A 57,671-nucleotide genomic window follows, 5' to 3' on the forward strand; every position below is an offset into this window, starting at 1 on the left:
CGAGATCGGCGACTCGGTCGACGCGCTCAAGAACAACACCAAGTTCCAGAACGCCGTGAAGAACGGCACCTACGACGCCTGGGCGCTGGCCATGTCGAAGACCTTCGACACCAACAAGGACGACGTGACCGGCACGCCGAGCCTCGTCATGGACGGCAAGAAGCTCGTCACCGAGCAGGGCAACCAGCCGATGACGGTGGAGGACTTCAACAAGGTGGTCGACGCGGCGCTCAAGGCCTGATCAGAGCGACCGGCACACGAAGAGCGGGCGAACTTTCACGAGTTCGCCCGCTCTCGTTCATACCGATCAGTAACCTGATCGCTCGTGACCAGTCGATACAGATCATCCGAGCCGCTCAACTCCCTCTCCCCCCGCCGCCGTACGGTCGTCAAGGCCGCGGCGGCCACCGCGGTCCTGGCCGGACCGCTCGCCGCCGCCACGACCGCCCGCGCCGCCGAGGCCCCCGCCTTCCTGCACGGCGTGGCCTCCGGCGACCCGCTGCCCGACGGCGTCCTGCTGTGGACCCGCGTGACCCCGGTCCCCGAGGCGACACCCGGCTCCGGGATCGGCCCGGACACCGAGGTCCGCTGGACCGTCGCCACGGACAAGGCGTTCACGAACGTCGTCGCCAAGGGCTCCACCACCGCCACCGCCGCCTCCGACCACACGGTCAAGGCGGACATCCGCGGTCTGCGGCCCGCCACCGACTACTGGTTCCGCTTCTCGTCCGGCGGTACCGACTCCCCCGCCGCCCGCACCCGCACCGCGCCCGCCGCCGACGCGTCCGTGGCGAACCTCCGCTTCGGCGTGGTCTCCTGCGCCAACTGGGAGGCCGGCCACTTCTCGGCGTACCGCCATCTCGCCGCCCGCGGCGACCTGGACGCCTGGCTGCACCTCGGCGACTACATCTACGAGTACGGCACGGGCGAGTACGGCACCCGCGGCACCGTCGTACGGCCGCACGCGCCCGCCCACGAGATCCTCACGCTCGCCGACTACCGCACCCGGCACGGGCGTTACAAGACCGACCCCGATCTCCAGAGCCTGCACGCGGCCGCGCCCTGCGTGGCGATCTGGGACGACCACGAGATAGCCAACGACGCCTGGTCCGGCGGCGCCGAGAACCACACCGAGGGTGCCGAGGGGGCGTGGGCGGCGCGCCAGGCGGCCGCCAAGCAGGCCTACTTCGAGTGGATGCCGGTGCGTCCGGCGGTCAGCGGGAGCACCTACCGCAGGCTGCGCTTCGGCAGGCTCGCCGACCTCTCCCTGCTGGATCTGCGCTCCTACCGCTCGCAGCAGGTCTCCGTCGGCAAGGGCTCGGTCGACGACCCGGAGCGCACGGTGACCGGCCGCGCCCAGCTCGACTGGCTCAAGGCGGGCCTGAAGTCCTCCGACACCACCTGGCGGCTGGTCGGCAACCCGGTGATGATCTCGCCGTTCGCCATCGGCTCGCTCACCGCGGACCTGCTGAAGCCGCTCTCCGAGCTGCTCGGCCTGCCGAAGGAGGGCCTCGCCCTCAACACCGACCAGTGGGACGGCTACACGGACGACCGCCGCGAACTCCTGGCCCATCTGCGCGCGAACGCGATCCGCAACACCGTGTTCCTCACCGGCGACATCCACATGGCCTGGGCCAACGACGTTCCGGTGAACGCGGGCACCTACCCGCTGTCCGCCTCGGCGGCCACGGAGTTCGTGGTCACCTCGGTGACCTCCGACAACCTCGACGACCTGGTGAAGGTCCCCGAGGGCACGGTCTCCGCGGTCGCCGCGCCGCTCATCAAGGCCGCCAACCGGCATGTCCGGTGGGTCGACACCGACCGCCACGGCTACGGCGTCCTGGACATCACGGCCGACCGCGCACAGATGGACTACTACGTCCTGTCCGACCGTACGAAGGCGAACGCGACCTCCTCCTGGGCGCGCTCGTACCGCACGCGCACCGGCACCCAGAAGGTCGAGCGGACGTACGACCCCGTGTAAAACCCGCGTTTCAATGACGACTTTCGGCCAACCGCGTGTGGCGCGATCCGCGCGCTGTTACGGGCGCGCCACCTCGCGGACATCGGCATTCACCCCGTTTGTTCGAGATCTCGATTGGCCGAAACGTTTCTCTGTCGATGTAGGCATGTACACGTAATCTCCGGGCGGCGGCCAGGAAACCCCTGCGCCCCTTCTCCCCAACGCATCCTCCAGGAGTCAGCATGCGTGCGCTCGCCCGGATAGCCCCCACTACGCGCAGACGCCTCATCGGCACAGCCGCGGTGGCCGGAACCCTGATGCTCTCCCCCCTGTCGGCACCCGCCGGCGTCGCGGCGGCCCAGGCTCCGGCCGCCGAGTGCGTCGAGGAGACCGGCCACTCCGCGGCCCGCGAGGCCAAGCCCGGGCACGCCCACGAGGAGGGCCTCGCCGAGCCCAACGAGATCAGCGCCGCCAAGGCCCAGGCGATGGACGCCGACCTGCGCAAGAAGCTCGACAAGCTGCCCGCCTCCGGCAGCCGCAGCCTCGCCGCGGCCGCCGCGTCGACCAGCATCCCGGTGTACTTCCACGTCATCCACGACGGCGCCAAGGGCAAGCTCGACTCCGGCGACATCAGCGCCCAGATGAACGTGCTGAACGCGGCGTTCGGCGGCCAGGGCACCGGAAACCCGGACTCCGGCTACCAGTTCACGCTGGCCGGCACCGACTACACCGACAACGCCGCCTGGTACACCGTCAGCCACGGCTCGGCGGAGGAGAAGGCGATGAAGTCCACCCTGCGCAAGGGTGGCGCGAACGCCCTCAACGTCTACACCGCCAACCTCGGCGGCGGCCTGCTCGGCTGGGCCACCTTCCCCAGCAACTACAAGTCCAGCCCGTCCATGGACGGCGTGGTCCTCCTGGACGCCTCGCTGCCCGGCGGATCGGCCGCCAACTACAACGAGGGCGACACCGCCACCCACGAGGTCGGCCACTGGATGGGCCTCTACCACACCTTCCAGGGCGGCTGTAACGGCAACGGCGACTACGTCGACGACACCCCGGCCGAGAAGAGCGCCGCCTACGAGTGCCCCGAGGGCCGTGACACCTGCACCCGCAAGGCGGGCGTCGACCCGATCCACAACTTCATGGACTACACGTACGACTCCTGCATGTACCAGTTCACCGCGGGTCAGGTGACGCGCATGCAGCAGAACTGGGCGGCCTACCGAGCGGCCGGCTGAGCCGTCCGGAACCCCGGCTACAGCGTGTCGAGGAAGCCGAGCGCCACCCGCCAGGTGGCCTCGGCCGCCTCCGCGTCGTAGTCCGGCAGGTCGGGGTCGGTGTACAGGTGACCGGCCCCGGCGTACCGGTAGATCTCCACGTCGGCCCCGGCTCTGCCCATCTGCAGGTACCAGGCGCTCAGCCAGTCGTCCGTCTCGAACGGGTCCGGCTCCGCCACGTGCAGCTGGACCGGCAGCTCGTCCACCGAGGCGTTGGCCGCGATGTCGGAGGTGCCGTGCAGCAGGAGCAGCCCGCGGGCCTTCTCGTCGCCGAGGGCGAGGGTCTGCGCGACGGAGGCGCCGAGGGAGAACCCGGCGTAGACCAACCCTCGCTCGGAATAGGGCGCGGCGGCCAGCACCGCCCGCTTCAGCAGCTCGTCCTTGCCGATCTCGTCCTGGTGGGCCATGCCCTCCTCGACCGTCTCGAACGTACGGCCCTCGAAGAGGTCGGGCGTCCACACCTCGTGTCCGGCCTCCCGCAGCCGGTCGGCGGCCCGGCGCACCGCGGGGCGCGGTCCATAGGTCGAGTGAAAGAGCATGATGTTCATGGGGCCATGGTGCCAGCCGGGTACGACAGCGCCGTGAGCGGCGCCTCACCGGGTCGCATGTTCATCACCCCCCTGAGCCGGTTACGTTCGGAGGCATGGAGAACGTACTCCGCCCGCTGATCGTCATCGGCGGCTCGGTTCTGCTCACCCTCGTCATCGGGTGGGCCACCGACCGCCTGCTGCGCAAGGCCGACTCGCGGCACTCCGAGACGCCCCTGTGGGGCCTGCTGCGCCGGGGCCGCGTCCCCTACCAGCTCGTGCTGTGCGCGGCCCTGCTCAGAGGGTCGTACGACTCGGCGAAGGTGCTGGAGGAGCACCAGGTGGGGATCGGCCGGTTCCTCACGCTGGTGCTGATCGGCTCGGCGGCCTGGCTGGTGATCCGGATCGCGGCGGCGGTCGTGGAGACCACGTACACCCGCTACGCCCGCGCGAGCCGCGACCCCGCCCGGGTCAGGCGCGTACGCACCCAAGTGACGCTCATCACACGCGTGGTGGCGGCGGTCGTCGGCGTGGTGGCCGCGGCCGCGATGCTGCTGACGTTCCCGGCGATGCGCGCGGCCGGCGCCTCACTGCTGGCCTCGGCGGGCATCCTCGGCATCGTCGCCGGTGTCGCCGCCCAGTCCACGCTCAGCAACATGTTCGCCGGGCTCCAGATCGCCTTCGGCGACATGGTCCGCATAGGGGACACGGTCGTGGTGGACGGCGAGTGGGGCACGGTCGAGGAGATCACGCTGACCTTCCTGACCGTCCGCACCTGGGACGAGCGCCGGTTCACGATGCCCGTGTCGTACTTCACGGCACAGCCCTTCCAGAACTGGTCGCGCGGCGGCGCCCAGCTGACCGGCACCGTCTACCTCCACGTCGACCACTCGGCCCCGATGGAGAAGATGCGCGAGAAGCTCCGCGACATCCTGCGCGAGTGCCCGGCCTGGGACGGCCGCGACTACAGCCTGGTCGTCACGGACTCGACCCCGAGCACCATGGAGGTACGGGCCCTGATGACGGCCAAGGACGCGGACGACGCCTGGACGCTGCGGGTCACCGTCCGCGAACAGCTGATCGGCTGGCTGGCCAAGGAGCACCCGTACGCGCTGCCGCGCGTCAACGCCGCGGACGCGGTCCTGCCGCCGGGCTTCCCGGTCCAGGACCGCCTCCTCGCCCGCCGTGCCCACCAGCACCAGCCGAACCACCGCGCGGACGGCGGCTGACCGGCCTCAGCGACCGCGCTCCGCGCCTCCGTTGACCTGGATGACCTGCGAGGTGACGTGACCGGCGCCCGGGGACGCCAGCCAGCGCAGCGTCTCGGCGATGTCCCCGGGCGTACCGGCGCGGCCGTTGAGGGCCTGCGCCAGGAGCCCCGCGCGCCGCTCCTCGGTCATCGCGTCCCCGAAGAACTCGGTGTCCTCGACGTACCCGGGCGCGACCACGTTCACGGTGATGCCCCGCGGCCCCAATTCGCGGGCCAGATCATGGGCGTACGGATGCAGCGCGGCCTTGGCCGCCGCGTACGCCCCGCTCCCGGACCCGCGGAAGGCGGCGATGGAGCTGAGGAACAGCACCCGCCCGCCGGGTTCGGCGAGCCGGTCCTTCAGCGCCTCGGTGAGCAGGGCGGCCGTCAGCGTGTTCAGCCGGAAGTTGACGGTCCAGTGGTGGGCGACGGCGTCGAGGGGGTCGGTGCCGTCGACGCCGGGTTCCAGGGAGCCGTTGCCTCCGGCGCTGTGCACCAGCACGTCCACGGCGCCCAGTTCACGCCCGACGAAGTCGGCGACCCGGCGCACCTCCCGCGGATCGCTCAGGTCGGCGGCACACGTGAGCGCCCCCGGCACCCCGGCCTTCTCCAGCACCTCCGCGCGCCGCCCGAGCAACAGCACCCGGTCTCCGTCGCGCGCGAAGGCATGCGCCGCGGCAAGCCCGATTCCGGTTCCGCCACCACTGATCACTACGTTGCGAGCCATGATCCACACCCTACGGAGGACAGCGCGCCGGCGGAACCGGGTCAGCGGAGACTGCGCACGTCGAGATGGCGCAGCACCCGGTCCACCACCTCCGGGTCGGCCCCCGGCTCACTGCGCGCCGCCAGCACCTCGTGCCGCGCGGCGCTCAGCATCTCGGCCTGGATGTGCCGCACCCGTTTCCATCTGCGCTGCATCTCCCGGCGTTCGTCGTCACCCATCTCGGGCGAGATCCGCACCCCGATGTCGAAGGCCCGCCGCAGCATCTGCTCGGACAGTTCGTCCGGCAGCTCCTCCACGGCCTCGATCTCCCTGAGCCGGCGCTTGGCCGCCTTGGCCGCGCGCACCGCGAGCGCCTTCTCGAAGGCCTTCTCCCGCTCGGTGTCCGCCCGCACCCCGAGCCGCCGCACCAGCCACGGCAGGGTCAGCCCCTGGAGCACCAGCGTGGCCATGATCACCCCGAACGCGACGAACACGATCTCGTCCCGGTCGGGGAACGCGGACCCGTCGTCCACCTCCAGCGGAATCGCCAGGGCCAGCGCCACCGAGGCGACCCCGCGCATCCCCGACCACCACATCACCACGGTCTCCCGCCAGCTCGTCGGGATGTCCTCGTCGTGGTCGCGCCGGGAGTGCAGGCGTTTGGTCAGCCAGGTCGCCGGCAGCAGCCAGGCCAGCCGTACGAGGACCACGACGGCCACGACCGCCGCGGTCCACCCGAGCAGCTCGCCCCACCGCCCGGACGCCGTCCGCACGGCGTTGTGCAGTTCGAGCCCGATCAGCCCGAAGGCCACCCCGGTGACGAGCGTGTCGACGACGTCCCAGAACGTGTGCCCGGCGAGCCGGGTCATCACGTCGTCGGCGTCGGTGGCGTACTCGGCGAGGAACAGCGCGGCGGTGAGCACGGCCAGCACCCCGGAGCCGTGCAGCTCCTCGGCGAGCACATAGGCGGCGTACGGCACCAGCAGCGTCAGGCCGATCTGGAGCGTGGGGTCCCCGAGCAGCCCCATGAGCCGGTTGGCGCCCCAGCCCAGGGCGAGTCCGACGGCCACCGCCACGACCGCGGAGAGCACCAGGTCGAACCCGGCCCGCCAGGGCGAGAAGGTGCCGGTCACGACCGCCGCGATCGCCACGTGGTAGAGCACGATCGCGGTGACGTCGTTGAAGAGCCCCTCCCCCTCCAGGATGGACACCAGTCGGCGGGGCAGCCCCAACTGGCCGGCGACGGCGGTGGCGGCGACCGGGTCGGGCGGCGCGACCAGCGCGCCGAGCGCGACGGCGGCGGCCAGGGACAGCCCGGGAATCACCGCGTTGGCGACGACGGCGACACACAAGGTCGTCACGAACACCAGCGCCACGGCCAGCAGCAGGATCGGCCGCACTCCCCCACTGCCCTATGGCGTGGGGGGACCCCCAGCCGCGAACTGCCGCCAGGAGGTGCGCCGTACGGCGGCGTAGAGCAGCGGCGGCAACAGCAGCGGCAGGATCAGCTCGGGCGGGATGTCGACGTACGGCACGAAATCGAGCAGCGCGAGCACGATCCCGAGGAGCGTCATCAGCACGGGCGCCGGCAGTCCGAGCCGGTTCCCGACGGGGACGCTCACCACGGCCCCGAGCAACAGCACGAACAGCAGGGCCAACTGATCCACGGTCAGCGCTCCGGTGTCTGGACGATCAAGAAGCCCCCGACGCCCAGAGTGCCACGCGGCTCCCTAGAGAACGCGCCGCATCGCCCGGTGCGCGATCCCCGCGTCCGGGAACTCCGGGCCGTAGGCCTCGTAGCCCAGCCGCTCGTAGAACCCCAGCGCATGCGTCTGCGCGTGCAGGTCCACCGCCTTCAGCCCCCGCGCGCGTGCCGCGTCCTCGACCGCACGCACCAGCGCGATGCCGACCCCGAGCCCGCGGGACGCCTTCGTCACGGCGAGCCGCCCGAGCGAACCGACGCCCGGGTCGTCCACTCCCTTCGCCGCGGCCGCCTCGCCGTACAGCAGCCGCCCGGCGCCGAGCGGCACCCCGTCCTCCCGGACGGCCAGCACATGCACGGCCACGGCGTCGTAGGCGTCGTACTCCAGGTCCTCGGGCACGCCCTGCTCGCCGACGAAGACCTCCCGGCGCACCGCGAAGCAGGCCTCACGGTCGGCGGCCTCCTCGGCGACCCGCACGACGTACGACGGGACACTCATCCGTAGGTCTCCTCGCGCACCCGGTCCAGGGCGTTCTGCAGGTCCTCGGGGTAGTCGCAGGCGAACTCCACCCACTGGCCGTCGCCGGGGTGCTCGAAACCGAGCCGGACCGCGTGCAGCCACTGGCGGGTCAGCTTCAGCCGCTTGGCGAGGGTCGGGTCGGCGCCGTACGTCAGGTCGCCCACGCACGGGTGCCGGTGGGCGGCCATGTGGACGCGGATCTGGTGGGTGCGGCCGGTCTCCAGCTTCACGTCCAGCAGGGAGGCCGCACGGAACGCCTCGATGAGGTCGTAGTGGGTGACGGACGGCTTGCCGTCGGCCGTGACCGCCCACTTGTAGTCGTGGTTCGGGTGGCGGCCGATGGGCGCGTCGATGGTGCCGCTGGTCGGGTCGGGGTGGCCCTGGACGAGCGTGTGGTAGCGCTTGTCGACCGTGCGCTCCTTGAACTGGCGCTTGAGCGACGTGTACGCGTACTCGGACTTCGCCACGACCATCAGGCCCGAGGTGCCCACGTCGAGGCGGTGCACGATGCCCTGGCGCTCGGCGGCGCCGGAGGTGGAGATCCGGTACCCGGCGGCGGCGAGCCCGCCGATGACGGTGGGCCCGGTCCAGCCCGGCGACGGGTGGGCGGCGACCCCGACCGGCTTGACGATCACGACCACGTCATCGTCGTCGTGCACGATCTCCATGCCCTCGACCGGCTCGGCGACCACCTGCACCGGCGCGGGCGCCTGCGGCATCTCGACCTCCAGCCAGGCACCGCCGTGCACGCGCTCGGACTTGCCGACCACCGTGCCGTCGACCAGCACCTTGCCCGCCGCGGCGAGCTCCGCGGCCTTGGTACGGGAGAAGCCGAACATGCGGGAGATGGCGGCGTCGACGCGCTCGCCCTCCAGACCGTCCGGCACGGGCAGGGTACGGATCTCGGGAATCGTGCTCACCCGTCGAGTATGCCGGACGGGTGAGACAGTCCCGCACGCGCGCCCCGAGGGGCTCAGTCCTTGTGGACGGTGCCGTCCGGGTCGAGCCCCTTGAACGACAGCAGCACGATCAGGATGCCGCCGCACACGATCGCCGAGTCCGCGAGGTTGAAGACGGCGAAGTGCTTGGGCGCGATGAAGTCGACGACCGCGCCCTCGAAGACGCCCGGCGAACGGAAGATCCGGTCGGTGAGGTTGCCGAGCGCACCGCCGAGCAGCAGGCCGAGCGCGATCGCCCAGGGCAGGCTGTAGAGCTTGCGGGCGAGCCGGACGATCACCACGATCACGGCCGCCGCGATCACCGTGAAGATCACGGTGAAGGCCTCGCCGAAGCCGAAGGCCGCGCCGGCGTTCCGGATCGCCTCGAACCTCAGCCACTCCCCGATGATCTCGATGGGCTCGTGGTGCTCCAGCTTGGCCACCACGATCATCTTGCTGATCAGGTCGAGGGCGTACGCGAAGGCGGCGACCGCGAACAGGACGGCGATCCGTCGCTTGCCCCTGGGGCGCGCCTCGGAGCCATCCTGCCCCTCCGGGCCGGATGACTGCTCCGGCTCGGCCTCAGCCCCCTCTGGGGTGTCCGGCGTACCGATGATGCGCTCCGCCTCTGCCACGTGAGTCCCTCAACCCTAGGTACCTGACTGAGGACGAGGGTACGGCACGCCCGACACCACCCTCAGTACCGGCGTTCCTGCTTCTGCTTGCACTCCACGCACAGCGTCGCGCGCGGGAATGCCTGCATACGGGCCTTGCCGATGGGGTTCCCGCAGTTCTCGCACAGACCGTAGGTGCCCGCGTCGAGCCGTTCCAGGGCCCGCTCGGTCTGGGTGAGCATCTCGCGCGCGTTGGCGGCGAGCGCCATCTCGTGCTCACGCGTGATGTTCTTGGTGCCGGTGTCCGCCTGGTCGTCCCCCGCGCCGTCCCCGGAGTCCCGCATCAGGCCGGCCAGCGATTCCTCGGAGGAGGTGATCTCCGTCCGCAGCCGCAGCGCCTCGGCCTGCAGCTCCGCCCGCGCCTCCTCGACCTCCTCCGGGGTCCACGGATCCTCACCGGGACGCACCGCGAGCTCGCCGGGCTCCACCGCGGCGACACGCGCCTTGGGAACGGCGGCCTTGTCCGCCGTGGCCGTGCCAGGAGTCTTCTTCGCAACCACCGTCGTGGCTCCCGTCTGCTCCGCGGCCTGGGCCGCACCCGCCTTCTTGGCCGTGCTCTTCTTGGCCGTGCTCTGCTTGGTCGTGTTCTGCTTGGCCGTGCTCTTCGCGGCGGCGGCCTTCGGAGCCGCCTCGGTCCCGGCCTTCTCGGTGGCCGCCTTCGCCGCTACGGCCTTCTTCGCGCCGGTCCTCTTGGCGGCCGTCTTCTTGAGCGCCGCCTTGTCGGCGACCGCCTCCTCGACCGCCACCGTCTCGGCGCCCGTCTTCTTGGCGGCCGACTTGGCGGCCGTCTTCTTGACCGCTGCCTTCTTGACCGCCGCCTTCTTGACGGCCGTCTTCCTGGCCGCCGCCTTCTTCACCGCGGCCGCCGGTCTCGCGACCTCCGCCTCGGCGTCCGTCTTCGACGGAACCGCCCCCGAAGCCGTCGCCTGCCGGACGGCGGTCTTCTTGGCCGCGCTCTCCTTGGCGGCCGTCTTCTTGGCGGCCGACTTCTTGGCGGCCGTCTTCTTGGCGGCCGTCTTGGTGGACGTCTTGGCGGCTGTCTTTGTGGCCGTCGACTTCGTGGCCGCGGTCTTGCCGGCCGTCTTCCCAGCGCTCTCCCCCCGCGCCGTCTTCACCGGTCTCACCGCCTCGGCGGCCCGCTTCGCGGACCCGCCGTGCGTGCTCTTCTTGCCCGTCACGTCCTTGGCCGCACCGCCGGAGGCACTCGTGGACCTGCCGGACGCCGACTGCTGTACGGCGGTCTTCTTCGCCACCATGGCCGCGGCCCCTTCACATATTGTGATCTTGCACGCGAATCGTGCTGGGACGATAAATCGACTTGAGTCCCGCGGCAATGGGGCACACCGCCCGATTCGCCCGCCCCGCGGATGCCGCGCGGCAGATCTGCAAGCGTTGTGCCCAGCTCCCCGCCGGGTAATCCGCCCAGTCGACCGTCCCGGAATCCGAACACCCGTACCGCTCCATTCGGGTCACCGCAGACCGTGTACCCCCCGCGCCCCATGGCCCGGCCCCAGGCGCCGGAAAAGCGGTCGGCCGCTGTCCCCGCGGCGCCGTACACTGGGCGAAGCGAAAGGCATGGATGGGGACGAGTAGCGCCGTACGCAGCCCAGAGCGACCCGGGGACGGTGGAAGCCCGGGGGCGAGCGCGACGTGAACATCACCCCGGAGCCGCCGGAAGAACGCCCCGCAGGGGTCAGTAGAACCGGCTCGCGACCCCAATGAGGGGGCTTACCGGCGTGTGCGGCACACCGGGGAGCCAAGGAGGGTGGTACCGCGGGAGCGCGCCGAAGGCGGCGCAGGAAATGACGTAGCTCTCGTCCCTCCGGACGGAAGGCAGCAAGTCCGCCGGAGGAAGCTCGCTGATGACAACGCCGACGTACCGCCAAGTGCCCGCACAGGTCGACCTGCCCGCCCTCGAGCACGCCGTGCTCGACTTCTGGCGCGAGCAGAAGATCTTCGCCAAGAGCCTGGAGCAGTCCGAGGGCCGCCCCGAGTGGGTGTTCTACGAGGGCCCGCCCACCGCCAACGGCATGCCGGGCGCCCACCACATCGAGGCCCGCGTCTTCAAGGACGTCTTCCCGCGCTTCCGCACCATGCGCGGCTACCACGTGGCCCGCAAGGCCGGCTGGGACTGCCACGGCCTCCCGGTGGAGCTGGCGGTCGAGAAGGAGCTCGGCTTCTCCGGCAAGCAGGACATCGAGAAGTACGGCATCGCCGAGTTCAACGCCAAGTGCCGCGAGTCCGTGACCCGGCACACCGACGCCTTCGCCGCGCTGACGACCCGCATGGGCTACTGGGTCGACCTGGACGACGCGTACCGGACGATGGACCCGGAGTACGTCGAGTCGGTCTGGTGGTCGCTGAAGGAGATCTTCAACAAGGGCCTGCTGGTCCAGGACCACCGCGTCGCCCCCTGGTGCCCGCGCTGCGGCACCGGCCTGTCCGACCACGAGCTGGCGCAGGGCTACGAGACGGTCGTCGACCCCTCGGTCTATGTCCGTTTCCCGCTCACCTCCGGTCCGCTCGCCGGCGAGGCCGCGCTCCTCGTCTGGACGACGACCCCCTGGACACTGGTCTCCAACACCGCGGTCGCCGCGCACCCCGACGTCACCTACGTCGTCGCGACGGACGGTGAGGAGAAGCTCGTCGTCGCCGAGCCGCTGCTCGCCAAGGCGCTCGGCGAGGGCTGGGAGAGCACCGGCCAGTCCTTCACGGGCGCCGAGATGGAGCGCTGGACCTATCAACGACCGTTCGAGCTCGTGGAGTTCCCGGCCGAGGCGCACTTCGTCGTCAACGCCGAGTACGTCACGACCGAGGACGGTACGGGTCTGGTCCACCAGTCCCCCGCTTTCGGTGAGGACGACCTCAAGGTCTGCCGCGGCTACGGCCTGCCGGTGGTGAACCCGGTCCGCCCGGACGGCACCTTCGAGGAGGACGTCCCCCTGGTCGGCGGCGTCTTCTTCAAGAAGGCGGACGAACGGCTCACCGAGGACCTCCAGCAGCGCGGTCTGCTCTTCCGGCACATCCCGTACGAGCACAGCTACCCGCACTGCTGGCGCTGCCACACCGCGCTCCTCTACTACGCGCAGCCGTCCTGGTACATCCGCACCACCGCGGTCAAGGACCGTCTCCTCCAGGAGAACGAGAACACCAACTGGTTCCCGGACACGGTCAAGCACGGCCGCTTCGGCGACTGGCTGCAGAACAACATCGACTGGGCCCTGTCCCGCAACCGCTACTGGGGCACCCCGCTGCCGGTCTGGCGCTGCGAGGACGACCACCTCACCTGCGTCGGCTCCCGCGCGGAGCTCAGCGAGCTGACCGGCGCGGACCACTCCGGGCTCGACCCGCACCGCCCGTTCATCGACGCGGTCACCTTCGCCTGCCGCCACGACGGCTGCGGAAAGACGGCCACGCGCGTGCCGGAGGTCATCGACGCCTGGTACGACTCGGGTTCGATGCCGTTCGCGCAGTGGGGCTACCCGTACAAGAACAAGGAGCTGTTCGAGAGCCGGTACCCCGCGCAGTTCATCAGCGAGGCCATCGACCAGACCCGTGGCTGGTTCTACACGCTGATGGCGGTCGGCACGCTGGTCTTCGACAAGTCGTCGTACGAGAACGTCGTCTGCCTCGGCCACATCCTCGCCGAGGACGGCCGCAAGATGTCCAAGCACCTGGGCAACACGCTGGACCCGATCCCGCTGATGGACCGGCACGGCGCGGACGCGGTGCGCTGGTTCATGGCGGCCGGCGGCTCCCCGTGGGCGGCGCGCCGCGTGGGCCACGGCACGATCCAGGAGGTCGTCCGCAAGACGCTCCTCACGTACTGGAACACGGTCGCCTTCCAGGCCCTGTACGCCCGTACGTCGAACTGGGCGCCGTCCGCCGCGGACCCGGCCCCGGCCGACCGCCCGCTGCTGGACCGCTGGCTGCTGTCCGAACTGCACGCGCTGACCGACCAGGTGACGCAGGCGCTGGAGGCCTACGACACCCAGCGCGCCGGAAAACTGCTCTCGGCGTTCGTCGACGACCTGTCCAACTGGTACGTCCGGCGCTCCCGTCGCCGCTTCTGGCAGGGCGACAAGGCGGCGCTGCGCACCCTGCACGAGGTCGTCGAGACGGTCACGCAGCTGATGGCTCCGCTGACCCCGTTCATCACCGAGCGGGTCTGGCAGGACCTGGTGGTGCCGGTCACCCCCGGCGCCCCGGAGTCCGTCCATCTGTCGCCGTGGCCCGAGGCGGACCTGTCGGCGATCGACCCGGAGCTGTCGAAGCAGATGCTCCTGGTCCGCCGGCTGGTCGAGCTGGGCCGTGCCACGCGCGCGGAGTCGGGCGTCAAGACCCGCCAGCCGCTGAAGCGCGCGCTGGTCGCGGCGGCCGGTTTCGAGGCCCTCTCCCCCGAGCTGCACACGCAGATCACGGAGGAGCTGAACGTCGAGTCGCTGGCCTCGCTGTCGGAGGTGGGCGGTTCGCTGGTCGACACGACGGCGAAGGCCAACTTCCGCGCGCTGGGCAAGCGCTTCGGCAAGCGGGTGCAGGACGTGGCGAAGGCCGTGGCCGCCGCCGACGCGGCCGCCCTGTCGCTGGCCCTGCGCGAGGGAACGGCCTCGGTCGAGGTCGACGGCGAGACCGTCACCCTGGCCCCCGACGAGGTCATCATCACCGAGACCCCGCGCGAGGGCTGGTCGGTGGCGTCCGACTCCGGCTCGACGGTCGCCCTGGACCTGGAGATCACGGAGGAGCTGCGCCGGGCCGGCCTGGCCCGTGACGCCATCCGCCTGATCCAGGAGGCCCGCAAGAACAGCGGCCTGGACGTGGCCGACCGGATCGCGCTGCGGTGGGTCTCGACCGACCCGGCGACGGTCGCCGCCCTGACCGAGCACACCGGCCTCATCGCCGACGAGGTCCTGGCCACGGACTTCGCCCAGGGCGAGGCGGACGACACGTACGGCTCCGCCTTCACCGACGAGGGCCTTGCGCTGACGTTCCGCCTGCGCAAGGCGTAAGCCACACGCAACAGAAGGCCCGGCCCCAGAAAAGAAGGGGGACCGGGCCTTCTCCGCAGCCTGCGGCCCGGTGGGGGCTGATCGCGCAGTTCCCCGCGCCCCTTCGGGACGCTCCCCCACCCCGCCACCCATCCTGCGGGCAGTCGTGCCACCCGAGGCGGCACCCACCCACCCCACTCACCCCGCTCAGCCTGCGGGCACGCGCGCCACCCGAGGCAGCACCCACCCACCCCACCCACCCCACTCACCCCACTCACCCCGCTCAGCCTGCGGGCATGCGCGCCACCCGAGGCGGCGCCCCCCCACCCCACTCACCCTGCAGGCACGCGCGCCACCCGAGGCGACGCCCACCCACTCCGCTCAGCCTGCGGGCATGCGTGCCGCCTGGGGCGGCACGGGTGGGCGCAGGCGGCACCCCGACAGCGCCGGGCCGCGCGACCCACCCCCGCGCCGGCCCCACCCCGCCCACCAGTACAAGCACCGGCCGCCTCCACCCCCGTAGCAACGCGCGTAAAAAGGGCGAGGCCCCGGGAAAATCCCGGGGCCTCGCCCTGAACGCTGCCGACGCCTACGGCGTACTACTGGCCGTGCCGGCCGTCAGTTGTCGTCCTCGTCGATGAGGAACCCACGCATCGGCGAGGGAGCCTGCCCCATCGGAGAGGGCCCCTGCGGACGGACCGGAGCCATCGGCTGGGTCATCGCCGGCGACATCTGCTGCTGACCGCCGTAGGAGGGGGCGGACGGCGCCGGAGCCCCACCCATGCCCTGATTGCCCCCGTAGGACGGCGCACTCGCACCGGCCGGAGCCATCGACGGCGCCGGGGACGGCGGCAGCGAGGCCGTGGCCGGGGTGCGCGGCGGAGCCAGCGAGTCGTCGGCCTGGGTCTCCAGCTGACGCAGCTGCGACTCCAGGTAGGACTTCAGACGCGTACGGTACTCGCGCTCGAAGCCGCGCAGGTCCTCGACCTTGCGCTCCAGCGTCGCGCGAGCGGACTCCAGCGAGCCCATCGCGACACGGTGCTTCTCCTGCGCGTCCCGCTCCAGCGCGTCGGCCTTCGCCCGGGCGTCGCGCTCAAGACCCTCGGCACGCGAACGCGCCTCGCCGACAATCTTGTTGGCCTCGGAACGGGCCTCGGCGATCGCCTGGTCGGCGGTCTGCTGGGCCAGCGAGAGGACACGGGCGGCGCTGTCGCCACCGGGGCCCTGACCGGGGCCGCCCATCGGACCGCCCATGGGGCCGCCCATCGGACCGCCCATCTGCTGCTGCATGGGGGGCTGACCCATCGGGCCGGGACCCTGGCCCATCGGACCGGGACCCTGCGGGCCACCCTGACCGCCGGGACCGGCGGGCAGCTGCGGGGCACCGCTCGGCAGCTGGGGCGGGCCACCCATGGGGCCGCCCATCTGCTGCTGCGGCGGGCCCGATATGCCGGCCGGCACCGGGGCGCCCGGACCGCGCATGCCCTGCTGCGGCATGCCCTGCTGCTGCGGCGGCATGCCCTGCTGCTGTTGCTGGTCCTGCGGCTGTTCCGGAGGCTTGCGCATGTTCTGCTGGTTCTGGGCAGCAGCGCGCGTGGCCGCGGCCAGTTTGGCGCGCAGGTCCTCGTTCTCGCGGAGCAGGCGGGTCAGTTCGGCTTCGACCTCGTCGAGGAAGGCATCGACCTCGTCCTCGTCATAGCCTTCTCGGAGGCGGACGGTCGTGAACTGCTTGTTCCGCACGTCCTCGGGGGTCAACGGCATCTCTTCACCTCAACGTAGTCGTCGGCATTCGGCAAGACGGTAGTTCACATCGCTCACAGCCGGCTCACGATCGAGATCAGGATGTAGACGATGATCATCAGTACGAAGAAGGACAGGTCGAGCGCCACGCCCCCGAGACGCAGCGGCGGAATGAACCGCCGCAGAAGCTTGAGCGGTGGATCAGTGACAGTGTAGGTGGCCTCCAGAACGACCACCATCGCCTTGCCGGGTTGCCACGAGCGGGCGAACTGGAAGACATAATCCATGACCAACCGGAAGATCAGCACGATGAGGAAGCACATCAGCGCGATGTAGACGACATCCAGGACCACGCTCATGACCCGTGCTTCCCTCTCCCCTGTTTCCGTGCTGCTGTGTGTGCTGCTTTTTGTACTGCTGGTGCTGCTGGTACTGCTGTTTCCGGCTGCGCGTCTCAGCTCTGGTTGAAGAACCCGCCCTCTGCGATGCGGGCCTTGTCCTCCGCCGTGACATCGACGTTAGCAGGCGACAACAGGAACACCTTCTGCGTCACCCGCTCGATGCTGCCGTGAAGACCAAACACCAAACCGGCCGCAAAGTCGACAAGTCGCTTCGCGTCTGTGTCATCCATCTCAGTCAGATTCATGATCACCGGGGTGCCCTCACGGAAGTGTTCCCCGATGGTACGGGCCTCGTTGTAGGTCCGCGGGTGAAGCGTGGTGATCCGGTAAGGCTCTCGTTCCGACACGACCTTGGGCATGATCACCGGTGCGTTCTTCTCCAGGCTCTGACGTTCTTGTGTGATGGATGCCACGGGCGCGATACGCGCCGGACGCCCGGATTCCGCGGCAAGCGAAGCGGAATGCGGCACCGGGTCACGCGACGCCGACGGCTGCACCACTCGTACCGATTCGTCCCTTTGGGACTGATGTGAACCGTGCGACTGGTGCGCCGGCTCGTGCCGCCGGTGGTCCCGCTCGGGCTCGGGGTCGAGTTCGGGTTCGAAGTCGTCGTCGGGGTCGAATCCGCGGCCGTCGTACCCATCGTCCTCCACGAGGCCGAGGTAGACCGCCATCTTGCGCATCGCGCCGGCCATGCTCTGAGTCCTCCGCTCTGTGGTGGATCGGCTGACGACTGCCAATTGCCTGCGATCCACGAGGTCGTTACGCCCGCCGTTCAGCGGTAATGACCATATTTTCTGCTGTGGTCCGACTTCCTGGCGACGTTACCCGAGCCTCGGGCGGACTCCGAGTACCGCGGTGCCGACGCGTACATGTGTCGCTCCGGCCGCCACGGCCTGTTCGAGGTCCGCACTCATTCCTGCCGAGACCATGTTCGCAGCCGGATGGGCTCTGCGCAGGTCGGTCGACAAATCCATCAACCGCTCGAACGCCGCCCGTTGGCGCCCCGCGTACTCGCCGGTGAGCGGGGCGACGGTCATCAGTCCGTCAAGCCGCAACCCCGGGGCGTCGGCGACCAGATCGGCCAACTCCCCGATTCCGCCGGGGGCGACGCCACCGCGCTCCCCCCGCTCGCGCTCCCCGGCGTCGAGCGCGACCTGGATCAGACAGCCCACCTCGCGCCCGGCCCGGACGGCCTCCTTCGAGAGGGCCGTCACCAGCTTGGCACGGTCGACGGACTGCACGAGATCCGCGTAACCGACCACGGATCGCACCTTATTGGTCTGCAACTGGCCTACAAAGTGCCACGCAAGGGGCAGATCCGAGCATTCCGCGGCCTTGGGTGCCGCGTCCTGGTCCTTGTTCTCGGCGACATGCCGCACGCCGAGCTCCGACAGGATGCGCACATCGCTCGCGGGGTACGTCTTGGTGACCACGATCAGGGTCACCTCCTCGCGCTTGCGCCCGGCGGCCGCGCACGCGGCGGCAATGCGCTCCTCCACTTTCGCCAGGTTTCCGGCGAGTTCGTCCTTACGGTCCGTCATGCCCCATCAGTCCAGCCAGACATAGCCCGCGAGCCGTCCCGTGGTCCGGTCGCGGCGGTACGAGAAGTGGTCGCCCGATTCCCGGGTGCACACCGTCGACCGCTGCCGGTCGCGCACCCCGAACCGGTCGAGCTGCGCGTGCACCCCGGCGGTCACGTCGACCGCGGGCGTGCCGCAACTCGTCTCGGCGTACGCCGCCGGCTCGACCGCGGACACCTCGGCGCGCATCGTCTCGGGCACCTCGTAGCACCGGCCGCACACGGCGGGCCCGGTGCGGGCGACGATCCGGGACGGCTCGGCGCCCAGGTCCGTCATCGCGCGCAGTGCCGCGGGGACGACCCCGGCGACCATGCCGGGGCGGCCCGCGTGGACCGCGGCGACGACCCCGGCGACGGGGTCGGCGAGCAGGACGGGGGTGCAGTCCGCGGTGAGGACGGCGAGGGCGAGTCCGCGTTCGGCGGTGACGATCGCGTCGACCCGGGGCACCGGCCGGTCGCCCCAGGGCTCGGAGACCACGGCCACGTCCGCCCCGTGCACCTGGTTCATCCAGACGACCCGGCCCGGGTCGATCCCCAGCGACTTGGCCGCCCGTTCCCGGTTGGCCGTCACGGCGTCGGCGTCGTCCCCGACCGCCCCGCCGAGATTGAGCTCCTCATACGGAGCGGCGCTCACCCCGCCCCACCTGTCGGTGAAGGCGAAGTGCGCGCCACTCGGCGAGGTCACAGCGTCGTGCTGCCCTATCACTTCAGGAAGTCCGGCACGTCCAGCTCCTCGGCCGCGCTGTCCGAGTAGGTCCGCGACGGCGGGACCGGCGGGGCGACCGGGAGGTCGGCGGCCGGCTCGGGGGCGGGCGCCGGGTCCTCCTTCGGCGTGACGCTGCCGAGGGAGCCGAAGGACGGACGGCTCTCCGGCTGCCGTACCGGAGTGGGCTCCTCGCGCTTGGCCGAGGCCGAGCCGAGGATGTTGTCGCGCTTGGCGGGCGGCTGGCCGCCGTCGAAGCCGGCCGCGATCACGGTGACCCGCACCTCGTCGCCGAGGGCGTCGTCGATGACCGCACCGAAGATGATGTTGGCCTCGGGGTGGGCGGCCTCGCTGACCAGCTGGGCGGCCTCGTTGATCTCGAACAGACCGAGGTCCGAGCCGCCGGAGATGGAGAGCAGCACCCCACGGGCGCCGTCGATGGAAGCCTCCAGCAGCGGCGAGGAGATCGCCATCTCGGCCGCGGCCACCGCGCGGTCGTCGCCGCGGGCCGAGCCGATGCCCATCAGGGCCGAACCGGCCTCGGACATGACCGACTTCACGTCGGCGAAGTCCAGGTTGATCAGACCGGGCGTGGTGATGAGGTCGGTGATGCCCTGCACACCGGAGAGCAGGACCTGGTCGGCCGACTTGAAGGCGTCGAGGACCGAGACCTGGCGGTCCGAGATGGACAGCAGCCGGTCGTTCGGGATGACGATGAGGGTGTCGACCTCTTCGCGGAGCTGGGCGATGCCGTCCTCGGCCTGGTTGGCGCGGCGCCGTCCCTCGAAGGTGAACGGGCGGGTGACCACGCCGATGGTGAGGGCGCCCAGATTGCGGGCGATGTTGGCCACCACGGGGGCGCCGCCGGTGCCGGTGCCGCCGCCTTCACCGGCCGTCACGAAGACCATGTCGGCCCCCTTGAGGACCTCCTCGATCTCCTCGCGGTGGTCCTCGGCGGCCTTGCGGCCGACGTCCGGGTTGGCTCCGGCGCCGAGTCCGCGGGTGAGTTCGCGGCCGACGTCGAGCTTGACGTCGGCGTCGCTCATCAACAGAGCTTGCGCGTCGGTGTTGATGGCGATGAACTCGACGCCCTTGAGACCGACCTCGATCATCCGGTTGATGGCATTGACACCACCGCCGCCGACACCGATGACCTTGATGACTGCGAGGTAGTTCTGCGGTGCTGCCACGTCGAAGGCCTCTCGCCTCGAATTACGTTGTCGCCGCTACGCGGTTGCCCGCGTCCCGACGACAGATGCCGAATGGGACGGTCCTGAACGCCGACCCGAACCCTAACGCTGAAGTTTAGGGTTACCAGTGTGTCTGTTCCTTGAAGTCTTCTGAACCTGACACTAAGTCGACAAGTGGCGCGCGTTCAACGAACACGCCGAACCTCCCGTTTTTCTTTTCACCCTATGTGATCAGCCGTGTCACTGCCCAACCAGGGTGCTGGCCTGCGCGGATGTGCGTCAACTCCCCGATGACGCCGGGGCGGTGGGAACGCTGACGTCGAAGTACCGCGCATCCGGCGAGGCTTTCATGAGAGCGGTGAGCGTACGGGCCTTCGCCGCACCCTTCTCGCCACTCCCCCAGACGACGGTCCGGCCGTCGGTCAACTCCAGCGAGATGTCGTCGTAGGAACGGACCTTGACAGTCCGGGTGCGGTCGGCGACGGCGGCCGGAACGGCACCCGCGACCCGCACCGCCTCGCGTACCAGGCGGTCCTCGCCGAAGCGGCGCAGACTCGCGGCGGCGGAGCCGGACCGGGAGGGCGACAATTCCAGCGCGGGAACACCTTTCGGCGCCTCAGAAACCGTGGCGAAACGGACACCTTCCTCGTCCACTTCGACGAACTTTTCGCCCTTTTGCACAATCAGGACCGGGGTTCGCTCGGTCACTTTCAGCCCGATTCCATGGGGCCAGGAACGAACCACGTCGACCGTGTCAATTCGGGGCAGTTTCCCGCGCAGTCGCGACTCGATCCCGTCGGTGTCGACGGAGACGAGCGGCGATCCCACGGGTACCTCGGCGGCCTCGCGCACCTGCGCGGGCGTCAGCACCCGGGTCCCCGATACCGAGACGCGCTCCACGCGCAGCCAGTTCGATCCGTACAGCACCCAGACGCCACCGGCACCGAGCAGGACGAGCGCCACCGCGAGAATGATGATCGTACGAAGCCGGGGCGGGCGCCTCCGTGGAGCGGGGAGCGGGCCGGACGACTCCTGCTGACGTTCACCGCGTTCGGCGGTAGTCGATCCGGCCACGCTTCCAGCCCTCCGTCATACGGTCCTAACGTCGGTGCGAGGCGATCGCCTCGTACACCATGCCGACGAGCAGGTCGTCGGCGTCCCGGCGGCCGAACTCGGCGGCGGCGCGGGACATCTGGTACAGCCGGTGCGGGTCGGCGAGCACGGGCAGGACGTTGTGCTGCACCCACTCCGGGGTGAGTTCCGCGTCGTCGACCAGCAGGCCGCCGCCGGCCTTGACCACCGGCTGGGCGTTCAGCCGCTGTTCGCCGTTGCCGATGGGCAGCGGGACGTAGGCGGCCGGGAGTCCGACGGCGGAGAGTTCGGCGACGGTCATCGCGCCCGCGCGGCAGAGCATCATGTCGGCAGCGGCGTACGCGAGGTCCATCCGGTCCAGGTAACTTACCGGGATGTACGGGGGCATCCCCGGCATCTGGTGCACCTGCGGCAGTTCGTTCTTCGGGCCGACCGCGTGCAGGATCTGGATCCCGGCCTGCTGCAGCCAGGGCGCGACCTGCTGGACGACCTCGTTGAGGCGGCGGGCGCCCTGGGAGCCGCCGGAGACCAGCAGCGTGGGCAGGTTGGGGTCGAGGCCGAACATCGCGCGGGCCTCCGGGCGCACGGCGGCCCGGTCGAGGGTGGCGATGGTGCGGCGCAGCGGGATGCCGATGTAGCGCGCGTCGCGCAGCTTGCTGTCCGGGGTGGAGACGGCGACCCGGGCGGCGTACCGCGAGCCGATCTTGTTGGCGAGACCGGGGCGGGCGTTGGCCTCGTGGATGACGATCGGCACGCCCAGGCGCTTGGCGGCGAGGTAGCCGGGCAGCGCCACATAGCCACCGAAGCCGACGACGGCGTCCGCCTTGGTGCGCTCCAGGATCTGCTCGGCGGCCTTGATCGTGCCGCGCAGCCGGCCCGGCACGGTGATCAGCTCGGGGGTCGGCTTGCGCGGCAGCGGCACGGCCGGGATCAGCGCCAGTTCGTAGCCCCGCTGGGGAACCAGCGTGGTCTCCAGGCCGCGTTCCGTGCCCAGGGCCGTGATCCCCACGGTCGGGTCCTGCCTGCGCAGGGCGTCCGCGAGGGCGAGCGCGGGCTCGATGTGGCCCGCGGTTCCTCCGCCGGCGAGTACGACATGCACCGAAATTCACCGCTCTCCGGACGAGCGCGCCGCCGAGGCACGCCGTCGCATCGTGTTCCATCTCCGGGGCTCCCCGGTCCGAGCAGAGCCCCCAGCCCCCCGTTTTCTACCAAAGCGGGGTTGCCGCATCGAAAGCGCCGCCCGCGCAGCGGGCTCGTCGCGTGCGAAGGCGATCAGCAGCCCGATGGCGAACATGGTCGGCAGCAGCGCGGACCCTCCGTAGGAGAACAGCGGGAGGGGGACGCCGGCGATCGGCAGCAGGCCGAGCACCGCACCCATGTTGATCACCGCCTGAGCGGTGATCCAGGTGGTCACACCTCCCGCGGCGTACCTCACGAAGGGGTCCTCCGTGCGTCCGGCCACGCGGATACCCGCATAGCCTAGAGCCGCGAAGAGGGCGAGCACCGACAGCGTCCCCGCCAGGCCCAGTTCCTCACCGGTGACGGCGAAGATGAAGTCGGTGTGGGGTTCGGGGAGTTGGCCCCATTTTTCCACACTCGCACCGAGCCCGGATCCAAAGATTCCGCCGGACGCGAGCGCGTAGATCCCGTGCACGGCCTGCCAGCAGCTGTCCCCCGGACCGGGCTCGGTGGCGCCGATGCACTGCAGGCGGGCCATCCGGTTCTCGCTGGTCTTGATGAGGATCAGGCCGATCACGGCCGCGACCGCGAGTACCCCGGCGAACAGCCGGGTCGGCGCCCCCGCCAGCCACAGCAGGCCGAACAGGATCGCCGTCAGGATGATCGCCGTACCCATGTCGCCGCCGAGCATGATCAGCCCGAGCAGCATGAAGGCCACCGGCACCAGGGGCACCAGCATGTGCTTCCACTGCGTGAGCAGCTTCTTGTCCTGCTTGCGGGCGAGCAGGTCGGCGCCCCACAGCACCAGCGCGAGCTTGCCGAACTCGCTGGGCTGGAGCTGGAAGGGGCCGCCGACGGAGATCCAGTTCTGGTTGCCGTTGACCGCCACCCCTATCCCCGGCACCTGCACCAGCGCCATCAGGAAGACGGCACCCGCGAGGATCGGGTAGGCGAGCGCGCGGTGCAGCTTCACCGGCATCCGCATGGCCACGCACATCAGACCGGCGCCGATGAGGGCGGCCAGGAACTGCTTGCGGAAGAAGTACGACCCCGGCAGCGACAGCTGGAGCGCCTTGATCTGGGAGGCCGAGTAGACCATCACCAGGCCCAGCACGGTGATCAGCAGGCTGCCGCCGAGGATCAGGTAGTACGCGGTCAGCGGCCGGTCCCAGGCCTTGCGGGCGCGCGTGTACAGCCGCAGCACCGGGTTGTCGCGCGGCGGCCGGGGGGCGGCGGGACGTCTGACGGTCCGCTGCACGGGCGGTCGGCCGGTACGGCTACTGGGCATCAGCGCCTCCGCTACGTCGGTCAGGAGCCGAGTTCGCGAACCGCCTCCGCGAACGCGTCACCGCGCTTGTTGTAGTTGGCGAACATGTCCATCGAGGCGCAGGCCGGGGCCAGCAGCACCGTGTCGCCGGGTCGGGCGAGCCGCTGCGCCTCCTGGACAGCCGCGAGCATCGCCCCAGTGTCGGTCCGGTCGAGGTCGACGACGGGTACTTCCGGGGCGTGTCGCGCCAGGGCGTCGCGGATCAGCGCCCGATCGGCACCGATGAGGACGGCTCCCCGAAGTCGCTTCGCCGACTTGGCGACCAGCTCGTCGAAGGTGGCTCCCTTGGCGAGCCCGCCCGCGATCCACACGATCGACTCGTAGGCCGCCAACGAGGCTTCCGTGGCGTGGGTGTTGGTGGCCTTGGAGTCGTCGACGTAGGCCACCCCGTCCACGTCCGCGACGTGCGCGATGCGGTGGGCGTCCGGGGTGAAGGCCCGCAGACCGTCCCGTACGGCCGTGGCGGGCACGCCGAAGGCGCGGGCGAGGGCCGCTGCCGCAAGGGCGTTGGCGATGTTGTGCGGGGCCGGCGGGTTGACGTCCGCGATCTCGGCGAGCTCCTGGGCGTTCTTGTGCCGGTTCTCGACGAAGGCGCGGTCGACCAGGATGCCCTCCACGACGCCGAGTTGGGACGGCCCGGGCGTGCCGAGGGTGAAGCCGATCGCCCGGCAGCCCTCCTCGACGTCCGCCTCGCGCACCAGTTCCTCGGTGGCCTTGTCGGCCACGTTGTAGACGCAGGCGACGCGATTGCCCTCGTAGATACGGCCCTTGTCGGCGGCGTACGCCTCCATGGAGCCGTGCCAGTCGAGGTGGTCGGGGGCCAGGTTGAGGACGGCGGCGGAGTGGGCGCGCAGGGAGGGCGCCCAGTGGAGCTGGTAGCTGGAGAGTTCGACGGCGAGGACGTCGTACTCCTCGTCCCCGAGGACCGCGTCCAGCAGGGAGACGCCAATGTTGCCGACGGCGGCGGTGCGCAGTCCGGCCGCCTTCAGGATGGACGCCAGCATCTGGACCGTGGTCGTCTTGCCGTTGGTGCCGGTGACGGCGAGCCAGGGGGCGGCCGGCTTTCCCGCAGGGGTTCCGCGCAGGCGCCAGGCGAGTTCGACGTCGCCCCAGATCTCCACACCGGCCGCGCGGGCCGCCTCGAACAGCGGCTTGTCCGGCTTCCAGCCGGGGGCGGTGACGACGAGTTCGGTGCCCTCGGGCAGGGTCGCGCCGTCACCGAGCCGCACGGTGACGCCGAGCGCCTCCAGTTCGGCGGCCTGCTCACGCGCGCGTGCGTCGTCGCCGTCGTTGACGACCGTGACGAGCGCCCCGCGCGCGTGCAGCGCCCTGGCCGCCGGGATCCCGGAGACGCCGAGCCCGGCGACGGTGACGTGCTTGCCCTGGAAGTCGGAGGACACCGAGGAGGTCACTTGTCTGCTGCCCATCCCGCGTAGAAGAGACCCAGGCCGACGATCACACAGATGCCCTGGATGATCCAGAAGCGGACCACCACGAGCACTTCGGACCAGCCCTTGAGTTCGAAGTGGTGCTGGAGCGGCGCCATGCGGAAGACGCGCTTGCCGGTGAGCCGGAAGGAGCCGACCTGGATGACGACGGACATGGTGATGAGGACGAACAGACCGCCCATGATGGCCACCAGCAGCTCCGTGCGGGAGAGGATGGCCAGGCCGGTGAGGACACCGCCGAGCGCGAGCGAACCGGTGTCACCCATGAAGATCTTGGCCGGCGAGGTGTTCCACCACAGGAAGCCGAGGCAGGCGCCCATCAGCGCGGAGGCGACCACGGCCAGGTCCAGCGGGTCGCGCACCTCGTAGCAGGCGCCCGGGTTGGTCAGGGTCTGCGCGTTGGCGCAGGACTCCTGGAACTGCCAGACGCCGATGAACGTGTAGGCGCCGAAGACCAGCACGGAGGCGCCGGTGGCGAGGCCGTCCAGACCGTCGGTGAGGTTCACGCCGTTGGACATGGCGAGGATCATGAACAGCGCCCAGAGCACGAACAGCACCGGGCCGAGCGACCAGCCGAAGTCGGTGATGAACGACAGCTTGGTGGAGGCCGGGGTGTTGTTGCGGCCGTCGGGGAACTGGAGCGCGAGCACCGCGAAGGCGATGCCGACGATCAGCTGGCCGGCCATCTTCGCCTTGGCCCGCAGGCCCAGCGAACGCCGCTTGACGATCTTGATGTAGTCGTCCAGGAAGCCGACCAGGCCCATGCCGACCATCAGGCCCAGCACCAGCAGACCGGAGTAGGTCGGGGTGTAGCCGGTGATCACCTTGGACAGGAAGTAGGCGGCGACCGTCGCCAGGATGAAGGCGATACCGCCCATGGTCGGCGTACCGCGCTTGCTGGCGTGCTCGCGCGGGCCGTCGTCACGGATGTACTGGCCGTAGCCCTTGCGGGCCAGCAGCTTGATCAGCAGCGGGGTGCCGACCAGGGTCAGGAACAGGCCGATGACCCCCGAGAACAGGATCTGCTTCATCATCGGGCGGCGACCTCACCCTCGGCACCGGTCTCCAGCAGCGCCTGGGCAACGCTCTCCAGACCGACCGAACGGGACGCCTTCACGAGTACGACGTCTCCCGGGCGCAACTCGCTGCGCAACAGGTCGACCGCCGCCTGTGCGTCGGACACGTGCACCGACTCCTCACCCCACGAACCCTCGTTATATGCGCCCAGTTGCAGCCAGGACGCTTCCCTGCCCCCGACCGCGACGAGCTTGCCGACATTGAGCCGGACGGCGAGCCGTCCGACCGCGTCGTGCTCGGCGAGCGCCTCGTCCCCGAGCTCGGCCATCTTGCCGAGCACCGCCCACGTACGGCGCCCGTTGCCCATGGCGGCCAGCGCCCGCAGGGCGGCTCGCATGGACTCGGGGTTCGCGTTGTAGGCGTCGTTGACGATCGTCACGCCGTCCGGGCGCTCGGTGACCTCCATCCGCCAGCGGGAGAGGGAGCCCGCCTCGGAGAGCGCGGTGGCGATCTCTTCCGCGGACATGCCCAGCTCATGGGCGACGGCGGCCGCGGCGAGCGCGTTCGACACGTGGTGCTCACCGTACAGGCGCATGGTCACTTCGCTGCACCCGGAGGGTGTGTGAAGCATGAAGGAAGGCTGTCCGCTGTCCGTGAGTCGCACGTTCTCGGCGCGTACGTCCGCTTCGCCGGACTCTCCGAAAAGGAGCACCTTCGCCTTCGTACGGGAGGCCATGGCCCGTACGAGGGAGTCGTCCGCGTTGAGGATCGCGGCGCCGTCCTCCGGCAGGCCCTCCACGAGTTCGCCCTTGGCCTGCGCGATCTGCTCCCGACCGCCGAACTCGCCGATGTGGGCGGTGCCGACGTTGAGCACCAGGCCGATCCGCGGCGGCGTCAGGTCGGCGAGGTAGCGGATGTGGCCGATGCCGCGGGCGCCCATCTCCAGCACGAGGAACTGCGTCTCCTCGGTGGCGGAGAGGGCGGTCAGCGGCAGCCCGATCTCGTTGTTGAGCGAGCCCGGCGTCCACACCGTCGGCGCCTTGCGCTGGAGCACCTGCGCGATCAGGTCCTTGGTGCTGGTCTTGCCCGCGGAGCCGGTGAGCGCCACGAGGGTCGCGCCGAGCCGCGTCACGACGTGCCGGGCGAGGGCGCCGAGCGCGGCCTGGACGTCGTCCACGACGATCGCGGGCACGCCGACCGGACGCGCGGCCAGCACGGCCACCGCGCCGGACTCGACGACCGCGGCCGCGAAGTCGTGGCCGTCGACGCGCTCACCGGCGAAGGCGACGAAGAGGCTGCCGGGGCCCGCCTCGCGGGAGTCCCGGACGACCGGCCCCGTGACCTGCACGGACGGATCCGGTATGTCGTACGTCTGCCCGCCGACGACTTCAGCGATCTCGGCGAGAGAGAGGGCGATCACAAGTTCATCCCTGGGTCTTCTGGATGGCTTCTCGAAGCACCTGGCGGTCGTCGAAGGGACGCACCACCCCGGCGATGTCCTGGCCCTGCTCATGGCCCTTGCCCGCGACGAGCACGGTGTCGCCGGGCGCTGCCCGGGAGACGGCCGCGGCGATCGCGGCGGCCCGGTCCTCGAAGACCTGGACCTCGCCGCGCTCGTGCGCCGGCACGGACGCCGCGCCCTGGAGCATGGTGGCGAGGATCGCGAGGGGGTCCTCGGAGCGGGGGTTGTCGGAGGTCAGTACGGCGGTGTCGGCGAGGCGGGCCACGGCGGCGCCCATCGGCTCGCGTTTGGTGCGGTCCCGGTCGCCGCCGCAGCCGAGCACGACGTGCAGCCTGCCCTCGGTGACCTTGCGCAGCGCGCGCAGGACCGATTCCACGGCGTCCGTCTTGTGGGCGTAGTCCACGACCGCGAGGTAGTCCTGGCCCGCGTCCACCCGCTCGAGACGGCCCGGGACGCCCGGTACGGCGGCGATGCCGTCGGCGGCGGCCTGCGGGTCGAGGCCGGCGGCGGCGAGGGCGACGATCGCGGCGAGGGTGTTGGCGACGTTGAAGGGGCCGGCCAGCGGCGAACGGGCGCTGATCCGCTGCCCCTCGGGGCCGATGACGGTGAACGTCGAGTCCATCGGCCCGACCTGGACGCCCTCGGCCCGCCAGTCGGCGTCGGGGTGGCCCTCGGCGGAGAAGGTGACGACCGGGACCGTGGCCTCCTTGGTGAGCCTGCGGCCGTACTCGTCGTCGAGGTTGACCACGCCGAATCTGCTGCGCTCGGGCGTGAACAGCTGTGCCTTGGCCCGGAAGTAGTCCTCCATGTCGGAGTGGAACTCCATGTGTTCCGGGCTGAGGTTGGTGAAGACGGCGATGTCGAAGACGCAGCCGTCGACCCGGCCGAGCACCAGCGCGTGGCTGGAGACCTCCATGGCGACCGCCTCGACGGCGCGCTCGCGCATGACGGCGAACAGGGCCTGGAGGTCGGTGGCTTCGGGCGTGGTGCGCTCGGACTTGATGCGCTCGTCGCCGATGCGCATCTCGACCGTGCCGATCAGACCGGTGCTGCGCACCGGCTTCAGGCCGCCTTCGACGAGGTAGGCCGTCGTGGTCTTGCCGGAGGTGCCCGTGATGCCGATCTGGAGCAGGTCGCGGCCGGGGTGGCCGTAGATCGTGGCCGCCAGTTCGCCCATCCGTCCGCGCGGGTCCGCCACGACCAGGACCGGCAGGCCGGTCGCCGCGGCGCGCTCGGCGCCGGTCGGGTCGGTCAGTACGGCGACCGCGCCGAGGCCCGCGGCCTGGGTGACGAAGTCGGCTCCGTGCAGCCGGGCGCCGGGCAGGGCGGCGTAGAGGTCTCCGGGGCGGACGGCGCGCGAGTCATGGGTGATGCCCGTGACCTGCGCGTCGCTTTCCGGCCGTGCGGCACCCAGTTGGTCGGCGAGCTCCGCGAGGGGTGCGGCGGAGACGTGGACCGGCCTGGGCGGCCCGGGATATGTCACGGGTGCGCCCTTCTGAGTGGTTTGGGACTGATCAGCGTGTGGCACGGCGGTGAGCGTACCGGGCGTACCCGCCTGGGAGCGAAAAGAGGGCGGCGGGGTGCTCTGGTTCCCGGGATCGGGGGTGATCGTTGTCACGAGGTGGTTCCTGGCTGCTCGGTGCTGATCAGGGCTGGAAGGAGACCGGAAGGCTGGCGGCCTTGGCGCCGGTGGGCGGGACCTGGAGGGTCTTCAGGGCGAACTCCATGACCTGCTTGTAGACGGGGCCGCAGATCTGGCCGCCGAAGTAGCTGCCCTTCGTGGCGTTCTGGATGGCGCAGTACACGGTGACGCGCGGCTTGTCGGCGGGCGCGAACCCGGCGAACGACGAGGTGTAACCGCGGTACTTGCCGGTGGCCGGATCCACGCGGTTGGCCGTACCCGTCTTGCCCGCCACCCGGTAGCCGGGGATGCGCGCCTTGGTGCCGGTGCCCTCCCGGTCGTCCACGACCGACTCCAGCATCTGGGCGAGGGTCTTCGCCGTCCTGGCACTGACGACCCTTGTCCGCTCGGGCTTCGGGGCGGGGGTGAAGCGTCCGTCGGGTCCCTTCGTGCCGCGCACGAGGGTGGGTTCGATGCGTACGCCGCCGTTGGCGATCGTCGAGTAGACGGACGCCGCCTGCATCGCGTTGATCGACACGCCCTGGCCGAAAGGAATCGTGTACTGCTGCGAGGTCGACCACTGGTCCGGCGGCGCGAGGATGCCCTTGGTCTCGCCGGGGAAGCCGAGCCCGGTGTAGCTGCCGAGGCCGAACTTACGCAGGTAGGAGTAGAGGACCTGGTTGGCCTCCTGCTGGGTCTTGCCGAGCTGCCCGGTGGCCAGGATGGTGCCGATGTTGCTGGACTTGGCGAGCACGCCGTTGAGCGTCAGGTACCAGGTGGGGTGGTCGATGTCGTCCCGGAAGAGCCGGTCGCCGCGGTGCAGCCGGTTGGGCACGACGACGTGGGTGCCGGGCGTGGCCGCGCCCTCCTCCAGGACCGCGGCCATCGACATGACCTTGGCCGTCGAGCCGGGCTCGTAGGCGTCCTCCAGACTCCAGTTGTGCAGGGAGTTCCCGTCCGCCTTGGAGAGGTCGTTGGGGTCGAAGCCGGGCGAGTTGGCCATGGCGAGGATCTCGCCGGTCCTGGTGTCCTGCACGATCACATAGCCGCGGTCGGCCTTGGACTTGCGCACCTGCTCGCTGATCGCGTCCTGCGCCGCCCACTGGATGTCGCGGTCGAGGGTGAGCTCGACGTCGCTGCCGGGCACGGCGGGCGTCTCGGTGGAGCCGGCCGTGGGCACCTGGCGGCCGCCGGACTGGGCGTAGCGGATCTTGCCGTCCTGGCCGGCCAGCTCCTCCTCCAGCTGCCGCTCGATGCCGCCGCCGCCCTTGCCGTCGTAGTTGACCCAGCCCAGTATCCCGGCGGCGAGGTCGCCGTTCGGGTACACGCGCTTGCTGCTGGCGACCGCGAAGACACCGGCGAGGACGTTGACCGTGCTCGGGTCGGTCCTGGCCTTGGTGGCGAGCGCGGACTTCAGGTCCTTGATCTGCCGCCAGACCTGCGGGGTCTGGCGGCGGGAGAGCAGGACGTACTGCCCCTTCGCCTTGAGCTTCTCGGTGAGGACGGCCTGCTCCTGGCCGAGGATCGGCGCGAGCAGGGCGGCGGCCTGCTCGGGCCCGTCGCCGGCCTTGAGCGCCTTGCGCGTGAACATCGTGGGGTCGGCGGTGATGTCGTACGCGTCGACGCTGGTCGCGAGGGCCACGCCGTTGCGGTCGGTGATGCCGCCGCGCTCGGCGGCCAGGGTGTAGACGACGTACCGGTTCTTCTCCGCCTTGGCGGCGTAGGTGCTCGCGTCGACGGCCTGCACCTGGAGCAGGCGTACGGCGAAGGCGACGAGCACCAGGGTCAGCGCGAGGCTGATCATGCGCAGCCGGGGGCGGGGGCTGCCCAGCCGGAGGGCCTGGGGGGCCGCGGGGCGGGGCGGTGCCGGGCGGCGGGCCGGGCGGGCGCCGGGGCCCGGGGTGCGGCGGCCGCCGGGGCGGGCGGGCCGTGCGGGTCCTGGCACCCGGCGGCGCGGCGGTTCCCTGTCGGACACTTCCGTCACCTGCCGGGGGTCGTGGTCGGGGTCGGGGTCGGGGTCGTGGGACCGGGCGGGCCCGTGGGACCGGGCGGATCCGTGGGACCGGGCGGGCCCGCGGGGCCCGCGGGGCTCTCCGGGATCTCCGGGGTCTCCGGGCTGTCCGGGCTCTGCGGACTCGGCGGGGCTGTCGTGGGCGGGGGCGCGAACGCCTCCGGCGCCAGGACGAGGGGGTGGTCCACAGAGGTCTGGCGGGCGTTCGCGGGCGCCGGGGCGGGGACGCCCTTGACGGTGCCGTCCAGGTCGAGGAAGGCGGGGTCCCCGCCGGGCACCATGCCGAGTTCGCGGGCACGGCGCTGGAGGGCGTCGGGGGCGGAGTAGGCGTCGACGTCCCGCTGGAGGGCCTGTTCCTCGTCGGTGAGGCTCTTGGTCTCCTTCTGGAGGTCGTCGAGACGGAACGCCCCTTCGCTGAGGGCCGAGTTCAGCACGAGGAGCCCGATGAGGCCGCCGCCGAGGAGGAGGACGACGAGCAGGACGAAAGGCGTACGGGCCGCCTGCCCGGGACCCGCCGGGAGGAGACGCGCCAGCCGGGCCGCCCTCCCCTTCAGTTCGGGTTTCCTGCTCACGCGCCCCTCCAGTGAGTTCGGCTTCCCAACTCACTCACGCCCGTCACTCGATGTCCTCCCTGATGCGCTGGGCCCCGCGCAGTCGCGCCGGTGCCGCCCGCCGGTTCTCGGCGACCTCTTCCTCGGTGGGAAGTTCGGCACCACGGGTGAGCAGCTTGAGCCGCGGCTGGTACTGCTCGGGCACGACCGGCAGTCCGGGCGGCGCGGTGGTGGCGGCGCCCGCCGCGAACACCTGCTTCACCAGCCGGTCCTCCAGCGAGTGGTACGACAGCACGGCGATGCGCCCGCCGACGTCCAGCGCCTTCACGGCGGCCGGGATCGCCCGCTCCAGGACGGACAGTTCGCCGTTGACCTCGATGCGCAGGGCCTGGAAGGTGCGCTTGGCCGGGTTGCCGCCGGTGCGCTTGGCGGCCTGCGGCAGCGCGTCCCGGATCAGCTCAACGAGCCGCGCACTGTTGCTGAACGGCTCCTTCTCGCGCTCGCGCACGACGGCGGCCACGATCCGCTTGGCCTGCTTCTCCTCGCCGTACGACCGCAGGATCCGCACGAGTTCGCCCGCCGGGTAGGTGTTGAGGACCTCGGCGGCACTGATGCCGGTCGTCTGGTCCATGCGCATGTCCAGCGGGGCGTCCTGGGCGTAGGCGAAGCCCCGGTCGGCCTCGTCGAGCTGCATGGAGGAGACGCCGAGGTCGAACAGGACGCCCTGCACGCGCGCGATGCCGAGCCGATCGAGGACGTCCGGGAGCTCGTCGTAGACCGCGTGGACCAGGGTCGCGCGCTCACCGAAGGGCGCGAGCCGCTCGCCGGACAGCCGCAGGGCCTCCTTGTCGCGGTCGAGGGCGACGAGCCGGGCCTCGGGGAACTGCCGGAGCAGCGCCTCGCTGTGGCCGCCGAGGCCGAGGGTGCAGTCGACGACGACCGCTCCGGGGGCCTGGAGGGCGGGGGCCAACATGTCCAGACACCGCTGGAGCATCACCGGGACATGTCGACTCTGGCTCAAGGGGCCCTCTCAGGTCCGGCGAGGAGTACGCACCGCCGGGTCCCCCACCCTCTCGTGAAGGGGAGGCCTGCCGGCGCCGGAAGCGTCAGCCGGCCGGGAGCGGAAGGGAGGCCGAGCCGTGCGTACGCGCCGCGCACGCGGGGAGATCGCCGGCAGGTGTGCCGGGTCCTACGGAAGTTCAGTCCAGCAGGGAGGCCTCGCCTCCCGCTTCGCGTCACTTTAGTCCACCCTGTCTCGCGGTCAATCAACCGGCCTGCGCGGCGCGGCCCGCGCCGGGCCCGAAGCCGCGAGGCGGGATGAATCACTCGTACGGCGGCACTCGCGCCACCCTTGTGGGTTAGCTCACAACAAGGCTCAATGACGTTCTTTGTCCCCTCTCACAGCGGGCCCGGATCGAGGGTGACCAGTAACGTCATGGGTATGACGACTTCTGCATCGGTTCCCGCAGGTCCCCAAGGCGCCATAGCCGGCGGCGGCACGGTCACCGACCGTCTGGTCGAGGCGAACGAGCGCTACGCCTCCGCGTTCACCGATCCCGGAATGGACGCCCGCCCCGTTCTGAACGTCGCGATCGTGGCCTGCATGGACGCCCGTCTCGACCTGCACAAGGCGCTCGGCCTGCAGCTCGGCGACTGTCACACCATCCGTAACGCGGGCGGTGTCGTCACCGACGACGTGATCCGCTCCCTGACGATCAGCCAGCGGGCGCTCGGCACCCGCAGCGTGGTCCTCATCCACCACACCGGATGCGGCCTGGAGAGTCTCACCGAGGAGTTCCGGCACGAGCTGGAGATGGAGGTCGGCCAGCGCCCCGCCTGGGCCGTGGAGGCCTTCCGGGACGTCGACCAGGATGTGCGGCAGTCCATGCAGCGCGTGCGGACCTCGCCGTTCCTGGTGCACACCGACGACGTGCGCGGCTTCGTCTTCGACGTGCAGACCGGGCTCCTGCGCGAGATCGACCCTGCGTAACCTCGCGCCGAAGCTGTCGTTTCGCTGTTGATTTCCTGCTGGACGGTGCCCAGAAGACAGTAAACCCCGACATATCGCCGCCGGTTGTCCACAGGCGAGTGACACGAATCGGTAACGGCAGCAAGAATGCGGGGGTGGCGTCACGCGGAACCTTTCACGCGTGGTGTCCGTGTTCCAGGGGAGGGCCGGTCCGCAACGCAGAGCGTCGGCCCGGCAAGGACGGGCCGAGGAGGGCCGGGTGACGACCTATGACGATCGAGCGAGCCTCACTGATCTGACCGCCACTGTGGAGCGTGTCCGCAGTTCGGTGGAGGGAGTGATCGAGGGCAAGCCCGAGGTCGTACGGCTCTCATTGACCGTGCTGCTCGCCGAGGGGCATCTTCTGATCGAGGATGTCCCCGGCGTGGGCAAGACGATGCTGGCCAAGGCGCTGGCACGGTCGATCGACTGTTCGGTGCGGCGTATCCAGTTCACCCCCGACCTGCTGCCCTCGGACATCACCGGCGTGTCCATCTGGGACCAGCAGCGCCGGGACTTCGAGTTCAAGCCGGGCGCGATCTTCGCGCAGATCGTGATCGGCGACGAGATCAACCGCGCCTCGCCCAAGACCCAGTCGGCGCTGCTGGAGTCCATGGAGGAGCGGCAGGTCACCATCGACGGGCAGACCTACGAGCTGCCCAGCCCCTTCATGGTGGTGGCCACGCAGAACCCGGTGGAGATGGAGGGCACCTACCCGCTGCCCGAGGCCCAGCGCGACCGCTTCATGGCCCGGGTCTCCATCGGCTACCCCAGCGCGGACGCCGAGCTGCAGATGCTCGACATCCACGGCGGGGTGAACCCGCTGGACGACCTCCAGCCGGTGGCCCACGCGCACGAGATCGTGAAGCTGATCGACGCCGTCCGCGGTGTCCACGTCGCCGACGCGGTCCGGCGGTACGCCGTGGACCTCGTCGCCGCCACGCGCACCCACCCCGACCTCCGACTCGGCGCCTCCCCGCGCGCGACGCTGCACCTGCTGCGCGCCGCCAAGGCGGCCGCCGCCCTCGGCGGGCGGGACTACGCGCTGCCGGACGACGTGCAGGCCCTCGCCGTGGCCGTCCTGGCCCACCGGCTGCTGCCCACCGCCCAGGCCCAGCTCAACCGGCGCACCTCGGAGCAGGTCGTGCAGGAGATCCTCCAGCGCACTCCGGTGCCCCAGCAGCAGGGCGGTGCCGGCGTCGGCCACGGCACGCAGGCGTACGGCCAGCAGCCGCCGCGGAGGCTGTGATGGCCTCCGCCGCGGGGCCGGGCCTGCCGGAGGCCGACCGGGGCGGGCAGGGCGGCGTGCGCACCGCGCTGTCCGGTCTGACCACCCGCGGCCGCTCCTTCCTGGCCGCGGGCATCGCCGCCGCCGTGTGCGCGTACGTCCTCGGGGAGAGCGATCTGCTCCGGGTCGGTCTGCTCCTGGCGGTCCTGCCGCTGGTGTGCGCGGCCGTGCTCTACCGCACGCGCTACCGCGTCGCCGGCAGCCGCCGCCTCTCCCCCGCGCGCGTGCCCGCCGGCAGCGAGGCCCGGGTGCACCTGCGGATGGACAACGTCTCGCGGCTGCCCACCGGCCTGCTCATGCTCCAGGACCGGGTCCCCTACGTCCTCGGCCCGCGCCCCCGCTTCGTGCTCGACCGCGTCGAGGCGGGCGGACGCCGCGAGGTCTCCTACCGGGTCCGCTCCGACCTGCGCGGCCGCTATCCGCTGGGCCCCCTCCAGCTCCGCCTGAGCGATCCGTTCGGCATGTGCGAACTGACCCGCTCCTTCTCCACGTACGACACCCTCACGGTGATCCCGCGCGTGGAGCCGCTGCCGCCGGTCCGGCTGACCGGCGAGGCCAAGGGGTACGGCGACGGACGGCTGCGCGCGCTCGCGCTGGCCGGCGAGGACGACGTCATCCCGCGCGGCTACCGCTACGGCGACGACCTGCGCCGCGTGCACTGGCGGTCCACCGCCCGCTACGGCGAGCTGATGGTGCGCCGGGAGGAGCAGCCGCAGCGCGCCCACTGCACGGTGCTCCTGGACACCCGGGGACTGGCCTTCCGGGGCGCGGGCCCGGACTCGGCCTTCGAATGGGCCGTGTCGGGCGCCGCCTCGGCGCTCGTGCACATGCTGGAGCGGGGCTTCTCCGTGCGCCTGCTGACGGACACCGGCAGCTCGGTGCCCGGCGAGGGGGCCGACGGTTTCGCCGGTACCGGCCAGGAGTCGGCGGACGCGGCCGGCCTGATGATGGACACCCTCGCGGTGATCGACCACTCCGACGGCACGGGCCTGTCCCGGGCCTACGACGTGCTGCGCGGCGGGAACGAGGGGCTGCTCGTCGCCTTCTTCGGCGACCTCGACGAGGAGCAGGCCACGGTGGCCGCCAAGATGCGCCAGCGCAGCGGGGGCGCGGTCGCCTTCGTGCTGGACAGCGAGACCTGGGGCCGGGAACCGACCGATGTGGCCCGGCCGTTGGACAGGAGCGGGGAGCGGCTGCGCATGCTGCGCGAGGCCGGCTGGACGGCCGTGAGCGTGCCGCGGGGCGCTTCCCTGACCGAGCTGTGGCGCCAGGCGGACCGTGAGCGCACGGGCGTCGTCGCCGCGAGTCGTGGGGAGGGACCGGCATGAGCGGGCGGGCACGACTGGCGCTGTGCGCCTGGGTGGCCACGCTGGCGGCGGCCTGCGCCCTGCTCCCCCTCGTCGACGAGCCCACCTGGCTCTTCCAGGCGGCTCTGATGCTGGCGGTGCAATCGGGTGTGGGCATGGCCGCGCGGCGGGTGCCGCTGGCCCGGGCGCTGACCGTCGGGGCGCAGGCCCTGGTCACGCTGGTGCTGCTGACCCTGGCCTTCGCCCGGGAGCAGGCACTCTTCGGGCTGCTGCCGGGACCGCAGGCGTTCACGCACTTCGCCGACCTGCTCCAGGCCGGCACCGACGACGTGGGGCGGTACGCGATACCGGCGCCGGTGTCCGACGGCATCCGGCTGATGCTCGTCGGCGGTGTCCTGGTGATCGGTCTCGCCGTGGACACCCTCGCGGTCACCTTCCGCAGCGCGGCCCCGGCCGGGCTGCCGCTGCTCGCGCTGTACTCCGTCGCCGCGGGGCTGTCCGACGGCGGCGCCGACTGGCTGTGGTTCCTGGTCGCGGCGTCCGGCTATCTGATGCTGCTGCTGGCCGAGGGCCGGGACCGGCTCTCGCAGTGGGGACGCGTCTTCGGCGGCGCCCCGCGCACGCCGGCCGGCGAACCGAGCGGCGCGGTGGCCCCCGTGCGCGCCGGACGGCGCATCGGCGTGGTCGCGCTGGGCATCGCCCTGGTGGTGCCGCTCGGCCTGCCCGCGATGAACGGCGGCCTGCTGGACGCGGCCGGCGCCGGAGTGGGCGACGGGTCCGGGAGCGGCGGCACGATCTCCGCCGTGAACCCGCTGGTGTCGCTGCGCGACAGCCTGAACGTGGACGAGGACCGCGAGGTCCTGACCCTGCGCACCACCACCGACAACCTGTCCGACATGTATCTGCGGATCGTGTCCCTGGACGACTTCGACGGCACCACCTGGAAGCCGTCCAAGCGGAAGATCACCGCGGTGCCGGAGGAGTTCCCCACCCCCATGGGTCTGGGCCCCGACATCAAGCGCACCGAGATCGAGACCCGTGTCTCGGCCGCGAACTGGTACGCCCAGGACTGGCTGCCCATGCCGTACCCGCCGAGCGGCGTGGACGTGGAGGGCAACTGGCGGTACGAGCCGCTGGGCATGACGCTGGTCGGCGATCACGGCCAGAACACCCGCGGCGCGACCTACACGGTGCGCAGCCTCGACCTCCAGCCCACGGCGGAACAGCTCGCCTCGGCGCCGGAGCCGTCGGCGGCCCTGAAGCGCGAGTTCACCAAGCTGCCGTCGTCGCTGCCCAAGGAGGTGGCCGACACCGCGCGCCAGGTCACCGACGGCGCGACGAGCCACTACGAGCAGGCGGTCAAGCTCCAGGAGTACCTCGCCGTCACCGGCGGCTTCCAGTACGACACCCAGGTGCAGGTCGGCAGCGGGTCGAAGGCGATCGCCCGGTTCCTGCGGGACAAGCAGGGCTTCTGCGTCCACTTCTCCTTCGCCATGGCGTCCATGGCCCGCTCACTGGGCATACCGGCCCGGGTGGCGGTGGGCTTCGCGCCCGGTACCCCGCAGGGGGACCGGATGGTGTCGGTGGGGCTGAGGGACGCCCACGCCTGGCCCGAGCTGTACTTCGAGGGCGTCGGCTGGACCCGCTTCGAGCCGACCCCGACCCGGGGTTCGGTCCCCGAGTACACCCAGACGGATTCGTCCGGCAGCACCCTGCCGGATACAACCCGGCCGTCCCAGACGTCGAGTGCCGCGCCCTCGGACGAGCCGTCGGCGAGCGACAGCTGCCCGGCCGGGCAGAAGCCGGAACTGTGTGCGAGCGAGTCCCCGCAGGCGGTGGTGGTCCCGAACGACCAGGGCCCCAAGTGGTACGTCGCCCTTTCCTGGGCCCTGGGCGGCCTGGCCGTCCTGCTGGTGCCCCTGGCGCCGCTGCTGTGGCGGACGCGGACCCGGGCGGTACGGCTGGGCGCGCACGGCCGCGGTGAGGCGGACGTGGCCGCGCACACGCTGGCTGTCTGGCAGGAGCTGACGGACACGGCCTGGGACTTCGGCATCGCCCCGGACGAGTCGCAGACGCCGCGCAAGGCGGCGGCGCGGATCGTGCGGCTCGGGCATCTCGATCCGACGGCCGCGGCCGCGGTGCACCGGGTGGCCGACGCCGTGGAGCAGGTTCTCTACGCTCCGCGGCCGCGCCCGACGGCCGGTCTCGCGGAGGACGTGCGCCGGGTGGCCGCCGCGCTGCAGGGCACGGTCAGCCGCGGCACGCGGCTGCGGGCACTGTTCGCGCCCCGCTCGTCCGTCCGTGTGGTGTGGGCGGCCTCGGCCTGGTGGGACGGCGTCAAGGCGCGGGTCTCCGCGGGACGCCCGACGTTCGGCAAGCCGTCCCGGCAGCAGGGCTGAGGCGAACGCGGGAACGAGGACGCGAGCACAGACCGGCCCGGGCGGGTACCCGCCCGGGCCGAGGTCTTCCTGCCGTCAACGGACTTCCTGCTTTCGACGATCTCCATGCCCCTCGACTCGACGGCCTTCATGGCCGACTGTCCGCATGGCCGACTGTCCTACGGCGTGCAAGCCTGCGGGCAGGCGGGCGCGCCTGAAGGCACGCGTGAGGGGGTGACCACCTTGCTGGTGCTGGTGGTCACCCCCTCACGTCTGTCTGTGCGGGAGCTGCGGCTCTTCGAGCTAATGGCCCTGCTCGTCGCGGCGCCGCTGCCAGCGCTGCTCGATGCGGTCCATCATGGAGCGCTTGGGTCGACTCTGACGGTCGGCCTGCTGGCCACCAGCGGGCTGCTCGCCCGGCTTGGGGGCCTTGCGCCAGCCGGTCACGGCGAGTACCGCGCAGCCCAGCATGACGAGGAAGCCCACCACGCTGAGCCAGACCTGCTGGGCGACCATTCCAGCCATGAGGAGCGCGATACCCACGAGGAAGCCCGCGACTGCCTGGTAGACCCGTCGCCGGGTGTACGTGCGCAGCCCGCTTCCCTCAAGCGCTGTCGCGAACTTGGGATCTTCGGCGTACAGCGCTCGCTCCATCTGCTCGAGCATGCGCTGCTCGTGCTCCGAGAGCGGCACGGAGTCCTCCTCATCGTGCAGTCGCCGGGGCGACCCGGGGGGTCCCTTCAGGATAGGCAGGGAATCGCCCCCGTGAAACCCGCCCCTCTACGCCAATTGGCCAACCGGGATCCGCCATGGGCGGTCCGGCCCGCTGAGGTCTGCATTCCCCAGCAGCCGACCCGTCATGCCGGGCGGTCTCCCTCGATCATACGGCGCTGAGCGCCCGATCGGGGGGCCTGTGGCGTACTCCATGTGCAGCCAAGTCCCTGATCAGCGGTGCATCACAGGAGGCGGCTCAGGCCTCGGCGGCCCCTTGCGTCTCTCCGAGCACATGAAGCTGTGTGGCAACGGAGTGGAAGGCGGGGAGTTCGGCCGCCGCTTCCTCCAGCTTGAGCAGCGCCTCCAGGGCCCCGGGCTCGGTGTCCACCAGGACGCCGGGGACCAGGTCGGCGAAGACGCGGACGCCGTGCACGGCGCCGACCGTGAGGCCCGCGCCCTTCACCAGTGCGGTGAGCTGCTCGGCGGTGAAGCGGTGCGGCACGGGGTCACCCTCGCCCCAGCGGCCGTTCGGGTCGTCGAGGGCCTGCTTCGCCTCCTTGAAGTGCCCGGCGAGGGCGCGGGCGAGCACGGCACCGCCGAGACCGGCGGCGAGCAGGCTGAGGACGCCCTCGGAGCGCAGGGCCGCCACCGCGTTGCGGACGCCTTCGGCCGGGTCGTCCACGTACTCCAGGACGCCGTGGCACAGCACCGCGTCGTAGCCGCCGCGCTCGACCACGTCGAACAGGCCGTGGGCGTCGCCCTGGACGCCCGTCACCCGGTCGGCGACACCGGCCTCGGCGGCGCGGCGCTCCAGCGCGAACAGCGCGTTGGGGCTGGGGTCGACCACGGTGACGCGGTGGCCCAGGCGGGCGAGGGGCACGGCGAAGTTGCCGCTGCCGCCACCGGTGTCGAGGACGTCCAGCGCCTCGCGGCCGGTGGCCTTGGCCCGGCGGTCCAGGGCGTCCTGGAGGACTTCCCAGACCACCGCGGTACGGAGGGAGGCGCGGGGGCGGGAGGGGTCGGAGCGAAGCGGCGTCGGGTGAGGGTGGCGGTGGGCGACGGGCGGGCGCATCGGGTCCGACACGGCAGTTGACTCCTCGGCGCGGCACCGCCGCGTGCGACGGCGGAGCGAACGGGCTGCCGCCCGGTCCGGGGTACCGGAGCTGAGCGGCTTCAGGCGTGTCCCACCCTATTGCCTCCGGTCCCGTACCTGGTCATGGCGCCCGGGGTCAGCCGACGTCCGGGAAATCGCGTCCCGGGTCCTCCCCCTCCGGCCGGTCGGTGTCCTGGCGCTGCTGGGGCAGGACCGGCTGGAGCACCAGCATCCGCTCCACCAGGCGCAGGAACATCGCCACGTCGCGCATCAGGTCGTCGGCGTCCCGGCGGGTGGCCGCGCCCTGGATACCGGCCTCGGCCCGGGCGCGGCGCCGGGCCCCGGCAGCGAACAGCGCGCTCCACTCGGCGAGCTCGGGCGCTATTTCGGGGAGCACTTCCCAGGCGCTCCTGATGCGGGCCCGGCGTCGGGGTGTGGTCTCGGGGCGCCCGCGCGCGGCGAGCACGGCGGCGGCGGTGCGCAGGGCGGCGAGGTGGGCCGTCGCATAGCGCTCGTTGGGTGTCTCCAGGACGGCGGCCTCGTCCAGTCCGGCGCGGGCCTGGGCGAGCAGGTCGAGGGCGGCGGGCGGGGCCGTGGTCCGGCGCAGCACGGGGTGCACGTCGCTCGCCGGGCCGGTCAGTGAGGGGGCAGGGCCGGTGGCGCGGCGCCGGTGGGCGGCGGCTGCGTGGTAGCTGGCCATGACGAACCTCCTGTCGTCTGTGTGACGGCACGGGTGCCGTATGTGCCCATCGTGCGGTATGGCACTGACAATCCGTTCTGACCTGGGCTTTTGCTTCGATCGAAGGTTCGGGCTAGTTTTTGCACTGACCAGTCAGTTCAAAAACAGGGGATGGGGTAGCCGTGACCGGAGTCGGTGTCACGGCCCGGGGTCTCGGGCTCGAAGGGCCTCGCGGATGGGCGTTCCGCGGGGTTTCCTTCGAGGCCGGGCCGGGCTCGCTGATCGCGGTGGAGGGGGCGTCCGGGTCCGGGCGTACGTGCCTGCTGCTCGCGCTGACCGGGCGGATGAGGCCCACCGAGGGCCTGGCCGCCGTGGGCGGGGCCGCGCTGCCCAAGCACATGGGGGCGGTGCGGCGCCTCAGCGGCCTCGCGCACGTCCCGGGTGTGACCGACCTCGACCCCGCCCTCACCGTCGCCGAGCACCTGCACGAACGGGCGCTGCTCCAGCGGCGCTTCGGCGGTTCGCTGCGGGGCCTGCTGCGGCCACGTGCCGAGCGGGTGGCCGAGGAGCGGCTGCGCGTCGACGCGGCGCTGGAGGCGGCGGGGCTGGACCGCGACGCCCTGCCCAAGGGCTCCCGCACGGCGGTGCGTGATCTGGAGCGGGTGGAGGCGCTGCGGCTCTCCGTGGCCCTGGCCCTGATCGGCCGGCCGCGGCTGCTCGGTGTCGACGACACCGATCTCAAGCTCGCCGATGCCGAACGGGCCGAGGTCTGGGCGCTGCTGAGGTCGGTCGCCGAGGCCGGAACGACGGTCATGGCGGTGTGCAGCGAGGCTCCGGAGGACGCCGTGGTGGTTTCCACCGCGTCGGAGGGGGTGACGACGGATGCGCTCACCGAGGCTGGCCGCGCTTGAGATCCGGCGCTTCGGCCGCGGGAAGCTGCCGCGCGCCGCGCTGGTCGCGCTGCTCGTGCTGCCGCTGCTGTACGGCGCCCTGTACCTGTGGTCGTTCTGGGACCCGTACAGCCGTCTGGACCGGATCCCCGTGGCGCTCGTGAACGACGACAGGGGCACGACCGCCGACGGGAAGAGGCTCGCGGCGGGCGACGACATCGTGGCGGGGCTGCGCGAGAGCGAGGTCTTCGACTGGCACGAGGTGAGTGCCGCCGAGGCACGCGCGGGCGTGGAGGACGGCCGGTACTACCTGTCGCTGACCATGCCGGCCGACTTCAGCGAGCGGATCGCCTCCAGTTCGGGGGACTCCCCCGAGACGGGCGCGCTCCAGGTGCGCACCAACGACGCCAACAACTACATCGTCGGGCAGATCTCGCGGACGGTCTTCGGCGAGGTGCGCGAGGCCGCGTCCACGAAGGCGTCGCGGTCGTTCCTGGACCGGATCTTCATCTCGTTCTCCGACATCCACGGCGCGACGGTCAAGGCGGCCAAGGGAGCCGACGACCTGGAGAGCGGCATCGGCACGGCGGAGCAGGGCTCGCGGGACCTCGCCGACGGGCTGAAGGACGCCAAGGCCGGCAGCGGCAAGCTGGCCACGGGCCTCAAGAAGCTCGACAAGGGCGCCGGAGACCTGGAGAACGGCTCCCGGAAGGTCGCGGAGGGCACGCGGAAGCTCGCGGACAAGGTCAACGCCACCGCCGGGAAGGTCGGCCCGTTCCTGAAGGACAACGAGAAGGCCATCGGGGACACCGCCCAGCTGGTCGCCGACGGTTCCGCGGCGGTCCGCGACAACCTCGACGCCCTGGTGAAGCGGGCGCCGACCGCGGCCGAGGACGCCCGGAAGGCCTCCGACGACCTGAACGACGTCTACGCGGCCCGCTGCGAGGACGCCCTGCCGCCGGACGCCGCCTGCTCCGACCTGAAGACCGCCAAGGAGGCGGCCGCGGACGTGGCCGGCATCGCCGACGACGTCAACACGCTGATCGCGGACCAGGACGGCGGCCTCGACGAACTCGACCGGCACCTGGCCACCCTGCAGAAGCAGGCACAGGCCCTCGCCGACCGCGCGCCGCACCTGTCCGAGGACCTCGACGACGCCGTCACCAAGATCAACGACCTGAACGAGGGGGCCGCGAAGGTCGCCGCCGGCGCGAAGTCGCTGCACAGCGGGCTCGGCACGGCCAAGACCGGCGCCAAGAACCTCGACAAGGGCGTCGGCGACCTCAAGGTGGGCGCCACGGACCTCAAGGACGGCCTGTACAAGCTCGTCGACGGCTCCGGGGAGCTCTCCGACGGGCTGCACGACGGCGCGGAGCAGATCCCGGACTACGACAAGCGGGACCGCGACGAGCGCACCGAGGTGATGGCGGACCCGGTCCGGCTCGTCTCGCAGGACCTGCACAAGGCGCCCAACTACGGCACCGGTTTCGCCCCGTACTTCATCCCGCTGTCCCTGTGGGTGGGCGCGATGGTGGCGTACATGCTGATCGCGCCGATGAACCGGCGCGCGCTCGCGGCGGGCGCCTCTGCGTGGCGGATCGCGCTGGCGGGCTGGCTGCCGGTGGTGGTGATCGGCGTGCTCCAGACGACGGCCCTGATGGCGGTGCTGCACTGGGCGGTCGGGCTGCAGATGGCCCGCGCGGCCGGCACCGTGGGCTTCCTGTTCCTGGTCACGGCGTGCTTCGCGGCGATCGTTCAGTGGCTGAACGCGCGCTTCGGACCGGCCGGCCGCATCCTCGTCCTGGCCCTGCTGATGCTCCAGCTCACGTCCGCGGGCGGCACGTACCCCGTCCAGACCAGTCCGGGCTTCTTCAACGCGCTGCACCCGTTCCTGCCGATGAGCTACGTCGTGGAGGCTCTCAGGCGGCTCATCACGGGCGGGGGTCTGACTCCGGTGTGGCACGCGTGCGTGGTGCTCGTCGCGTTCACCGTGGGCGCCCTGGCGCTGACCGCGCTGTCCGCCCGCCGCCGGCAGGTGTGGACGCTCGACCGGCTGCACCCGGAGCTGAGCCTGTGAGCGCGCGCGGGACAATCATGGTCATGGACAGCAGCAGTGCCGCGTCGGGCGGCAGAACGCGCCGTGAGGCCACCCGGCAGAAGCTCTACGAGGCGGCCGTCACGCTCATCGCCGAGCAGGGCTTCTCCGCCACCACGGTGGACGAGATCGCCGAGCGGGCCGGGGTCGCGAAGGGCACGGTCTACTACAACTTCGCGAGCAAGTCCGTGCTCTTCGAGGAGCTGCTGCGGCACGGGGTGGGCCTGCTGACCGCCTCCTTGAGGGATGCGGCCGAGCGCACCGCCCGGGAGGGCGGCAGCAAGGTGGACGCCCTGGACGCGATGATCCGCGCGGGGCTCGGCTTCATCGCCGCCTACCCGTCCTTCACCCAGCTCTACGTCGCCGAGCTGTGGCGCACCAACCGGGCCTGGCAGTCCACGCTCATGGTGGTCCGGCAGGACGTGGTCGCCGTCGTGGAGGGCGTGCTGCTCGACGGCGTGTCGAACGGCGAGTTCAGCGAGGAGATCGACATCCCGCTGACCGCGGCCGCCCTGGTCGGCATGGTCCTGGTGGCCGCCCTGGACTGGCAGTCCTTCCAGCCGGAACGCTCCCTGGACGACGTCCACGCGGCGCTGTCGCGGCTGTTGCAGGGGCGGGTGACCGGCCGGGGTTAGGCACGCCAGAGCGCGCCGGACACGCAAAAGCGCCGGTCCGTCGGTGGCCACGTCCCCCGCGTGCCACCGCGAACCGGCGCTTTCGCCGTACTCCCCCGTTCCCCCGTTGGTCCCCCGTGCGGTCGTTCCCCCGGGTTCCCCCGTGCCTCGCTTCCGCCGACGCGCGGGCCGACGGAAGGAGCGGATCCGGGGCCGCTCCGTTCCGGCGCCCCGTGTCGCCGGTGCCGGAGCCGGGCCCCTTTTCCGTGTCTCCACTGTGTCGTTCGCGCAGGTCGGCCCCCATCCGTGCGCGTACTCATCTCCGTGACTAGGTACGCGTACTCAGACCTGTGTGCTCATCCCCAGGCCGTGCCCCTGCCCGTCTGGCTACGATCACCTCCGTGTCCGTACTCCCTTTGATCTTCACCAGCGGCTGGGCCAGCGGCATCAACGCCTACGCGGTGGTGCTGCTGCTCGGCGTCTTCGGCGCGACCGGGCTGAGCGACGAGGTGCCCGAGGCGTTGCAGCGCCCCGAGGTGCTGATCGTGGCCGGCGCGCTGTTCCTCTGCGAGGCCGTGGCCGACAAGGTGCCCTACGTCGACTCCCTGTGGGACGCGGCACACACCGTGGTCCGCCCGGTCTGCGGCGCCTGGGTGGGCGCGCTGCTCGCGGGGCAGAGCGGGTCGCTCAACGACCTCGCCGCCGGTCTCGTCGGCGGTTCCACGGCGCTGGTCAGTCACCTGATCAAGGCGGGGACGCGCATGGCGGTCAACACCTCGCCGGAGCCCATGAGCAATGTGGTCGTGAGCCTGGCCGAGGACCTCGGGGTCGCCGGCCTGGTCACGTTCGCGATCTTCAACCCGGAGGCGGCGGCGATCATCGCCGGGGTGCTGCTGCTGGCCGGTCTCGCGCTGCTGTTCTTCCTGGCCTCGCGGATCCGGCGGTTCCTGCGGCGCCGGGCCCAGCGACGCGAGGAGCGCCGGCTCACCGCGCACGTCGGGGGGCCGCCGGGCGGGCCTCCGGCGCCGTGACTGTCAGTGGCGGCGGATAAAGTCCCTGGCATGGCACGGATTGCGGTGATCGGCGCCGGGATGGGCGCGATGGCGACCGCTGCCCGGCTGGCCGTCGCGGGCCACCGGGTGGCGGTGTACGAGCGGACGGCGACGTACGGCGGGGCGGTGCGCCGCTTCGAGCGCGACGGCTTCTCCTTCGACACCGGACCCGGCCTGCTGCCGCTGCCCGCCGTCTGGCGGGACCTGTTCGTCAAGACCGGCAAGGAGCCGCTGGAGGACCTCGTCGACCTGGTCCAGGTCGACCCGTCCTCGCGGCACGTCTTCGCGGACGGCACCGAGGTCCGGCTGCCGAACGCCTCGCGCGCGGGGGTCGTCGCGGCCCTGGACGAGGCGCTCGGAGCGGGCGCGGGCGCCCGCTGGGGCGACTTCCTGGTGCGGGCCCGCGAGGCCTGGGACCGCAGCCGCAGACCGCTCCTGGAGGAGCCGCTGTGGCCGAACTGGTCGGTGCTGGCCGAGCGCGAGCCCTACCCGGCCGTCCCGCACAAGCGTCTGCTGCGCACCCGCCGCGCGGGCACGCTCGCCGAGGTCGGCGCCTGGGAGCTGCGCGACCCGCGGCTGGCCGCGCTGCTGGACAGCCACGCGCTCGGGTACGGCCTGGATCCCGGCGCCGCACCGGCGAGCGCGGCCGTCCTGCCATACATGGAGTTCGCGTTCGGGACCTGGTACGTGCGGGGCGGCATCAGGGAGTTGGCGCGTGCCGTGTACGAGCGGTGCGTGGCGCGAAGGGTCGAGTTCCACTTCGGCGCCGAGGTGACCGGCGTGCTGGAGAAGGACGGCCGGGCGGCGGGGGTGGAGCTCGCGGGCGGGACGGCGGCCGAGGCGGACTTCGTCGTCGGTTCCGGGCCGTGGCGTCTGGACGATCTGGTGCGCGGCCGGGAGCTGTACGGCGACGAGGACGTCGAGCCCGGACCGGAGGGCATGGCCATGGGCCGGGTCGTGGTCTGCCTGGCGCTGCGCGGTGCGCGCGAGGCGGGTGCCGCGCACCGGACGGTGGTGCACGCCCCGGACCGGCAGGCCGAGATCGACGCGTTCGGGCTCGGTGAGCCGCCGGTGCGGCCGACGGTCCGGGTCGACCGCCCGGACGACCCGGCCCTGCGCCCCGACGAGGGGCACGAGTCCGTGGTCCTCACGGCGACGGTTCCCTCACAGACGCGGTACGACTGGACGGCGTCCGGCGCGGCCGATGCCTTCGCGGACCGGATGACCGAGGCGGCCGAGCGCGCGATACCGGGGCTGCGCGAGCGGGTGCTGTGGCGCGAGGTCCGGACGCCGGTGCACACCTACGAGGAGACGGGCGCCGAGGGCGGCGGGGTGCCCGTACCGGCGCTGGCCGCGGCCGACGGGGCCTTCCTGCTCCCGTCGAACAGCACCCGTGTCCCAGGTCTGTACGCCGTCGGCGGCTGGTCGCACCCCGGTGGCGGGCTCCCTCACGCGGGCATGTCCGGCGCCCTGGTCGCCGGGCTGATCGTGGAGGGGCCGGACTTCCGGGGCTCCCAGTGAGCACCGGCCCCCGTCAGAAGCGGTACTGCTCGCCGTAGCCGCTGCCCTGCTGCCCCTGGCCGCCCTGGTACGGATAGGGCTGCTCCGGCGGGAGTTCGCCGCCGTAGGGGTCCTCGGTGCTGCGCTGCTGCGGGACCCACACACCGTCGGGCGGGGTCTCGCCGGGGTAGGTGCCGGTGGCGTACTGGTCCTGGCCGTAGTCCTGCTGGCCGTACTGCTGCCCGTAGCCGGTGTCGTACCCGGCGCCGCCGTAGGTCTGGGGGCCGATGTACGGGTCGGAGTAGGCGGCGTACTGCTGCTGGCCGGAGGTGTCGTAGCCGTACTGCTGCTGGTCGTAGCCGGTGTAGCCGTCGTAGCCGTAGGACTGGTCGGCGCCCTGGGCGGCCGTCGCGTACTGGTCCTGCGGTTGGGCCGCGGCGTAGGACGGGTCGGCGGCGGGGTACGCGGAGGTGTCGTATATGCCGTAGGAGCCGGTGTCGTCCGGCATGGGCTGCGGCTCGTACACCGCGGTGGTCTGGGCCGCCGTGTCGGGGCGGGGCGTGGGCGTGAACACGTCGTCGCGGTCGTAGTCGTCGTCCCGGCCGTAGGCGGAGGCGTCGGGGGCGTACCCCTGGTCCTGGCCGTATGCCTGGTCGTCGCCGTAGGCGCCGTCGGCCGCCTGGAGGTCGGAGACCTCCAGGGTGGGCTCCTGGCGGTCCCGCCCGCCGCGGCGCCGCAGGGCGCTCAGGGCCGGCGCGTTCACCGCCCAGCCGGCGGCGAAGCCGCGGCGGAAGGACAGGGTGACGTAGGTCTGGCCGACCGCGAAGCCGCTTGCGCCCAGGCCGATGACGATGGGTGACGTGATCAGCACGCCGAGCACCACGACGAGGAAACCGACGAAGGCGACCAGCCGCCAGCGCAGACGCGCCTTGTACTGCAGCAGCACCTCGGCCAACAGCCACAGCGCGACGAAACCGAACGCGATGTAGAGGACCGTCATCAAGCCCATGTACGCCCCTCTCCCAATGACCGTTACGCAGTGTGTCGTACAGCGGTGCGGCCGGTCTAGGCCTGCGGCGGGTGGTGCAGGCCCAGGTTCTCGTAGATCTCCAGGGTCGCCGTGGAGTTGTTGAGCGTGATGAAGTGCAGACCGGGCACTCCCTCGGCCAGCAGCCGGGCGCAGAACTCCGTGGCGAACTCGATGCCAATGGAGCGTACAGCGGCCGGATCGTCTTGCGCTGTGAGGATCCGCTCTTTCAGGGAGTCGGGGAAGGCGGCGTTGGTGAGGGAGGGCACCCGCGCGAGGGTCTTCACGCTGGCGATCGGCATGATCTCGGGAATGATCGGGGTCTCGCAGCCGGCGGCCGCGACCCGGTCGCGCAGGCGCAGGTAGTCCTCGGGCTGGAAGAACATCTGCGTGATGGCGTAGTCCGCGCCGGCCCGGCACTTGTCGACGAAGTGCCGGACGTCGGTCTCCCACTCGGCGGAGCGCGGGTGCATCGCGGGGAAGGCCGCGACCCCGACGCAGAAGTCGCCGGACGCCTTGATCAGCTCGACGAGTTCGGCGGCGTAGGTGAGGCCCTGCGGGTGCGGCACCCAGTCGCCCATGGGGTCGCCGGGCGGGTCGCCGCGCAGCGCCAGCATGTTGCGGATCCCGGCGTCGGCGTACTGGCCGATGATGTTGCGCAGGTCGGCCACCGAGTGGTCGACCGCGGTGAGGTGGGCGATCGGCGTGAGCGTGGTGTCGGAGGCGATGGCCTCGGTCGCCTTGACCGTGCCGGCGCGGGTGGAGCCGCCCGCGCCGTAGGTCACGGAGACGAAGTCGGGTGCCACGGCCTCGACCCTGCGCAGCGCGTTCCAGAGGTTCCGCTCGCCCTTCGGGGTCTTCGGGGCGTAGAACTCGAACGAATACGTCGTCTTGCCGGTCGCGAGCATGTCGCGAACGGTAGGGGCGTGGTCCGACCTGGTGGATGCGGTGCCGAGGGCCATACCCGCAGGTTAGCCAGGGGTCGGCGGTCCCCCAACCGGATGACGGAAATTTGCCCGATTTGTCGCGCTGTTGTCCAGTCCGTGGACAGACGGCGATTTTCGGGGCCCTCCGGGACCTCCTCCCGTCCGGTCCGTGGACGCCCGGTGGGCGGATGTCCCGCGGTGGCCCTACACCTCCCGCAGCCGCTTCGCGAACTCCGCCGCCGCGGCGCCCGGGTCGTCCGCCTCCGTGATCGCCCGGACCACCACGACCCGGCGGGCGCCCGCCTCGATCACCTCGTCGAGATTGCCCAGGTCGATGCCGCCGATGGCGAACCAGGGGCGGCCGGTGCCCAGGCCCGCGGTGTACCGGACCAGGTCGAGGCCGGGGGCGTGGCGGCCGGGCTTGGTCGGGGTGGGCCAGCAGGGGCCGGTGCAGAAGTAGTCCACGCCCTCCTGGACGGCGGCCGCGGCGGCCTCGGACCCGGCGTGCGTGGAGCGGCCGATCAGGACCTCGTCGCCGAGGATCGCGCGGGCGGCGGGGACCGGGAGGTCGCCCTGGCCGAGGTGCAGGACGTCGGCCCCGGCGGCGTGGGCGACGTCCGCCCGGTCGTTGACCGCGAGCAGCTTGCCGTGGCGGGCGCAGGCCTCGGCGAAGACCTTCAGGTGCTCCAGCTCCTCGGCGGCCTCCATGCCCTTGTCGCGCAGCTGCACGATGTCGACCCCGCCCGACAGGGCCGCGTCCAGGAACTCGGCGAGGTCGCCCTGGCGCCTGCGGGCGTCGGTGCAGAGGTAGAGCCGGGCGTCGGAGAACCGGGCTCGTGCGGTCGCGGGCATACGTGTCCCCCCGTTGTCGGTGCGTACGGGCCGCGGGCGCCCCGCGACCCGTACACCTGGTGTCGATCGGTGATCAGACGGCGAGCGCCTGGGCGCGGCGCTTCACCTCCGTACCGCGATTCTCGCTGAGGGCCTGCGCGGGGGTGCCGGGCAGGCTGTCGTCGGGGGTGAAGAGCCACTCCAGCATCTCTTCGTCGGTGAAGCCGTCGTCCCGCAGGAGTGTCAGGGTCCCGGACAGGCCCTTGACGACCTTGTCCCCGTCGATGAAGGCGGCGGGGACGTGCAGCGCCCGGTTCTCACCACGGCGTACGGCGATGAGCTGGCCCTCCTTGACCAGCTGCCGCACACGCGTCACCTCGACACCGAGCATCTCTGCGATGTCGGGGAGGGTGAGCCAGGCGGGGACGAGAGCATCGATCTTTGCGTCAATCTCGGTCACGATGACAAGCCTGCCATCCCGCACTGACAGTCGGAAGCCGGGCCCGTCCGACCAGGGACGACACGGGGGCGGCGTGGAGACGCCACGGGGGCGGCGCGGGGCCGACACAGGGACGTCACCCGGACGAAAGCCCGCTACGCCACCGCGACCTTCAGCGGCCTCGCCGGGTCCGTCAGCAGTTCCGGGTCCATCCGTGCACCGGCCTCGATCAGCCGCCGCCCCTGGGCCAGGTCCCGGGGCCGCCCCACCGCCAGCAGGGCCACCAGGCGGCCCTCGCGCAGCCAGCAGACCGTCCAGGCCGGGCCGGACGGGTCGCCGCGCCACAGGGTGCTGTCGGCCGACGCGTGATGACCGGCGTACTGGACGAAGCGGCCGAACTGCTCCGACCAGAAGTACGGCACCGGGTCGTAGCCGGACGGGGTCTCCCCGATGATGTTCGCGGCCACCGTGCGCGGGCCCTGGAGGGCGTTGTCCCAGTGGTGGACGAGGAGGCGCTCGCCGTACCTCGCGGACGGGAAGGAGGCGCAGTCGCCGACGGCGTAGACGTCCGGCACGGAGGTGCGCAGGTGGTCGTCGGCCACGACCTCGCCGTGGCGGCCGAGCTCGATGCCCGAGCCCGCGAGCCAGGCGGTGGCGGGGCGGGCGCCGATGCCGACCACGACGGCGCCCGCGGGCAGCCGCGAGCCGTCGTCGAGGACGACCGCGCCGGGCTCGACGTGCGCCACGCGCGCGTGGGTGCGCAGTTCCGCCCCGCTGTCGGCGTACCAGCCGGTCATCGGGGCGGCCACCTCGGCGGGCAGCGCGCCCGCGAGCGGCCGGTCCGCGGCCTCGACGACCGTCACCGCGCAGCCCGCCTCGCGCGCGGCGGTGGCGAACTCGGCACCGATCCAGCCCGCGCCGACGACCACGATGTCGTGCTGTCGGGCGAGCACGGGCCGCAGCCGTTCCGCGTCGTCCAGGGTGCGCAGCAGATGCACCCCGGGCACGCCCTCGGCGCCCGGCAGCCGGATCGGTTCGGCACCGGTGGCCAGCACCAGCACGTCGTACGGGACGGGCCCGGCCCCGGTGCCCAGCTCGCGGTCGGCGGGCCGCACGCCCAGCACCTCGCGGCCCAGCGCGAGGTCGATGTCGAGCGCCTCGAAGTCCACGTCGAAGGCGGAGCCCTCGGCCTTGCCGAGCAGCACAGCCTTGGACAGCGGAGGCCGGTCGTAGGGCTGGTGCGGTTCGGCGCCGATCAGCGTCACCGGGCCGGCGAATCCCTGTTCCCGCAGGGCGACCGCGGTCTGTACGCCGGCCATGCCCGCGCCCACCACGACCACCCGCCGCTGCGCCTGCCTCTGCTCGCTCACCTGATCACCATAGACAACTGACAATCTGTCAGTCAGCCGTCGTGCTCCGTGACCTGCTCCACAACGCTGGTCCCGCTGCCCGGCTGCGACTCCCACTCCCAGCTCTCCTCCAGGCGCAGCCGCCCGTCGGGGAGTTCGACGACCGTGGACGCGCAGTGCCCGGACGACGTCGTCCCGTCCCGCTTGAGCTGCACGTACCGGAAGTCCAGCCGGTCCCCCTGTCGCGTACCGACCAGATGACCGCGTACGACATCGCCGCCCGCGTACTCGGCCCAGATCTCCCCGTCCTTCTCGTGGTAGGTGAAGCGGGTCCGGGTGCCCACCTGACCCGGCGCCTGGTCGGCCACCGGGGCCAGGACGAGATTGTCGAGCGAGCGGGCCATGGGCAGAGGCTCCCTTACTGAGACATACGACGTCGGGCTAGGGTGGCCAACGTAAAGCACTCGCGGGAGCCCGGACGCACCGGGCTGAGAGGGAGGCTGGCGGCCTCCGACCGTACGAACCTGATCCGGGTCATGCCGGCGAAGGGAGGGGCTGGACGCCCATGTCGCCTACGCGTACGTCAGACGTTCTCGTCCTGGGGGGCGGGATCATCGGGCTGGTCACGGCCTGGCGGGCCGCCCAGCGCGGGTTCGCCACGGCGGTGGTGGACCCCGAACCGGGCGGGGGTGCCGCCCAGGTGGCCGCCGGGATGCTGGCCGCCGTCACGGAACTGCACTACGGCGAGCAGACCCTGCTCGGCCTGAACCTGGCCTCGGCCCGCCGCTACCCCGACTTCGCGGCCGAGCTCGGCGAGCTCACCGGCCACGACCTCGGCTACCGCCGCTGCGGCACGCTCGCGGTCGCACTGGACGCCGACGACCGGGCCCACCTGCGCGAACTGCACGTGCTGCAACAGCAGTCGGGCCTTGAGTCGGAGTGGCTGTCCGGGCGGGAGTGCCGGCGCCTGGAGCCGATGCTCGCGCCGGGCGTGCGCGGCGGGCTGCGGGTGGACGGCGACCACCAGATCGACCCGCGGCGCCTGGCCCGGGCTCTGATGGCCGCCTGCGAGCGGGCCGGTGTGGTGTTCCACCGGGTGTGGGCCGAGCGGCTGTCCGTCCTGCGGGGCCGGGCGGCCGGGTGCGTGACGCGCGACGGCACCGCGCTGGGCGCCGGTCAGGTGGTCCTCGCCGCCGGCAGCCTCAGCGGCCGCCTGGCGGGCGTCCCGGACGATGTGCTGCCTCCCGTACGGCCGGTCAAGGGGCAGGTGCTGCGGCTGACCGTGCCGAAGCGCCACGCGCCGTTCCTGAGCCGCACCGTGCGGGCCGTGGTGCGCGGCAGCCAGGTCTACCTGGTGCCGCGGGAGAACGGCGAGCTGGTCGTCGGCGCGACCAGCGAGGAGCTGGGCTGGGACACGACGGTGACCGCGGGGGGCGTGTACGAGCTGCTGCGCGACGCGCACGAGCTGGTGCCCGGCATCACCGAGCTGCCGCTGACGGAGACGCGCGCGGGGCTGCGTCCCGGCTCCCCCGACAACGCGCCGCTGCTCGGCCCGACGGAGCTGGAGGGGCTGCTGCTGGCCACCGGGCACTACCGCAACGGCGTGCTGCTCACCCCCGTCACCGGCGACGCCATGGCCCACGCCCTGGCCTCCGGCGAACTCCCGGACGAGGCCCGCCCCTTCACCCCGAAGCGTTTCAGCACCACGGCACTCACGGAGCAGCCCGCATGAACATCTCGGTCAACGGGGAGCGGCGGGAGATCGCGCCGGGCACGGCCCTCGACACACTCGTGCAGTCCCTCACCGCGGCCCCCTCCGGCGTGGCCGCCGCCCTCAACGAAACCGTCGTCCCGCGCGCGCAGTGGCCCTCGACCCCCCTCTCCGAGGGAGACCGCGTCGAGGTCCTCACCGCCGTCCAAGGAGGCTGAACCATGGCCGACGATCCCTTCGTCCTCGCCGGTGCGTCCTTCACGTCCCGGCTGATCATGGGCACCGGCGGGGCGCCCAGCCTGGAGGTCCTGGAGCGCGCGCTGGTGGCCTCCGGTACGGAGCTGACCACGGTCGCGATGCGGCGGGTGGACCCCTCGGTGCACGGCTCGGTGCTGTCGGTGCTGGAGCGGCTGGGCATCCGGGTGCTGCCGAACACCGCGGGGTGCTTCACGGCGGGCGAGGCCGTGCTGACGGCCCGCCTCGCGCGCGAGGCGCTCGGCACCGATCTGATCAAGCTGGAGGTCATCGCCGACGAGCGGACCCTGCTGCCGGATCCGATCGAACTGCTGGACGCGGCGGAGACGCTGGTGGACGACGGGTTCACGGTGCTGCCGTACACCAACGACGACCCGGTGCTGGCGCGGAAGCTGGAGGACGTCGGCTGTGCGGCGATCATGCCGCTGGGGTCGCCGATCGGGTCCGGGCTCGGGATCCGCAATCCGCACAACTTCCGGCTGATCGTGGAGCACGCGCGCGTGCCGGTCATCCTGGACGCGGGGGCCGGTACGGCGTCGGACGCGGCGCTCGCGATGGAGCTGGGGTGCGCGGGTGTGATGCTCGCCTCGGCGGTGACGCGGGCGAAGGAGCCGGTGCTGATGGCCGACGCGATGCGGCACGCGGTGGAGGCGGGGCGGTTGGCGTACCGGGCGGGACGGATTCCCAAGCGCCATTTCGCCGAGGCGTCCTCTCCTGCGGAGGGCCGGGCCGTGCTTGATCCTGAGCGTCCTGCGTTCTGAGCGGCGCTGCGGTCCCGCTGCGTCTCCGATCCGCACACCACCCGTTTCCAGTGGGTCGCGAAGTGGGCCCCTCTCCTGTGGGGGTTGAACGCCGTCGGCGGCCGGCCCCGCGTGGGTTGCGTCACAGGTCGGCTGCAGTCCCGGTGCAATCCTGCCCGAACCGGCGGGGCTGTCAGTTGCTGCTCGTACACTCACCTGCGTGGATACGACCCTTCAGGACCCTCTGGTCGGGCAGGTGCTCGACCGCCGCTATCGCGTCGAGGCGCGGATCGCCGTCGGCGGGATGGCCACGGTCTACCGGGCCGTGGACACCCGCCTCGACCGGGTCCTCGCGCTGAAGGTGATGCACCCCGCTCTCGCGGCCGACGGCACCTTCGTGGAGCGGTTCATCCGGGAGGCCAAGTCGGTGGCCCGGCTGGCGCATCCCAACGTCGTGCAGGTCTTCGACCAGGGCACCGACGGGTCGTACGTCTACCTCGCCATGGAGTACGTGGCCGGCTGCACCCTGCGGGACGTGCTGCGCGACCGGGGGGCGCTGCAGCCGCGGGCCGCGCTGGACATCCTGGAGCCGGTGCTGGCCGCGCTCGGCGCCGCGCACCGCGCCGGTTTCGTGCACCGGGACATGAAGCCCGAGAACGTCCTCATAGGGGACGACGGCCGGGTCAAGGTCGCCGACTTCGGGCTCGTACGGTCCGTGGACACCGTGACCAGCACCACCGGTGCCGTGCTCGGCACCGTCTCCTACCTCGCGCCCGAGCAGATCGAGCAGCCCGGCGCCGCCGACGCCCGCGTCGACGTGTACGCGTGCGGTGTCGTGCTGTACGAGATGCTCACCGGCGAGAAGCCGCACGACGGGGACTCCCCGGCGGTGGTGCTCTACAAGCATCTGCACGAGGATGTCCCACCGCCCTCGGCCGTCGTGCCGGGGCTGCCGTACGAGCTCGACGAGCTGGTCGCGTCGGCCACCGCGCGCACCCCCGAGGTCCGCCCGCACGACGCGGTCGCGCTGCTCGGCGAGACCCGCCGGGCGCGCGGTGCGCTGAGCGCGGACCAGCTGGACGCGGTGCCGCCGCAGGCGCTGTCCACGGAACACGACAACGCCGACGACCGCACCAGCGTGATCCCGCGTTCGCTGACGGTGCCCCGTCCGCTCCCGGTCAACGAGGACGAGGAGCAGCAGCAGTTCCACCGCACCAGCCGGCTGGAGACCCCGCCGCCGCTGCCGCCCCGGCGCCGCCGGGTCGCCGTACCGCGGCGCGGCCCCCTCGCAATCGTGGTCGCCGTCCTGCTGGTCCTCGGCGTCGGAGCGGGCGTCTGGTACATCAACTCCGGCCAGTTCACCCAGGTCCCGGCACTGCTGACGAAGACGGAGGCCGAGGCGAGGGACCGGCTGGGCGAGGCCGGTCTGGACGTCGGCAAGGTCGAGCGCGCCTACAGCGACACCGTCAAGCGCGGCCGGGTCATCAGCACCGACCCCGCGGCGGGCAGCCGCATCCGGGACAACGGCTCGGTGAACCTGGTCGTCTCCCGGGGCCCGGAGGTCGTGAAGGTCCCCGACCTGGAGGGCTACCGCCTGGACAAGGCGAAGGCCGTGCTGAAGAGCGAGGGCCTCGAGCCGGGCATGGTGACGCGGGAGTTCAGCGACAGCGTCGCCAAGAACGCCGTGATCTCCACGAACCCCGAGGCCGGTACCGAGCGCCGTTCGGGCTCCGCGGTCGCGCTGGTCGTCAGCAAGGGCATCCCGGTCGACGTGCCGGACGTCACCGGCGAGACCCTGGCGGACGCGAGGGCCGAGCTGGAGGCGGCCGGTCTGCAGGTCCGGGTCGCCACCGAGCAGGTCAACTCCTCCGAGTACGACAAGGGCGAGGTCGCCCAGCAGACCCCGGAGGCCGACAGCCAGGCGGTCAGGGGCGACACGGTGACGCTGACGCTGTCCAAGGGCCCGGAGATGGTCGAGGTGCCGGACGTGGTCGGCGACAGCGTCGGCGACGCGAAGGCGGCGCTGGAAGCCGCCGGCTTCGAGGTCGACGAGGACCGCGGCCTGCTGGGCCTGTTCGGCGACACCGTCAAGAGCCAGTCGGTCGAGGGCGGTCAGACGGCTCCCAAGGGCTCGACGATCACCATCAAGATCCGCTGAAGGCGCACCTGGAGATCCGCCGACGGGGCGCTCCCCAGGCCATGGCACCCTGATCAGGTGACCATCGAGCAACTCCGCAACCCCGTCGGCGGCCATGTCCCCGTGGCCGGCGGTCTGAACTCCGTGGGCCTGGCCTACGCCCGTGACCTCAAGGCCGAGACCGTGCAGGTCTTCGTCGCCAACCCGCGCGGCTGGGCCACGCCCGCCGGCAACCCGCGGCAGGACGAGGAGTTCCGCGCGGCCTGCGCGGCCGAGTCGATCCCGGCGTACGTCCATGCCCCGTACCTGATCAACTTCGGTTCGCACACCGAGGCGACGGTCGAGAAGTCGGTGGAGTCGCTGCGCCACTCGCTGCGGCGCGGACGAGAGATCGGTGCGCGGGGTGTGGTGGTGCACACGGGCAGCGCGACCGGCGGACGGGACCGCTCCGTCGCCCTGAAGCAGGTGCGCGAGTACCTGCTGCCGCTGCTCGACGAACTGACCCACGACGACGACCCGTACCTGCTGCTGGAGTCCACCGCCGGGCAGGGCTCCTCCCTGTGCTCGCGCACCTGGGACTTCGGGCCGTACTTCGAGGCGCTGGACGCCCATCCGAAGCTGGGCGTGTGTCTGGACACGTGCCACATCTTCGCCGCCGGGCACGACCTGACCGGCCCGGACGGCATGCGTCAGACGCTCGACCTCCTCGTCGACACCGTCGGCGAGGGCAGGCTGAAGCTGATCCACGCCAACGACTCCAAGGACGTGGT

General features: G+C 71.7%; 50 protein-coding genes, 1 pseudogene and 1 riboswitch (2 of these 52 cut by a window edge). Of the genes and pseudogenes, 19 read left to right on the plus strand and 32 right to left on the minus strand.

From position 1 onward, the window contains the following. The 3 genes from ICC28_RS28840 to ICC28_RS28850 form a co-directional block, all read left to right on the plus strand. Positions 1-241: the 3' end of a thioredoxin domain-containing protein gene (locus ICC28_RS28840; protein ID WP_188291668.1), read on the plus strand. Its footprint begins 599 nt before the window's first position; only the last 241 of its 840 coding nucleotides appear in the window; its start codon lies beyond the left edge, outside the window; the stop codon is at positions 239-241. Between the two features lie 84 nt (positions 242-325). Then, complete coding sequence (locus ICC28_RS28845; protein WP_188291669.1) at positions 326-1,984, plus strand: alkaline phosphatase D family protein; 1,659 nt, start codon at positions 326-328, stop codon at positions 1,982-1,984. 221 nt (positions 1,985-2,205) lie between these two features. Continuing rightward, entirely contained in the window at positions 2,206-3,204 is a 999-nt protein-coding gene (locus tag ICC28_RS28850) for a zinc metalloprotease (RefSeq protein WP_188291670.1), read from the plus strand. Positions 3,205-3,221: 17 nt separating this feature from the next. Here ICC28_RS28850 and ICC28_RS28855 read toward each other — a convergent pair whose 3' ends face one another. Then, positions 3,222-3,791, minus strand: coding sequence for a dienelactone hydrolase family protein (locus ICC28_RS28855; RefSeq protein ID WP_188291671.1), 570 nt, complete (start codon positions 3,789-3,791; stop codon positions 3,222-3,224). Between the two features lie 95 nt (positions 3,792-3,886). On the opposite strand from ICC28_RS28855, the gene ICC28_RS28860 reads away from it, so the two are divergent. After that, positions 3,887-4,999 carry a mechanosensitive ion channel family protein gene (locus tag ICC28_RS28860; RefSeq protein WP_188291672.1) on the plus strand — a complete coding sequence of 371 codons (1,113 nt, stop codon included), beginning with the start codon at positions 3,887-3,889 and terminating at the stop codon, positions 4,997-4,999. Positions 5,000-5,005: 6 nt separating this feature from the next. Here the strand turns inward: ICC28_RS28860 and ICC28_RS28865 are convergent, their stop codons facing one another. From ICC28_RS28865 to ICC28_RS28890, 6 genes and pseudogenes are all read right to left on the minus strand, one after another. Continuing rightward, positions 5,006-5,746 (minus strand): SDR family NAD(P)-dependent oxidoreductase, encoded by a 741-nt coding sequence (locus ICC28_RS28865; protein ID WP_188291673.1) that lies wholly within the window; start codon positions 5,744-5,746, stop codon positions 5,006-5,008. 41 nt (positions 5,747-5,787) lie between these two features. Next, positions 5,788-7,392: pseudogene (locus ICC28_RS28870) on the minus strand (Na+/H+ antiporter). A 63-nt stretch (positions 7,393-7,455) separates the two neighbouring features. Next, a complete protein-coding gene (locus ICC28_RS28875) occupies positions 7,456-7,926 on the minus strand; it encodes a GNAT family N-acetyltransferase (RefSeq protein WP_188291674.1) in 471 nt (156 codons plus the stop codon). Next, a complete protein-coding gene (locus tag ICC28_RS28880) occupies positions 7,923-8,867 on the minus strand; it encodes an RluA family pseudouridine synthase (RefSeq protein ID WP_188291675.1) in 945 nt (314 codons plus the stop codon). Before ICC28_RS28880 ends, ICC28_RS28875 begins: the two co-directional genes overlap by 4 nt. Before the next feature lie 53 nt (positions 8,868-8,920). After that, entirely contained in the window at positions 8,921-9,520 is a 600-nt protein-coding gene (lspA, locus tag ICC28_RS28885) for a signal peptidase II (protein WP_188291676.1), read from the minus strand. Positions 9,521-9,582: 62 nt separating this feature from the next. Continuing rightward, on the minus strand, positions 9,583-10,815 hold the full coding sequence (locus tag ICC28_RS28890) for a TraR/DksA family transcriptional regulator (RefSeq protein ID WP_188291677.1): 1,233 nt from the start codon (positions 10,813-10,815) through the stop codon (positions 9,583-9,585). A 606-nt stretch (positions 10,816-11,421) separates the two neighbouring features. Here ICC28_RS28890 and ileS point away from each other — a divergent pair. Further along, a complete protein-coding gene (gene ileS / locus ICC28_RS28895) occupies positions 11,422-14,565 on the plus strand; it encodes an isoleucine--tRNA ligase (RefSeq protein WP_188291678.1) in 3,144 nt (1,047 codons plus the stop codon). A gap of 597 nt (positions 14,566-15,162) precedes the next feature. Here ileS and ICC28_RS28900 read toward each other — a convergent pair. From ICC28_RS28900 to rsmH, 16 genes are all read right to left on the minus strand, one after another. Continuing rightward, positions 15,163-16,305 (minus strand): DivIVA domain-containing protein, encoded by a 1,143-nt coding sequence (locus tag ICC28_RS28900; protein WP_188291679.1) that lies wholly within the window; start codon positions 16,303-16,305, stop codon positions 15,163-15,165. A gap of 53 nt (positions 16,306-16,358) precedes the next feature. Further along, the gene (locus tag ICC28_RS28905; RefSeq protein ID WP_007448661.1) at positions 16,359-16,643 is read right to left on the minus strand and encodes a YggT family protein; all 285 of its coding nucleotides are present in this window, start codon (positions 16,641-16,643) and stop codon (positions 16,359-16,361) included. Between the two features lie 95 nt (positions 16,644-16,738). Further along, the gene (locus tag ICC28_RS28910; RefSeq protein ID WP_188291680.1) at positions 16,739-17,380 is read right to left on the minus strand and encodes a cell division protein SepF; all 642 of its coding nucleotides are present in this window, start codon (positions 17,378-17,380) and stop codon (positions 16,739-16,741) included. A gap of 129 nt (positions 17,381-17,509) precedes the next feature. Next, a complete protein-coding gene (locus ICC28_RS28915) occupies positions 17,510-18,229 on the minus strand; it encodes a YggS family pyridoxal phosphate-dependent enzyme (RefSeq protein WP_188291681.1) in 720 nt (239 codons plus the stop codon). 6 nt (positions 18,230-18,235) lie between these two features. Further along, entirely contained in the window at positions 18,236-18,973 is a 738-nt protein-coding gene (gene pgeF / locus ICC28_RS28920) for a peptidoglycan editing factor PgeF (RefSeq protein WP_188291682.1), read from the minus strand. Continuing rightward, entirely contained in the window at positions 18,970-20,160 is a 1,191-nt protein-coding gene (gene ftsZ / locus ICC28_RS28925; protein ID WP_188291683.1) for a cell division protein FtsZ, read from the minus strand. Before ftsZ ends, pgeF begins: the two co-directional genes overlap by 4 nt. Positions 20,161-20,439: 279 nt before the next feature. Continuing rightward, positions 20,440-21,234, minus strand: a complete 795-nt coding sequence (ftsQ, locus tag ICC28_RS28930; RefSeq protein WP_188291684.1) for a cell division protein FtsQ — start codon at positions 21,232-21,234, stop codon at positions 20,440-20,442. Positions 21,235-21,259: 25 nt separating this feature from the next. After that, positions 21,260-22,351, minus strand: coding sequence for an undecaprenyldiphospho-muramoylpentapeptide beta-N-acetylglucosaminyltransferase (gene murG / locus ICC28_RS28935; protein WP_188291685.1), 1,092 nt, complete (start codon positions 22,349-22,351; stop codon positions 21,260-21,262). Positions 22,352-22,357: 6 nt separating this feature from the next. After that, on the minus strand, positions 22,358-23,719 hold the full coding sequence (ftsW, locus tag ICC28_RS28940; protein WP_188291686.1) for a putative lipid II flippase FtsW: 1,362 nt from the start codon (positions 23,717-23,719) through the stop codon (positions 22,358-22,360). Positions 23,720-23,739: 20 nt separating this feature from the next. Continuing rightward, complete coding sequence (gene murD, locus ICC28_RS28945) at positions 23,740-25,185, minus strand: UDP-N-acetylmuramoyl-L-alanine--D-glutamate ligase (protein ID WP_188291687.1); 1,446 nt, start codon at positions 25,183-25,185, stop codon at positions 23,740-23,742. Then, the gene (mraY, locus tag ICC28_RS28950) at positions 25,167-26,240 is read right to left on the minus strand and encodes a phospho-N-acetylmuramoyl-pentapeptide-transferase (protein ID WP_188291688.1); all 1,074 of its coding nucleotides are present in this window, start codon (positions 26,238-26,240) and stop codon (positions 25,167-25,169) included. The genes murD and mraY overlap by 19 nt, the downstream gene beginning before the upstream one ends. Continuing rightward, complete coding sequence (locus tag ICC28_RS28955) at positions 26,237-27,643, minus strand: UDP-N-acetylmuramoyl-tripeptide--D-alanyl-D-alanine ligase (protein WP_188291689.1); 1,407 nt, start codon at positions 27,641-27,643, stop codon at positions 26,237-26,239. The genes mraY and ICC28_RS28955 overlap by 4 nt, the downstream gene beginning before the upstream one ends. A gap of 4 nt (positions 27,644-27,647) precedes the next feature. Then, positions 27,648-29,168 carry a UDP-N-acetylmuramoyl-L-alanyl-D-glutamate--2,6-diaminopimelate ligase gene (locus tag ICC28_RS28960; RefSeq protein ID WP_188291690.1) on the minus strand — a complete coding sequence of 507 codons (1,521 nt, stop codon included), beginning with the start codon at positions 29,166-29,168 and terminating at the stop codon, positions 27,648-27,650. A gap of 163 nt (positions 29,169-29,331) precedes the next feature. Then, positions 29,332-31,281 (minus strand): penicillin-binding protein 2, encoded by a 1,950-nt coding sequence (locus tag ICC28_RS28965; RefSeq protein WP_317454116.1) that lies wholly within the window; start codon positions 31,279-31,281, stop codon positions 29,332-29,334. A gap of 5 nt (positions 31,282-31,286) precedes the next feature. Then, positions 31,287-31,889 (minus strand): septum formation initiator family protein, encoded by a 603-nt coding sequence (locus tag ICC28_RS28970; RefSeq protein ID WP_317454117.1) that lies wholly within the window; start codon positions 31,887-31,889, stop codon positions 31,287-31,289. A 43-nt stretch (positions 31,890-31,932) separates the two neighbouring features. After that, positions 31,933-32,889, minus strand: a complete 957-nt coding sequence (gene rsmH, locus ICC28_RS28975) for a 16S rRNA (cytosine(1402)-N(4))-methyltransferase RsmH (protein ID WP_188291692.1) — start codon at positions 32,887-32,889, stop codon at positions 31,933-31,935. A gap of 420 nt (positions 32,890-33,309) precedes the next feature. Between rsmH and ICC28_RS28980 the strand changes: the two genes are divergently transcribed. The 4 genes from ICC28_RS28980 to ICC28_RS28995 all read left to right on the plus strand — a co-directional run bounded on the left by ICC28_RS28980 (position 33,310) and on the right by ICC28_RS28995 (position 38,870). Further along, entirely contained in the window at positions 33,310-33,858 is a 549-nt protein-coding gene (locus ICC28_RS28980; RefSeq protein WP_188291693.1) for a beta-class carbonic anhydrase, read from the plus strand. A 238-nt stretch (positions 33,859-34,096) separates the two neighbouring features. After that, a complete protein-coding gene (locus ICC28_RS28985) occupies positions 34,097-35,125 on the plus strand; it encodes an AAA family ATPase (RefSeq protein ID WP_188291694.1) in 1,029 nt (342 codons plus the stop codon). After that, positions 35,125-36,492, plus strand: coding sequence for a DUF58 domain-containing protein (locus ICC28_RS28990; RefSeq protein ID WP_188291695.1), 1,368 nt, complete (start codon positions 35,125-35,127; stop codon positions 36,490-36,492). Before ICC28_RS28985 ends, ICC28_RS28990 begins: the two co-directional genes overlap by 1 nt. Next, complete coding sequence (locus ICC28_RS28995; RefSeq protein ID WP_188291696.1) at positions 36,489-38,870, plus strand: DUF3488 and DUF4129 domain-containing transglutaminase family protein; 2,382 nt, start codon at positions 36,489-36,491, stop codon at positions 38,868-38,870. The genes ICC28_RS28990 and ICC28_RS28995 overlap by 4 nt, the downstream gene beginning before the upstream one ends. A 282-nt stretch (positions 38,871-39,152) precedes the next feature. Here the strand turns inward: ICC28_RS28995 and ICC28_RS29000 are convergent, their stop codons facing one another. The 3 genes from ICC28_RS29000 to ICC28_RS29010 form a co-directional block, all read right to left on the minus strand. Further along, complete coding sequence (locus ICC28_RS29000; RefSeq protein ID WP_188291697.1) at positions 39,153-39,542, minus strand: DUF3040 domain-containing protein; 390 nt, start codon at positions 39,540-39,542, stop codon at positions 39,153-39,155. A gap of 277 nt (positions 39,543-39,819) precedes the next feature. Continuing rightward, positions 39,820-40,647, minus strand: a complete 828-nt coding sequence (locus ICC28_RS29005; protein WP_188291698.1) for a class I SAM-dependent methyltransferase — start codon at positions 40,645-40,647, stop codon at positions 39,820-39,822. Positions 40,648-40,792: 145 nt separating this feature from the next. Next, positions 40,793-41,356 (minus strand): SAV_6107 family HEPN domain-containing protein, encoded by a 564-nt coding sequence (locus ICC28_RS29010; RefSeq protein ID WP_188291699.1) that lies wholly within the window; start codon positions 41,354-41,356, stop codon positions 40,793-40,795. 161 nt (positions 41,357-41,517) lie between these two features. Here ICC28_RS29010 and ICC28_RS29015 point away from each other — a divergent pair, with 161 nt between their 5' ends. The 5 genes from ICC28_RS29015 to ICC28_RS29035 all read left to right on the plus strand — a co-directional run bounded on the left by ICC28_RS29015 (position 41,518) and on the right by ICC28_RS29035 (position 47,507). Then, the gene (locus ICC28_RS29015; protein WP_188291700.1) at positions 41,518-42,246 is read left to right on the plus strand and encodes an ATP-binding cassette domain-containing protein; all 729 of its coding nucleotides are present in this window, start codon (positions 41,518-41,520) and stop codon (positions 42,244-42,246) included. Further along, positions 42,218-44,302 carry a YhgE/Pip family protein gene (locus tag ICC28_RS29020; RefSeq protein ID WP_188291701.1) on the plus strand — a complete coding sequence of 695 codons (2,085 nt, stop codon included), beginning with the start codon at positions 42,218-42,220 and terminating at the stop codon, positions 44,300-44,302. Before ICC28_RS29015 ends, ICC28_RS29020 begins: the two co-directional genes overlap by 29 nt. A gap of 23 nt (positions 44,303-44,325) precedes the next feature. Next, entirely contained in the window at positions 44,326-44,955 is a 630-nt protein-coding gene (locus ICC28_RS29025) for a TetR/AcrR family transcriptional regulator (RefSeq protein WP_188291702.1), read from the plus strand. Positions 44,956-45,335: 380 nt separating this feature from the next. Then, on the plus strand, positions 45,336-45,965 hold the full coding sequence (locus ICC28_RS29030; protein ID WP_188291703.1) for a DUF4126 domain-containing protein: 630 nt from the start codon (positions 45,336-45,338) through the stop codon (positions 45,963-45,965). Between the two features lie 30 nt (positions 45,966-45,995). Next, the gene (locus tag ICC28_RS29035) at positions 45,996-47,507 is read left to right on the plus strand and encodes a phytoene desaturase family protein (protein WP_188291704.1); all 1,512 of its coding nucleotides are present in this window, start codon (positions 45,996-45,998) and stop codon (positions 47,505-47,507) included. 13 nt (positions 47,508-47,520) lie between these two features. On the opposite strand, the gene ICC28_RS29040 is transcribed toward ICC28_RS29035, so the two are convergent. From ICC28_RS29040 to ICC28_RS29065, 6 genes are all read right to left on the minus strand, one after another. Further along, a complete protein-coding gene (locus tag ICC28_RS29040) occupies positions 47,521-48,495 on the minus strand; it encodes a hypothetical protein (protein WP_188291705.1) in 975 nt (324 codons plus the stop codon). Positions 48,496-48,551: 56 nt separating this feature from the next. Next, positions 48,552-49,475: a methylenetetrahydrofolate reductase [NAD(P)H] gene (gene metF, locus ICC28_RS29045; RefSeq protein WP_188291706.1), complete on the minus strand. Its 924-nt coding sequence runs from the start codon at positions 49,473-49,475 to the stop codon at positions 48,552-48,554. 168 nt (positions 49,476-49,643) lie between these two features. After that, positions 49,644-50,291, minus strand: coding sequence for a thiamine phosphate synthase (gene thiE, locus ICC28_RS29050; RefSeq protein ID WP_188291707.1), 648 nt, complete (start codon positions 50,289-50,291; stop codon positions 49,644-49,646). A gap of 73 nt (positions 50,292-50,364) precedes the next feature. Further along, complete coding sequence (locus tag ICC28_RS29055) at positions 50,365-50,730, minus strand: Rv2175c family DNA-binding protein (RefSeq protein WP_086171562.1); 366 nt, start codon at positions 50,728-50,730, stop codon at positions 50,365-50,367. Between the two features lie 134 nt (positions 50,731-50,864). Beyond that, entirely contained in the window at positions 50,865-52,079 is a 1,215-nt protein-coding gene (locus ICC28_RS29060; protein ID WP_188291708.1) for an FAD-dependent oxidoreductase, read from the minus strand. A gap of 32 nt (positions 52,080-52,111) precedes the next feature. Further along, positions 52,112-52,462: a hypothetical protein gene (locus tag ICC28_RS29065; protein ID WP_188291709.1), complete on the minus strand. Its 351-nt coding sequence runs from the start codon at positions 52,460-52,462 to the stop codon at positions 52,112-52,114. Positions 52,463-52,514: 52 nt separating this feature from the next. Next, positions 52,515-52,626, plus strand: a riboswitch (TPP riboswitch). Between ICC28_RS29065 and thiO the strand changes: the two genes are divergently transcribed. The 5 genes from thiO to ICC28_RS29090 form a co-directional block, all read left to right on the plus strand. After that, the gene (gene thiO, locus ICC28_RS29070) at positions 52,624-53,790 is read left to right on the plus strand and encodes a glycine oxidase ThiO (protein ID WP_188291710.1); all 1,167 of its coding nucleotides are present in this window, start codon (positions 52,624-52,626) and stop codon (positions 53,788-53,790) included. (Overlaps the previous riboswitch by 3 nt.) Further along, positions 53,787-53,987, plus strand: a complete 201-nt coding sequence (gene thiS / locus ICC28_RS29075; RefSeq protein WP_188291711.1) for a sulfur carrier protein ThiS — start codon at positions 53,787-53,789, stop codon at positions 53,985-53,987. Before thiO ends, thiS begins: the two co-directional genes overlap by 4 nt. Before the next feature lie 3 nt (positions 53,988-53,990). Then, positions 53,991-54,785, plus strand: a complete 795-nt coding sequence (locus tag ICC28_RS29080; protein ID WP_188291712.1) for a thiazole synthase — start codon at positions 53,991-53,993, stop codon at positions 54,783-54,785. Between the two features lie 199 nt (positions 54,786-54,984). Beyond that, on the plus strand, positions 54,985-56,922 hold the full coding sequence (gene pknB / locus ICC28_RS29085; RefSeq protein ID WP_188291713.1) for a Stk1 family PASTA domain-containing Ser/Thr kinase: 1,938 nt from the start codon (positions 54,985-54,987) through the stop codon (positions 56,920-56,922). Positions 56,923-56,979: 57 nt separating this feature from the next. Next, positions 56,980-57,671, plus strand: the 5' portion of a protein-coding gene (locus tag ICC28_RS29090; RefSeq protein ID WP_188291714.1) for a deoxyribonuclease IV. Its footprint extends 178 nt past the window's final position; 692 of the gene's 870 nt are visible here — the first part of the coding sequence; its start codon is at positions 56,980-56,982; its stop codon lies off the right edge, out of view.

Origin of the sequence: Streptomyces sp. TRM68416, from assembly GCF_014596915.1 — a bacterium.
Taxonomy (GTDB): domain Bacteria; phylum Actinomycetota; class Actinomycetes; order Streptomycetales; family Streptomycetaceae; genus Streptomyces.

What these genes read in the sequence shown, in the direction of transcription:
- ICC28_RS28850 (WP_188291670.1), top strand. Translation starts at nt 2,206, where the DNA reads ATGCGTGCGCTCGCCCGGATAGCCCCCACTACGCGCAGACGCCTCATC.
- ICC28_RS28855 (WP_188291671.1), bottom strand. Translation starts at nt 3,791, where the DNA reads ATGAACATCATGCTCTTTCACTCGACCTATGGACCGCGCCCCGCGGTG.
- ICC28_RS28860 (WP_188291672.1), top strand. Translation starts at nt 3,887, where the DNA reads ATGGAGAACGTACTCCGCCCGCTGATCGTCATCGGCGGCTCGGTTCTG.
- ICC28_RS28865 (WP_188291673.1), bottom strand. Translation starts at nt 5,746, where the DNA reads ATGGCTCGCAACGTAGTGATCAGTGGTGGCGGAACCGGAATCGGGCTT.
- ICC28_RS28875 (WP_188291674.1), bottom strand. Translation starts at nt 7,926, where the DNA reads ATGAGTGTCCCGTCGTACGTCGTGCGGGTCGCCGAGGAGGCCGCCGAC.
- ICC28_RS28890 (WP_188291677.1), bottom strand. Translation starts at nt 10,815, where the DNA reads ATGGTGGCGAAGAAGACCGCCGTACAGCAGTCGGCGTCCGGCAGGTCC.
- ileS (WP_188291678.1), top strand. Translation starts at nt 11,422, where the DNA reads ATGACAACGCCGACGTACCGCCAAGTGCCCGCACAGGTCGACCTGCCC.
- ICC28_RS28900 (WP_188291679.1), bottom strand. Translation starts at nt 16,305, where the DNA reads ATGCCGTTGACCCCCGAGGACGTGCGGAACAAGCAGTTCACGACCGTC.
- ICC28_RS28905 (WP_007448661.1), bottom strand. Translation starts at nt 16,643, where the DNA reads ATGAGCGTGGTCCTGGATGTCGTCTACATCGCGCTGATGTGCTTCCTC.
- ICC28_RS28910 (WP_188291680.1), bottom strand. Translation starts at nt 17,380, where the DNA reads ATGGCCGGCGCGATGCGCAAGATGGCGGTCTACCTCGGCCTCGTGGAG.
- ICC28_RS28915 (WP_188291681.1), bottom strand. Translation starts at nt 18,229, where the DNA reads ATGACGGACCGTAAGGACGAACTCGCCGGAAACCTGGCGAAAGTGGAG.
- ftsW (WP_188291686.1), bottom strand. Translation starts at nt 23,719, where the DNA reads ATGCCCAGTAGCCGTACCGGCCGACCGCCCGTGCAGCGGACCGTCAGA.
- murD (WP_188291687.1), bottom strand. Translation starts at nt 25,185, where the DNA reads ATGGGCAGCAGACAAGTGACCTCCTCGGTGTCCTCCGACTTCCAGGGC.
- mraY (WP_188291688.1), bottom strand. Translation starts at nt 26,240, where the DNA reads ATGATGAAGCAGATCCTGTTCTCGGGGGTCATCGGCCTGTTCCTGACC.
- ICC28_RS28980 (WP_188291693.1), top strand. Translation starts at nt 33,310, where the DNA reads ATGACGACTTCTGCATCGGTTCCCGCAGGTCCCCAAGGCGCCATAGCC.
- ICC28_RS28990 (WP_188291695.1), top strand. Translation starts at nt 35,125, where the DNA reads ATGGCCTCCGCCGCGGGGCCGGGCCTGCCGGAGGCCGACCGGGGCGGG.
- ICC28_RS28995 (WP_188291696.1), top strand. Translation starts at nt 36,489, where the DNA reads ATGAGCGGGCGGGCACGACTGGCGCTGTGCGCCTGGGTGGCCACGCTG.
- ICC28_RS29010 (WP_188291699.1), bottom strand. Translation starts at nt 41,356, where the DNA reads ATGGCCAGCTACCACGCAGCCGCCGCCCACCGGCGCCGCGCCACCGGC.
- ICC28_RS29020 (WP_188291701.1), top strand. Translation starts at nt 42,218, where the DNA reads ATGCGCTCACCGAGGCTGGCCGCGCTTGAGATCCGGCGCTTCGGCCGC.
- ICC28_RS29025 (WP_188291702.1), top strand. Translation starts at nt 44,326, where the DNA reads ATGGACAGCAGCAGTGCCGCGTCGGGCGGCAGAACGCGCCGTGAGGCC.
- ICC28_RS29035 (WP_188291704.1), top strand. Translation starts at nt 45,996, where the DNA reads ATGGCACGGATTGCGGTGATCGGCGCCGGGATGGGCGCGATGGCGACC.
- ICC28_RS29040 (WP_188291705.1), bottom strand. Translation starts at nt 48,495, where the DNA reads ATGGGCTTGATGACGGTCCTCTACATCGCGTTCGGTTTCGTCGCGCTG.
- metF (WP_188291706.1), bottom strand. Translation starts at nt 49,475, where the DNA reads ATGGCCCTCGGCACCGCATCCACCAGGTCGGACCACGCCCCTACCGTT.
- thiE (WP_188291707.1), bottom strand. Translation starts at nt 50,291, where the DNA reads ATGCCCGCGACCGCACGAGCCCGGTTCTCCGACGCCCGGCTCTACCTC.
- ICC28_RS29065 (WP_188291709.1), bottom strand. Translation starts at nt 52,462, where the DNA reads ATGGCCCGCTCGCTCGACAATCTCGTCCTGGCCCCGGTGGCCGACCAG.
- thiO (WP_188291710.1), top strand. Translation starts at nt 52,624, where the DNA reads ATGTCGCCTACGCGTACGTCAGACGTTCTCGTCCTGGGGGGCGGGATC.
- thiS (WP_188291711.1), top strand. Translation starts at nt 53,787, where the DNA reads ATGAACATCTCGGTCAACGGGGAGCGGCGGGAGATCGCGCCGGGCACG.
- ICC28_RS29080 (WP_188291712.1), top strand. Translation starts at nt 53,991, where the DNA reads ATGGCCGACGATCCCTTCGTCCTCGCCGGTGCGTCCTTCACGTCCCGG.